At 70.9% G+C, this 57,671-nt stretch carries 44 protein-coding genes and 1 pseudogene (2 of these 45 cut by a window edge); 26 read left to right on the top strand and 19 right to left on the bottom strand.

What is annotated here, in order from left to right; all coding sequences use genetic code 11:
• The 5 genes from MMA15_RS27975 to MMA15_RS19750 all read left to right on the top strand — a co-directional run.
• On the top strand, nt 1-255 hold the final stretch of the coding sequence (locus MMA15_RS27975; RefSeq protein WP_277400416.1) for a sugar ABC transporter ATP-binding protein. 1,200 nt of this gene lie to the left of the window's left edge; only the last 255 of its 1,455 coding nucleotides appear in the window; its start codon lies off the left edge, out of view; its stop codon occupies nt 253-255.
• Nucleotides 252-1,277 (top strand): ABC transporter permease, encoded by a 1,026-nt coding sequence (locus tag MMA15_RS19735; RefSeq protein WP_241061469.1) that lies wholly within the window; start codon nt 252-254, stop codon nt 1,275-1,277. The genes MMA15_RS27975 and MMA15_RS19735 overlap by 4 nt, the downstream gene beginning before the upstream one ends.
• A complete protein-coding gene (locus MMA15_RS19740; protein ID WP_241061470.1) occupies nt 1,274-2,242 on the top strand; it encodes an ABC transporter substrate-binding protein in 969 nt (322 codons plus the stop codon). Before MMA15_RS19735 ends, MMA15_RS19740 begins: the two co-directional genes overlap by 4 nt.
• Before the next feature lie 262 nt (nt 2,243-2,504).
• Nucleotides 2,505-3,557 (top strand): DUF4185 domain-containing protein, encoded by a 1,053-nt coding sequence (locus MMA15_RS19745; protein WP_277401237.1) that lies wholly within the window; start codon nt 2,505-2,507, stop codon nt 3,555-3,557.
• 242 nt (nt 3,558-3,799) lie between these two features.
• Complete coding sequence (locus MMA15_RS19750) at nt 3,800-5,260, top strand: 3-hydroxybutyrate oligomer hydrolase family protein (RefSeq protein ID WP_241061471.1); 1,461 nt, start codon at nt 3,800-3,802, stop codon at nt 5,258-5,260.
• Nucleotides 5,261-5,397: 137 nt separating this feature from the next.
• Here the strand turns inward: MMA15_RS19750 and MMA15_RS19755 are convergent, their stop codons facing one another.
• Nucleotides 5,398-6,291: an RNA polymerase sigma factor SigF gene (locus MMA15_RS19755; RefSeq protein WP_241061472.1), complete on the bottom strand. Its 894-nt coding sequence runs from the start codon at nt 6,289-6,291 to the stop codon at nt 5,398-5,400.
• Between the two features lie 319 nt (nt 6,292-6,610).
• On the opposite strand from MMA15_RS19755, the gene MMA15_RS19760 reads away from it, so the two are divergent.
• The 4 genes from MMA15_RS19760 (at nt 6,611) to MMA15_RS19775 (ending at nt 8,978) form a co-directional block, all read left to right on the top strand.
• A complete protein-coding gene (locus tag MMA15_RS19760; RefSeq protein ID WP_241061473.1) occupies nt 6,611-6,985 on the top strand; it encodes an ATP-binding protein in 375 nt (124 codons plus the stop codon).
• A gap of 180 nt (nt 6,986-7,165) precedes the next feature.
• Nucleotides 7,166-7,657: an STAS domain-containing protein gene (locus MMA15_RS19765; protein WP_241061474.1), complete on the top strand. Its 492-nt coding sequence runs from the start codon at nt 7,166-7,168 to the stop codon at nt 7,655-7,657.
• Nucleotides 7,658-7,813: 156 nt separating this feature from the next.
• Nucleotides 7,814-8,155: an SCO4225 family membrane protein gene (locus tag MMA15_RS19770; RefSeq protein WP_241061475.1), complete on the top strand. Its 342-nt coding sequence runs from the start codon at nt 7,814-7,816 to the stop codon at nt 8,153-8,155.
• A 274-nt stretch (nt 8,156-8,429) separates the two neighbouring features.
• The gene (locus MMA15_RS19775; protein WP_241061476.1) at nt 8,430-8,978 is read left to right on the top strand and encodes an NlpC/P60 family protein; all 549 of its coding nucleotides are present in this window, start codon (nt 8,430-8,432) and stop codon (nt 8,976-8,978) included.
• 144 nt (nt 8,979-9,122) lie between these two features.
• On the opposite strand, the gene MMA15_RS19780 is transcribed toward MMA15_RS19775, so the two are convergent.
• Nucleotides 9,123-9,977: an endonuclease I family protein gene (locus MMA15_RS19780; protein WP_372498273.1), complete on the bottom strand. Its 855-nt coding sequence runs from the start codon at nt 9,975-9,977 to the stop codon at nt 9,123-9,125.
• A gap of 399 nt (nt 9,978-10,376) precedes the next feature.
• Between MMA15_RS19780 and MMA15_RS19785 the strand changes: the two genes are divergently transcribed.
• The gene (locus MMA15_RS19785) at nt 10,377-12,836 is read left to right on the top strand and encodes an isoamylase (RefSeq protein ID WP_241061477.1); all 2,460 of its coding nucleotides are present in this window, start codon (nt 10,377-10,379) and stop codon (nt 12,834-12,836) included.
• Between the two features lie 206 nt (nt 12,837-13,042).
• On the opposite strand, the gene MMA15_RS19790 is transcribed toward MMA15_RS19785, so the two are convergent.
• The 4 genes from MMA15_RS19790 to MMA15_RS19805 form a co-directional block, all read right to left on the bottom strand.
• Nucleotides 13,043-14,266, bottom strand: a complete 1,224-nt coding sequence (locus tag MMA15_RS19790) for a family 1 glycosylhydrolase (RefSeq protein ID WP_241061478.1) — start codon at nt 14,264-14,266, stop codon at nt 13,043-13,045.
• 19 nt (nt 14,267-14,285) lie between these two features.
• Nucleotides 14,286-15,200 (bottom strand): carbohydrate ABC transporter permease, encoded by a 915-nt coding sequence (locus tag MMA15_RS19795; protein WP_241061479.1) that lies wholly within the window; start codon nt 15,198-15,200, stop codon nt 14,286-14,288.
• On the bottom strand, nt 15,197-16,219 hold the full coding sequence (locus MMA15_RS19800) for a carbohydrate ABC transporter permease (protein ID WP_241061480.1): 1,023 nt from the start codon (nt 16,217-16,219) through the stop codon (nt 15,197-15,199). Before MMA15_RS19800 ends, MMA15_RS19795 begins: the two co-directional genes overlap by 4 nt.
• Before the next feature lie 75 nt (nt 16,220-16,294).
• Complete coding sequence (locus MMA15_RS19805; RefSeq protein WP_241061481.1) at nt 16,295-17,662, bottom strand: ABC transporter substrate-binding protein; 1,368 nt, start codon at nt 17,660-17,662, stop codon at nt 16,295-16,297.
• 353 nt (nt 17,663-18,015) lie between these two features.
• Between MMA15_RS19805 and MMA15_RS19810 the strand changes: the two genes are divergently transcribed.
• On the top strand, nt 18,016-19,260 hold the full coding sequence (locus MMA15_RS19810; RefSeq protein ID WP_241061482.1) for a slipin family protein: 1,245 nt from the start codon (nt 18,016-18,018) through the stop codon (nt 19,258-19,260).
• A 181-nt stretch (nt 19,261-19,441) separates the two neighbouring features.
• Here the strand turns inward: MMA15_RS19810 and MMA15_RS19815 are convergent, their stop codons facing one another.
• The 4 genes and pseudogenes from MMA15_RS19815 to MMA15_RS19830 form a co-directional block, all read right to left on the bottom strand.
• Nucleotides 19,442-20,530: a class I SAM-dependent methyltransferase gene (locus MMA15_RS19815; RefSeq protein WP_241061483.1), complete on the bottom strand. Its 1,089-nt coding sequence runs from the start codon at nt 20,528-20,530 to the stop codon at nt 19,442-19,444.
• Nucleotides 20,531-21,560: 1,030 nt separating this feature from the next.
• A pseudogene (locus MMA15_RS19820) lies at nt 21,561-21,863 on the bottom strand (hypothetical protein); the annotation flags it as partial.
• A 597-nt stretch (nt 21,864-22,460) separates the two neighbouring features.
• Complete coding sequence (locus tag MMA15_RS19825) at nt 22,461-22,919, bottom strand: (2Fe-2S)-binding protein (protein ID WP_277400420.1); 459 nt, start codon at nt 22,917-22,919, stop codon at nt 22,461-22,463.
• Between the two features lie 10 nt (nt 22,920-22,929).
• Entirely contained in the window at nt 22,930-25,221 is a 2,292-nt protein-coding gene (locus tag MMA15_RS19830) for a xanthine dehydrogenase family protein molybdopterin-binding subunit (RefSeq protein ID WP_241061484.1), read from the bottom strand.
• Nucleotides 25,222-25,890: 669 nt separating this feature from the next.
• Here MMA15_RS19830 and MMA15_RS27980 point away from each other — a divergent pair.
• Entirely contained in the window at nt 25,891-28,278 is a 2,388-nt protein-coding gene (locus MMA15_RS27980; protein WP_277400421.1) for a LamG-like jellyroll fold domain-containing protein, read from the top strand.
• A 418-nt stretch (nt 28,279-28,696) separates the two neighbouring features.
• On the opposite strand, the gene MMA15_RS19840 is transcribed toward MMA15_RS27980, so the two are convergent.
• The 3 genes from MMA15_RS19840 to MMA15_RS28285 form a co-directional block, all read right to left on the bottom strand.
• Nucleotides 28,697-29,749, bottom strand: coding sequence for an NAD(P)/FAD-dependent oxidoreductase (locus MMA15_RS19840; RefSeq protein WP_241061485.1), 1,053 nt, complete (start codon nt 29,747-29,749; stop codon nt 28,697-28,699).
• Nucleotides 29,746-30,027, bottom strand: a complete 282-nt coding sequence (locus tag MMA15_RS19845; protein ID WP_241061486.1) for a VOC family protein — start codon at nt 30,025-30,027, stop codon at nt 29,746-29,748. Before MMA15_RS19845 ends, MMA15_RS19840 begins: the two co-directional genes overlap by 4 nt.
• 269 nt (nt 30,028-30,296) lie before the next feature.
• Nucleotides 30,297-33,047, bottom strand: coding sequence for a helix-turn-helix transcriptional regulator (locus tag MMA15_RS28285; RefSeq protein ID WP_241061487.1), 2,751 nt, complete (start codon nt 33,045-33,047; stop codon nt 30,297-30,299).
• Between the two features lie 319 nt (nt 33,048-33,366).
• On the opposite strand from MMA15_RS28285, the gene MMA15_RS19855 reads away from it, so the two are divergent.
• The 5 genes from MMA15_RS19855 to MMA15_RS19875 all read left to right on the top strand — a co-directional run bounded on the left by MMA15_RS19855 (nt 33,367) and on the right by MMA15_RS19875 (nt 41,190).
• The gene (locus MMA15_RS19855; RefSeq protein WP_241061488.1) at nt 33,367-34,920 is read left to right on the top strand and encodes a 3' terminal RNA ribose 2'-O-methyltransferase Hen1; all 1,554 of its coding nucleotides are present in this window, start codon (nt 33,367-33,369) and stop codon (nt 34,918-34,920) included.
• 98 nt (nt 34,921-35,018) lie between these two features.
• Entirely contained in the window at nt 35,019-37,652 is a 2,634-nt protein-coding gene (locus MMA15_RS19860; protein ID WP_241063314.1) for a polynucleotide kinase-phosphatase, read from the top strand.
• A 372-nt stretch (nt 37,653-38,024) separates the two neighbouring features.
• Nucleotides 38,025-39,488, top strand: coding sequence for a hypothetical protein (locus MMA15_RS19865; RefSeq protein ID WP_241061489.1), 1,464 nt, complete (start codon nt 38,025-38,027; stop codon nt 39,486-39,488).
• Nucleotides 39,485-39,955: a LamG domain-containing protein gene (locus MMA15_RS19870; protein ID WP_241061490.1), complete on the top strand. Its 471-nt coding sequence runs from the start codon at nt 39,485-39,487 to the stop codon at nt 39,953-39,955. The genes MMA15_RS19865 and MMA15_RS19870 overlap by 4 nt, the downstream gene beginning before the upstream one ends.
• A gap of 293 nt (nt 39,956-40,248) precedes the next feature.
• Nucleotides 40,249-41,190 (top strand): SAM-dependent methyltransferase, encoded by a 942-nt coding sequence (locus tag MMA15_RS19875; RefSeq protein WP_241061491.1) that lies wholly within the window; start codon nt 40,249-40,251, stop codon nt 41,188-41,190.
• A gap of 121 nt (nt 41,191-41,311) precedes the next feature.
• Here MMA15_RS19875 and MMA15_RS19880 read toward each other — a convergent pair whose 3' ends face one another.
• From MMA15_RS19880 to gntD, 3 genes are all read right to left on the bottom strand, one after another.
• A complete protein-coding gene (locus MMA15_RS19880; RefSeq protein ID WP_241061492.1) occupies nt 41,312-42,013 on the bottom strand; it encodes a GNAT family N-acetyltransferase in 702 nt (233 codons plus the stop codon).
• Nucleotides 42,014-42,187: 174 nt separating this feature from the next.
• Nucleotides 42,188-43,606 carry a glycosyltransferase family protein gene (locus tag MMA15_RS19885; protein WP_241061493.1) on the bottom strand — a complete coding sequence of 473 codons (1,419 nt, stop codon included), beginning with the start codon at nt 43,604-43,606 and terminating at the stop codon, nt 42,188-42,190.
• A gap of 404 nt (nt 43,607-44,010) precedes the next feature.
• Nucleotides 44,011-44,994: a guanitoxin biosynthesis L-enduracididine beta-hydroxylase GntD gene (gntD, locus tag MMA15_RS19890; protein WP_241061494.1), complete on the bottom strand. Its 984-nt coding sequence runs from the start codon at nt 44,992-44,994 to the stop codon at nt 44,011-44,013.
• A gap of 295 nt (nt 44,995-45,289) precedes the next feature.
• On the opposite strand from gntD, the gene MMA15_RS19895 reads away from it, so the two are divergent.
• Nucleotides 45,290-46,879 (top strand): sulfatase family protein, encoded by a 1,590-nt coding sequence (locus MMA15_RS19895; RefSeq protein WP_241061495.1) that lies wholly within the window; start codon nt 45,290-45,292, stop codon nt 46,877-46,879.
• A 162-nt stretch (nt 46,880-47,041) separates the two neighbouring features.
• Here the strand turns inward: MMA15_RS19895 and MMA15_RS19900 are convergent, their stop codons facing one another.
• Nucleotides 47,042-47,836 (bottom strand): SDR family NAD(P)-dependent oxidoreductase, encoded by a 795-nt coding sequence (locus MMA15_RS19900; RefSeq protein WP_241061496.1) that lies wholly within the window; start codon nt 47,834-47,836, stop codon nt 47,042-47,044.
• 209 nt (nt 47,837-48,045) lie between these two features.
• Between MMA15_RS19900 and MMA15_RS19905 the strand changes: the two genes are divergently transcribed.
• Nucleotides 48,046-48,435: a VOC family protein gene (locus MMA15_RS19905; RefSeq protein WP_241061497.1), complete on the top strand. Its 390-nt coding sequence runs from the start codon at nt 48,046-48,048 to the stop codon at nt 48,433-48,435.
• A gap of 509 nt (nt 48,436-48,944) precedes the next feature.
• Nucleotides 48,945-49,901, top strand: a complete 957-nt coding sequence (locus MMA15_RS19910; RefSeq protein ID WP_241061498.1) for a LysR substrate-binding domain-containing protein — start codon at nt 48,945-48,947, stop codon at nt 49,899-49,901.
• 140 nt (nt 49,902-50,041) lie between these two features.
• Here the strand turns inward: MMA15_RS19910 and ddaH are convergent, their stop codons facing one another.
• Together ddaH and MMA15_RS19920 are read right to left on the bottom strand one after the other, a co-directional pair.
• Complete coding sequence (ddaH, locus tag MMA15_RS19915; protein WP_241063315.1) at nt 50,042-50,899, bottom strand: dimethylargininase; 858 nt, start codon at nt 50,897-50,899, stop codon at nt 50,042-50,044.
• 259 nt (nt 50,900-51,158) lie between these two features.
• Entirely contained in the window at nt 51,159-52,403 is a 1,245-nt protein-coding gene (locus tag MMA15_RS19920; protein WP_241061499.1) for an AMP-binding protein, read from the bottom strand.
• A gap of 331 nt (nt 52,404-52,734) precedes the next feature.
• On the opposite strand from MMA15_RS19920, the gene MMA15_RS19925 reads away from it, so the two are divergent.
• The 6 genes in view from MMA15_RS19925 to MMA15_RS19950 are tightly spaced (at most 14 nt apart) and all read left to right on the top strand, a layout consistent with a single transcriptional unit that may run on beyond the window.
• Complete coding sequence (locus MMA15_RS19925; protein ID WP_241061500.1) at nt 52,735-54,048, top strand: phenylacetate--CoA ligase family protein; 1,314 nt, start codon at nt 52,735-52,737, stop codon at nt 54,046-54,048.
• Nucleotides 54,048-55,844, top strand: a complete 1,797-nt coding sequence (locus MMA15_RS19930) for a prenyltransferase/squalene oxidase repeat-containing protein (protein ID WP_241061501.1) — start codon at nt 54,048-54,050, stop codon at nt 55,842-55,844. Before MMA15_RS19925 ends, MMA15_RS19930 begins: the two co-directional genes overlap by 1 nt.
• Before the next feature lie 14 nt (nt 55,845-55,858).
• Entirely contained in the window at nt 55,859-56,281 is a 423-nt protein-coding gene (locus MMA15_RS19935) for a tautomerase family protein (RefSeq protein ID WP_241061502.1), read from the top strand.
• Nucleotides 56,278-56,580 (top strand): acyl carrier protein, encoded by a 303-nt coding sequence (locus tag MMA15_RS19940; protein ID WP_241061503.1) that lies wholly within the window; start codon nt 56,278-56,280, stop codon nt 56,578-56,580. The genes MMA15_RS19935 and MMA15_RS19940 overlap by 4 nt, the downstream gene beginning before the upstream one ends.
• A gap of 8 nt (nt 56,581-56,588) precedes the next feature.
• Nucleotides 56,589-57,659, top strand: coding sequence for a class I adenylate-forming enzyme family protein (locus MMA15_RS19945; RefSeq protein ID WP_241061504.1), 1,071 nt, complete (start codon nt 56,589-56,591; stop codon nt 57,657-57,659).
• Nucleotides 57,652-57,671 carry the 5' end (the start) of an aromatic amino acid ammonia-lyase gene (locus tag MMA15_RS19950; protein WP_241061505.1) on the top strand. The gene runs 1,621 nt beyond the window's last position, so only the first 20 of its 1,641 coding nucleotides appear in the window; its start codon is at nt 57,652-57,654; its stop codon lies off the right edge, out of view. Before MMA15_RS19945 ends, MMA15_RS19950 begins: the two co-directional genes overlap by 8 nt.

Raw genomic sequence — 57,671 nt, forward strand, 5'->3', positions numbered from 1 at the left:
GAGGTGCTGCGGTTGTCGCACCGCGTCGTCGTGATGTGCGAGGGCCGGGTCACCGGCGAACTGTCGGCGGACGAGGCCACGCAGGAGAAGGTCATGCACTACGCGACGCTGCGTGCCGCGCCGGAATCCGGGTCCGGTCCCGGTACGGGCTCCGGTCCCGGTCCCGGTCCCGGTCCCGGTGGCAGGGCGTCCTCGGCATCCGCGGCTTCCGTACCACCCGCAGACGGCAACGGCAGGCAGGAGATGGTCCGATGACAGCCCCGACCCCGACAGTCGCCGCGCCGCAGCAGGAGACCGGCGGCGGCACACCGTCCGGCGGCAGGCTGCGCGGCGGAGTGCTGGGACGGGTCCGGCAACTGCTCGCGTTCGCAAGCCTGATCGCGATATTCGTCTTCTTCTCCGTCGCCGGCCCCAACTTCCTCAACTACAGCAACATCACCTCGATGCTGTTCTCGACGGTCGTCATAGGGACGTTGGCGCTCGGCGCGACCTTCGTCATCGTCACCGGCGGCATCGATCTGTCCGTGGGCACGGGCATGGCGCTGTGTGCCGTCATGGGCGGCGTGCTGATCGTCGAGGCGGGGCTGCCCGTATGGCTCGGTGTGTTCGGGACGCTGCTGTTCGGTGCGCTGATCGGGCTCGTCAACGGGTTGAACGTCACGGTGCTGAAGCTGCCGCCGTTCATCGCGACGCTGGCGATGATGCTCGTGGCGCAGGGGCTGGCGCTCGTGATCTCGGGCAGCGCGCCCATCTACTTCTCCGAGGAGTCGGGCTACGCGGACATCTCCACCGGCAGCGTCGTACCGGGCGCGGACTTCCCCAACGCGGTGATCGTCTTCGCGCTCGCCGCCGTGGCCGGCGGAGTCGTGCTCAACAGGACGCTGCTGGGCCGCTATACGTACTCGATCGGCAGCAACGAGGAGGCCACGGCGCTCTCCGGCATCGACGTACGCAGGTGGAAGGTCGTCGTCTATGTCGTCTCGGGGCTGTTCACCGGTCTCGCCGGTGTGCTGATCTCCGCCCGGCTGGGCTCGGCGCAGCCCGCCACGGGCATGGGCTACGAATTGCAGGCGATCGCCGCGGTGGTCATCGGCGGCACGTCGCTGTCCGGCGGCAAGGGCTCCATCGTCGGTACGGTCATCGGCGCGCTCATCATCTCCGTACTGAACAACGGACTTCAGATCACCTCCGTGCCGCAGGAGTGGCAGAACGTGATCCTCGGCTGCGTGATCGTCGCCGCCGTCTACGCCGACAACGCCCGCAGGAGCAAGGCGTGACGGGCCGGCGGGCCCTCGCGGCCGCGGTGGCGGCGGCCACCGCTCTCGCGCTCGGCGCGTGCGGCGCCAAGGGTGAGCAGACGGGTGCGGGCGGCGGCAAGCCGTATGTCGCGATCGTCTCGAAGGGCTTCCAGCAGCAGTTCTGGCAGGCGGTGAAGAAGGGCGCCGAGCAGGAGGCACGCAGGCAGAACGCCACCATCAGCTTCGAGGGACCCGCCACCGAGAGCGACGTCGAGGCCCAGGTGAACATGCTGGCCAACAGCATCGGGAGGAAACCGGACGCCGTGGGCCTGGCGGCGCTGGACTCCCGTGCGCTGGAGCCGTACTTGAGGAAGGCGCAGCGCAGCGGCACCCCGGTGGTCGCCTTCGACTCGGGCGTCGACAGCGACATCCCGGTGACCACGGCCGCCACCGACAACAAGGCCGCGGCGGCGGAGGCAGCGCAGCACATGGCGAAGGCCGTCGGCGGCAAGGGCAAGGTGGCGCTGGTCGTGCACAGCCAGACCGCGGGTTCGGGCATCGACCGCCGGGACGGCTTCACTTCGTGGATGAAGGCGCACGCGCCGGGAGTCGAGTTGCTGCCCGTGCAGTACGGGGGCGGTGACCAGACCAAGTCCGCCGACATCACCAAGGCGGTCATCGCCTCCAACCCGGACGTCAAGGGGATCTACGGCAGCAACGAGGGCTCCGCGATGGGCGTCATCCAGGGCGTCAAGGAGAGCGGCCGCAAGGACATCGCCACCGTCGGATTCGACTCCGGGCAGGGCCAGATCAACGCGATCGAAGAGGGCCGCATGGCGGGCGCGATCACCCAGAACCCGGTGGCCATCGGCCGTCAGGTCGTCAGGGCGTCGGTGTCCGCGATCGAAGGCAGGAAGCTGCCCGAGGTCATCGACACCGGCTACTACTGGTACGACCGGCGCAACATCGACGATCCGAGGATTCGGTCGGTGCTCTACCACTGAGCCGCTGCCGCTGCCGCTGCCGCTGCCGCGTCCGCGACCGGCTGCCGCGGCAGCTACGGCGCCCGCTGCCGGAACCCGATCAGACGCAGACACCCGAGACGGCTCTCGCTCTGCTGAAAGCAGCGGGCGAAAAATCCGAACAACTAAATGAACAGGGGGAATTGAAGTGACGCGGGCATCGTGGAACGAGCACGGCGGGCAGTGCGGCGAAAAGGATCGTCGGCAGGAGCGGCCGGGACGGGGCGGTGCGAGCCGCCGTTCGCTGCTGCGCGCCGGACTCGGAACCGTAGCGGGCGCGGTGGGAGCAGCCGCCGTACAGCCCGCGCCCCCGGCAGCGGCGGAGCCGGGGCCTGCGGCGATCACCGGCACGAAGATCAAGAACCTCACCGGCCCGCAGGAGACCGGCGCCTTCGGGGCGCACTGGACGGACCTCGGCATCCCCGTGCTCAGCCCCGGCGGGGGGATGCTCTACATCGCGGGCGACACCTTCGACGGCGAGGCCGCGATGGAGGGCGACTGGCGCGCACCGGTGGGCCTGCGCTCCAGCAGCACGGACCCGGCGTCGCTCACCGTCGACGGCAGCGTCGGCGGCGCGCACGCCAGGGGCCTCGTCCCCGAGGGCCACGAGAACGGCAACACCGCTCTGCCGTCGGACGTGTTCGCGATCGGGGACACGCTCTACATGCATCTGATGCGCGGCCCGCTGCACCGCACCCATCACACCGACTTCTGGCGCTCGGCCGACAACGGCGAGAACTGGGAGTACCTGTGCCAGTGGCCGGGCGACATGCTCGGCGGGCAGTTCCAGCAGAAGACCTACGCGGTCGCGGACGACGGCTGGTGCTACGTCCTGTCGTCCGTCTTCAACCGCGACACGGTGTCCGGCCTGCTGCTGCACCGCGTACCGCACGACCGGGTGGGCGACCCGGCCGCGTACGAGCCGTGGGGGCACGCGGACGGTTCCTGGGGCTGGGGCAAGGCGGCCACGACCGTGACCACCCCGCGGAAGTGGGGTGAGATCTGCCTGCGGGCCATGGGCGGCAAGTACGCGCTGAGCTGGCTGAACATGGACCCGCTGGACATGAGGGTGCAGATCTTCGCGACGCCGACGTCGGATCTGTTCGGCACGCCCGAGCAGACGGTCATCGTGCCGACGACGCCCGGGACCGAGAGCGGCAACGCGGTGGCCAGCCCCTACGGCGGGTTCATCGTGCCCGGCTCGACGTTCGAGGACTTCCACATGATCGTCAGCCAGTGGTACGACAACCTCAACTACCGCTGCATGCAGTACCGCATCAACGGGCTTGCGGCGTAGGGGCTTTCAGGCGAACAGGAGGACGAGGACGGCGACAGGACGGGGGTGTGGGCCCGGGACGGAGGTGTGGCTGCGCACCACCTCGCGGGCGCCGAAGGTGGAGGCCCGTCATGTGTGTGCGGTGCGATGAGCGCTCATAGCCTTCGGGCACTCATCGCACCGGCGTGCCCATCGCGCCTCCGCACAGGGCCCACGGGCCCAACCGACGCCCCACGCCCGCCACTTCCCGAAAGGCCCCGCCGATGCCCGCGCCGCCGAGAAAACGGGCCAGCAGCGCAGCCCCGCGCCCGTACCGCCTCGCGACGGTCGCCGCAGTCACCGCGGCACTGCTCTCCTACCCCATGCCCAGTGGTGCCGCGGCTCAGCAGCAGGACACCGGCCGCGACTGCGCCCGTACGAACGTGCCGCGCGTGCCCGGTGCCGAACATCAGAAGGCGGCCTGCCTGGAGGAGTTGACGACCGCGGGCACGGTCGCCTCGGGGCACACCGACCCCGCCGACTGGGCGGGGCTGACTCCGGAGAAGCTGCCGACGCCGAGCGGAGTGCCCGGCCTTCAGATCGACGGCTACTTCCCCGACACCTCCGCCACCAACACCAACAACGGCTGGGCCCACGACGCCCAGTTCGTGCTGCGGCTGCCCGCACGCTGGAACGGCGGCCTGGTCGTCAGCGGCGCTCCCGGCAACCGCGAGCAGTACGCCAACGACCGTGCCATCGGCGACTGGGCGCTCAAGCGCGGCTATGCCTTCGCCGCCACCGACAAGGGCAACACGGGCGCTGCCTTCCACCGCGACGGACGCACCCCCGGCGACGCCCTCGCCGAGTGGAACCAGCGTGTCACTCAGCTCACGCGCGCCGCCCGCGCGACCGTCGCGCGGCACTATCGGCGCCCGCCCGCAAGGACGTTGGCGACCGGCATGTCCAACGGCGGCTATCTCGTGCGCTGGCAGCTGGAGAACCATCCCGAGCTGTACGACGGCGGGGTCGACTGGGAGGGCACGCTGTGGCGCGCGGGCGGGGAGCCGCCCAGCCTGCTCACCTTCCTTCCGCCGGCGCTGCGCCACTACCCGGCGTACGAGAAGGGCGGCCCCGGGGCGGAGAAGGCCCGTAAGGCCATGCACGACGCGGGCTTCCCACGGGGCTCGGAGTTCCTCTGGCCGTACTTCTACAAGAACTACTGGGATCTCACGCAGCGCGTCTACCGGGAGGAGATGGACCCCGGCTTCGACGGCGCCACCGAGGCGGGCAGCCCGTTCTGCGCTCCGGGAGTCCCGGACGGGCCGCCGTGCGACGCGGACTACGACTACGGCGAGCGCCCGGCCGAGGTGCGCGACGCCGTGGCGAAGGCGGGCCTGACCGGCCGGATCGGCAAGCCCCTGATCACGCTGCACGGCACCCTCGACACGCTGCTGCCCATCGGCGAGGACTCGGACGTCTACGCGCGCATGGTGCGCGACGCCGGGCGCGGCGGGCTGTTCCGCTACTACCGCGTCGAGGACGGCAACCACGTCGACTCGCTCGTCGACGCCTTCCCCGACAGGCTGCGCCCGCTCACGCCGTGCCACCGCTCGGCGTTCACCGCGCTGGAGCGCTGGCTCGGCGACGGGAGGGTGCCGCCGCGCAGCCATACGGTCGCCAGGCCCGAAAAGGCTTCGCAGAGCGAGCTGTTGAGGAGCTGCCCGCTGACGGGCGCGAATCGCTGACGAGCCCGGCTCGTCGACGGTGGGGCGAGAGCGCGGGCGCAGGGTACGCACTGGCGAGGGCTTACCGCCGCCTGTGCGTACCCGTGTCCTGCCCGCGTCCTGTCCGCGTCCTGTCCGCTCCGTGCTCGCCGCCCGTGTCAGCTGCTGGTGAGCATGCCCGCGCGCAGTCCGGTCAGCGCGCGGCTGAGCAGCCGGGAGACGTGCATCTGGGAGAGGCCGAGCTGCTCGCCGATCTGCGCCTGGGTCAGCTCCTCGCCGAAGCGCAGTTCGATGATCTTCCGGTCGCGTTCGGAGAGTTCGGCGAGGAGAGGCTTGAGGGCCTGGAAGTCCTCGACCAGGTCCATGGCCTCGTCGCGCTCGCCGAGCACGTCGGCGAGCGACGCCTCGCCCTCCTCGTCGTTGACGGTGGCGTCCAGCGAGGAGGAGTTGTAGCCGTTGGCCGCGACCTGCCCCTCGACGATCTCCTCCTCGCTCACCCCGAGATGCTCGGCCAGCTCGCTCACGCGCGGCGAACGGCCCAGCTTGGAGGTGAGCTTGTCGTTGGCGCGCGCCAGGTCCATCCGCATCTCCTGGAGGCGGCGGGGCACGCGTACGTCCCAAGTGGTGTCGCGGAAGAAGCGTTTGATCTCACCGACGACGTACGGGATCGCGAAGGTGGTGAACTCCACCTCGCGCGACAGGTCGAATCGGTCGATCGCCTTGATCAGGCCGATCGTGCCGACCTGCACGATGTCCTCCATGTCGTCGCCCCGTGAGCGGAAGCGGCGGGCGGAATACCGTACGAGCGTCAGGTTGATCTCGATGAGGGTGTTGCGCACGTACTGGTACTCGTGCGTGCCCTCTTCGAGGACGGCGAGCCGGTCGAAGAGCGACTTGCTCAGTTCTCGGGCGTCTTCGGGGGCGAGCTTCTCGGGCTCGTCGACGACGGGCAGTTTCTGCGATGCCCCATCGGCTCCCCGCCCTTCGAATACGGACGGTTCGCCGGTGACGGCTTCCTCCGTTGTCGTGACGGTCGGCGTTGCGGATGTCATCGCTTGGACCTGCCCTTCCTTCGGTTGAGAAGACGTCGGGCTGTTCCGTCTACCCCGCCGCACTCCGAACAAGCCCCCGGGCACGAAAAGTTGTCGTGTATCGGCTGGTTTGCAACCTCTTGCGTGCTCGCGAACGGGTCGTTTGGCATGAGGAGTGCGTGGCTGGGCAAGCGGATCTGGGACCGAAAGACCGGCCACGGAATGCGACGGCAGGCGTCCGTGGAACGACTGCGTCCTCGGCAGAGGACGGGAGGTGATGCCTGTGCCCGCGGGTACGAGCCCTAAGGCGACAGGCGACGGGGAGCAGACGGTTCTCCTGATGGATTCGGTGTACACCGACGTCGGACAGGCACGGAAGGCGGTCGAGCAGCATCTGGCTCGCGCCTGTGCGTGGGTCGACATGGGCGGTGTCCTTCTCGTGGTCTCCGAACTCGTGACGAACGCGCAGCGCCACGCCCGCGGGCAGTGGCAGTTGCGCGTACAGGCCGAACGGCACCGCGTTCGCGTCGAGGTCTCGGACAGCGTGCCGCTGCCGCCGCGGTGGCGGCCCGGCAAGTTGGACGGCAGCGGCGGCTGGGGCCTGCGGATAGCGGAGCAGTGCGCCGACACGCTGGAGGTGCTGACCTCCGCGCGTGGCAAGACGATGCGTGCGCAGTGGCTCCACCCGGGGCGCACCGGCGTTGCCGTTGCTTGAGCGGCAGCGGGGACTGCTTGAGCGGCAGCGGGGACTGCCTGAGCGGCTGCGGGGACTGCTTGAGCGGCAGCGGGGCGCTGCCTGATCGGCAGTCGAGGCTGTCTGAGCGGCGGGCCGGGCGCGTCCCCGATGTAGGGGGCGGGCCGCGCCGGTTGAGCGGCGTACACGGTGGCGTGTGACATGGTGAACGCTGTGACGACCGGTGACGACGCGACGGGTGAGCCCCCGGCACAAGGGCGGCACGGCGAGCGGGCCGAAGAGCCGGCGGACGGTCCGGCGAGGGACCGGACGGACGGTCCGGTGGACGACCAGATGGACGGGTCGGCCGAGGGTGTGCCGTACGTGGTCTCACGGCGGAGCGAGCGGGGCGTGGAAGTGCTGGTCCTCGCCGGTGAACTGGACCTCGACACCGTGCAGGAGATCGGCCCCGTGCTCGACGGGGCGCTCGCGGCGGGCGGCGGCAGCGTCGTGGTCGACCTCTCGCGGGTGAGCTTCGCGGACTCCTCGGCCCTCAATCTGCTGCTGCGCACCCACACTCGTACGCGCCTGCATCTGTGCGGGCCGCTACAGCCCTTCGTTGAGCGGCTGTTCGACGTGACGGGCCTGTCGGGCGTCCTCACGGTGCACGACAGCCTCGACGAGGCGGTACGGGCCGCGGCGGCGGGCGACTGACACCCGTGGCGGGCCGCGCCGACCGCATGCCGGGGCGCTCCGGCGAGTTCGTCGGGACATGGGCCGGCGTATCTGAGTACGCGTACTCATGCGCGGGAAACCACACGGGTGTTGGATCGACCGGAACGCCTCGCGACTGCCATGGGGAAGGCGAGCATGCGGGACCGCAGCGCCTGGAAGCGGACTCTGTCGGCGGCGACTGACAACTGGCTGTCGCGCGGCTATTTGACGGTGTGCGCCGCGCTGTTGCTGTGGACAGTCGGCGATGCGCTTTTCTCGAACGACGAAGGCCCGTCGTTCGCGGGAGTGTGGCCGATTTTCGCGACGCTGCCGACGAGTTTTCTCGTCGTGCTTCTGGCGGGCGCCATCGGTTTTCTGCTGCCTTCCGCGGCGATGCTTCCTATTTCCGTGATCCTTTTGGCGGCGGCGGCCGTGATCAATGCGGCACTCCTTGGAATGCTGCTGCGATGGCTGCGTAGTCGCAGGTCACAGGCGTGAGTTGAGCGCCCGTCACATGTTTGGGCGGCCAACTGCGAATTGGATTCCTGACATTCGTCATCGGTGTCGACCGTTGCCCGGGGAAATCTTGACGCGTTCACTTCATGGCTTCTAGTGTCCCGGTCGTCGGGTGACGCACCCCGTGAATCGAGACGGGACGAAACCTCCGAGGGACCTCTCGATCCGACCCCCGTTCGTGATTCCGGTGCCGACCGCCCGACTGTCAGCCCGCAAGGGAATTCCACGAAGCACGGGGAAACATATGAACCGCAAGATGCGCATCGCACTGCCCATCGTCGCGGGTGCTGCCGTACTCGGCTCCCTCGCTCCCCTGGCGACGGCCGGCGACGCTCCGGCCGCCTCCTCCAAGACGAGCGCCAACGCGACGAAGGCGGACGCCGGCACCAAGGCCATCAGCCGCGACACCGTCATCAAGCGTGCCAAGACCTGGCTGACCGCCGTCGACGGCCACCAGGTCCCCTACAGCCAGAGCAAGACGTTCCAGGGGTACCGGACGGACTGCTCGGGCTACGTGAGCATGGCGCTCCAGTACGGCAAGCCGGGCACGAACACCGTGGGCCTGGCGTCCTCGCAGTTCACCAACAAGATCAAGATGTCGCAGCTTCAGAAGGGCGACCTGGTCATCGACGCGAACGGCAGCAACACCACCCGCCACGTCGTGATCTTCGAGTCGTGGGCCAACTCGGCGCACAGCAAGTACAACGCCTACGAGCAGCGCGGCAGCTACGGCACCGACCACAGCGTGCGCAGCTACGGCCTGGGCAACGACGACTACGACGCCTACCGGCCGAAGAAGTACTGACAGCCCGGCTGTCCGACACAGCAGGCCGGCGGGACCACCCCGTGACTGTGCCCTCGTCCCGCGGCGGCGGGACGAGGGCACAGCGCTGTCGTCACGGTGTGGGGAGCGAAGGGCGGGAGCGTTCGAACGCCCCGCCCGCGCCCGTTACTTGTAGATCTCCTTGACCCACTCCGGGTGGTCGACGAACGGGTTCCTGTTGTGCTGGAACTTGTCGAAGATGACCTGGTTGCGGTTCTCCTCGAACTTGTCCGGCGGGTCCTCGTCGCTCCACTGCTTCAGCACCGACAGCTTGCCGATGTTGGGCTTGGAGCCGTTGCCGACCTCGTCGTTGGCCTCCAGGTCCGGGAACTCGTCGTCGCCCTCGTAGCGCACGTCCATGTAGAGGATCATGCGGGCCACGTCACCCTTGACCTCGTCGCGCGGCTCGAAGGAGTCGTCGTCGGTGAAGTTGCCCGGCGCGCCCTCGACCTCCTCGCCGCCCTTGTCGAAGTCCTTGCTGCTGCGGATGCTGTTGACCTTGACGTTCGTCGGGCGCAGGTGGTGCACGTCCGTACCGGGGCCGGGGGAGGTCCCGAAGTCGCCGTGGGACTTGGCCCAGACGTGCTCGCGGTTCCACTGGTCCTCGCCGCCGCCGCTGTTGTCGGCGGATTCCGACTTGCCGCTGTAGAGCAGGATGACGTTGCCCGCGTTGTCCGGGTCCTTGTCGGTCTCCTTCAGCGCGTCCCAGACCTCGTCGTACGAGAGCGTCTTGACGTCCTTGCTGATGATGCCGTGCAGAGCCTTCTTCAGCTCTTCGCCGGTCTTGCCTTCCGCGTCCTTGTAGTAGTCGTCGTCTTCGGCGGCGCTGAAGACGGACTGGTCGGCGGAGCGTGCGCTGCTCTTGTCCGGTGCGGTGGCCGTGCCCGCGGAGGCGGGAATCTGTACGACGGCGGCGATGAGCGCGGTGCCGGCGAGTGCGCCGAGCGTTCTGCGGCGCGCTGCGGAACGTATGAAGTCCACGTTGGCGTCCTCTCCCCGAGGTGTGGCGCCGTGAGCGCAATGTGGGGGTCGCAGCACGGCACCGGCCGAAGGGTGATCGGCCGTTGCGAAGCCTTCCATTGCCTCGAACACCGATGCGGGACAGTTATGAAACGGTGCTGTGAAGAAGTCGTGAAGGGCGGTGCGTCGTCACCCACGGCGATACATACCTCACACCTCAACATGCCGCCCGGCGGCCGAAGTTGGGACGATACGGCCTGCAAGGTCTTCCTGAAGGATGCGGCAAGTCTTTACAGGCATGCGCCTCGCCGTTACGTTCCCTTCAAGTCCCGCCAAGTCCCCGCCCGTACAAGGCGATCGGGGACCCATGTACGGCCGCAGGCGCGTGCGGTCCTTCCCAAGCGATGTGAAGGAGCCGTCGTGCGTACGCGCATCACACTGCACCGGCCGGGAGCCGCCCGCCCCTCCCGGACCGGGGCGCTCACGGGGGCCGCCCTCGCGGGCGTCCTCGCACTCGTACTCGCCCTGCTCGCCTCCGTGTCGGGGCTGCTGCCGCCCGCACAGAGCGCTCACGGCGCTCAGCGCGCGGAAGCCGCCCTCGGCGCCCACTACGACGACAGCGGCGAGAACATCACCTTCCGCGTCCGCTCCTCGGCCGCCACGAGGATGGCCGTGGCGCTCTACGACAAGCCCGCCGGAGCCGACGACCGAGGCACCCTGCCGCTCGCCGAGGAGCCCGATTCGGGGGGCACTTGGGCGGTGAAGGTCAGCACCGCCGAACTGCGGGAGAAGTACGGCATCGAAGGCACCGTCTACTACGGCTACCGCGCATGGGGCCCCAACTGGCCCTACGACGAGGACTGGACGGAGGGTTCCGAGGCGGGCTTCGTCTCCGACGTCGACGCCGAAGGCAACCGCTTCAACCCGAACAAGCTGCTGCTCGACCCGTACGCACGTGAGGTGAGCCACGACCCGCTGCGCGAGGGCATGACCGACAAGGGCGTCTACGGCTCGGGGCCGAAGCACCGCAGCGAGGACAGCGGGCCGCAGGCGCCCAAGGGCATCGTGCTCCCCGCCGCGACCGGCAGCGGGGGCACTCCCCCTCGCTCCGCCGGTGGGACCCCCACCCAGGCCGAAGGCTCCGGGGGAGGCACGGGCGAGAAGCCCCGGCGCGCCCTCAAGGACGACATCGTCTACGAGGTGCATCTGCGCGGCCTGACGAAGAACGACCCCGACGTGCCCGCGGACAAGCGCGGCACCTACGCGGGTGCGGCCGCCAAGGCGGAGGAACTGGCCGAACTGGGCGTCACCGCGGTGGAGTTCCTGCCCATGCAGGAGTCGCAGAACGACGCCAACGACGCCGACCCCGACACCTCGGCGGACGACAACTACTGGGGCTACGTCACCGACAACTTCTTCGCCCCCGACCGGCGTTACGCCGCGGACGACTCACCCGGCGGCCCCACACGGGAGTTCCGCGCGATGGTCAAGGCGTACCACGACGCCGGGATCAAGGTCATCGCCGACGTCGTCTACAACCACACCGGCGAGGGCGGTCCCTGGAACGAGGGGGACAAGGACACCTACGGCATCCACTCGTTCCGCGGCCTGGACAACCCCTCGTACTACTCGCTGACCGACGACCGCCAGAAACCCATGGACAACACGGGTGTCGGCGGCAACTTCAACACCCGCAACCCCATCGCGCAGAACCTCATCGTCGACTCCCTCTCCTACTGGAAGGACGTCCTCGGCGTCGACGGATTCCGGCACGACCTCGCTCCCGTTCTCGGAAACACCTGCGAGCACGGCTGCTTCGAATACAGCGACACCGACCCGAAGACCGCTCTGCACCGCATCACCGAGGAGATGCCGCCGCGCGGGCCCGAAGGCGGCGAGGGCACCGACTGGATCGCCGAGCCCTGGGCGCTCGGCGACGGCACCTACCAGATCGGCAACTTCCCCAAGGGCTGGTCGGAATGGAACGGCAAGTACCGCGACACCCTGCGAACCGACCAGAACAAGCTGGGAGTCGACGAGGTGACGCCCAAGCAGCTCGCCACGCGCTTCGCGGGCTCCTCCGACCTCTACGGCGACGACGGCAGGAAGCCCTTCAACTCGGTGAACTTCATGGTCGCGCACGACGGGTTCACCCTGGGCGACCTCTACGCCTGCAACGACAAGGACAACGACCAGCCCTGGCCGTACGGGCCGTCCGACGGCGGCTCCGACGACAACATCTCGTGGGACCAGGGCGGTACGCAGCAGGCCCAACGGCAGGCGGCCCGCAACGGGTTCGCGTTCCTGATGCTCTCGGCGGGCACTCCGATGATGACCGGCGGCGACGAGGCCCTGCGCGGCACACGCTGCAACAACAACCCGTACAACCTGGACAACGAGGCCAACTGGCTGGACCACGAACCCGGCGCCGACCAGCGCACGTTCCGTACGTACGCGCACCGGCTGCTGGAGTTCCGCAAGGCCCATCCGGCGCTGCGCCCGGCGGAGTTCGGCACGGGAGGCGACGGTGACGGGGACGGCATGGGCGGGCTCGACTGGTTCACCCCGGCGGGCAAGGCCCCCGACGAGGCGTACTGGAACGGGGCGTCCAACCACGCGCTGGCCTGGCGCCTCGACGGCACGGAGTCCGACGACCCGGCGGACGGCCTGTACATCGCCTACAACGGGTCCGCGGACGCGGTGGACTTCACGCTGCCCTCGCCGGGTGAGGGCAGGAAGTGGCACCGCGTCACGGACACGGGTGCGGGCTTCGAGGGCGCCGACCAGGTCGCCGAACCGGGGTCGGAGCCGGAGGCGGGCGGCGAGGGCGCCGAGTACAAGCTGGACGGGCGGTCGCTGGCGGTGATGATCGCGAAGTGACCGCGAGCTGCCGCGGGTTGGCAGGGTCGGCAGCGGGCCCGCGGCCGATCGGCGGCCGTGACCGCGGACCGAGCGAGGAATGCTCCCGGGAAGCGGGCCGGAGGTCCGGAAGTACGGCACGGCCGGCCCGCGGGGCGGGCCCGTCGAGCGGCGTCACCGTTCGCCCGACGGGCGCCGCCCCCGGCGCGCCACGGGGCGTCGACGGCCTACTCGCCTTCCCCGCGGGCCAGTTGGCGGAAGCGGTCGACCAGCGGCGTCGGGACGCGGCGCAGGGTGTTGCCCGCGTCGCGGCTCAGGTCGTAGAGGCCCATCTGCACCAGCCAGCGGTCCGGCGGCTCGTGGTCGTTCCGGTAGAGCCAGTCGACGAGCGCGAAGAAGGGGAACCAGGTGTAGCCCACGAGGTCCGTGCCGTCCGCGCGCAGCGCGCGCACTGCCGCGACGCTCTCCTCCAGCCAGCCGAGCCGTTCGGCGGCGGGGCCGCCGCGGCTGGTCTCCGTGACCATCAACGGCCGGTCGTAGCGGGCGGCGTAGGCGTGGAGCAGATCCGCCAGGCCCTCGGTGCCCGCCTCGACGGGCCGCGGTGCACCCGTCTCCGGGTCGTGGCCGACGGTGGTGAAGGCCGGGTAGTAGTTCACGCCGATCACGTCGGGCGTCACGGCGTTCGCCCGCAGCCACCCCAACTCGTCGTCGGTGGCGCCGTGTTGAACGAGGTATCCGTACATCGGATGGTCCTCGCCGACGCGGCCCAGCACGAGGTCCAGGCCGAGGAAGCGCCGCTCCTCAAGGTGCCGAAGGCGCGCCGGACTCAGCCCGCCCGCCCATCTGAATCCGGCGTCGACGTGCACGAACACCGCCTCCGGCTGCACCTCGGCGATCCGCCGCTGGGTGAGTACCATGCCCCGCGCCAGCCGTACGAGGATCTTCACGAAGCCGTCGTCGCCGTGCAGATAGGGCGGCCAGCTTCCCTGCTCGCCGCAGTAGACGGCGTTGATGACGGGCTCGTTGAGGGGCGTCCAGTCCGTCAGGCTGCCGCGGTAGCGTTCGGCGACGGCGGCCGCGTACGCCGAGACCCTTTCCGGATAGGCCGAGTTGAGGAACTGGTTGTCCAGCCACAGCGGCGTCCCGTAGTGCATCAGGTCCACGACGCAGCGCAGGCCGAGCCGGTCCAGATGCTCCACGACCTGATCCAGCCACTCCCAGCGGAAGTGACCCGGCTCCGGTTCCACCAGATACCAGGGGATGCCCCAGCGGATCATCTCGGCTCCGGCGTCGGCTGCGCGGTCGAGGTCCTCGCGCCACTGGGCGTAGTGCTGGGTGAGTTCGTACTCGTCGAGCTTGCGGTGCCCGTGCGCCTCCTGCGGTACGAACGTGTCCTCGATGCCGACGGCGAAGCGGAACCGGCCGTCTTCGTACCAGCGTCGCCCTGTCACGACTCCCGCCTTCCCCGGCTCACTTGAGGCCCGTCGTCGCGATGCCCTGCACGAAGCTGCGCTGTATCAGCAGGAACAGCACGATCACCGGCAGCAGCGAGAGCACCGCTCCGGCCAGCAGCAGCCCGTACTGGGTGACGTGCTGACCCATGAACAGCGACAGCCCCGCGGGCAGGGTGGCCCGGCTGGTGTCGGAGGTCATGATCAGCGGCCACAGCAGGTCGTTCCAGTTGAACTGGAAGTGGAACAGACCCAGCGTCAGCAGCGCGGGCCGCGCGAGCGGCAGCACCACGCGCCAGTAGATCCGCCACTCCGAGGCGCCGTCGACGCGTGCGGCCTCCTCCAGGTCCTTCGGCAGCGAGAGGAAGAACTGCCGGAGGAAGAAGATGCCGAACGCGTTGGTGGCGCGCGGCACGATCATGCCCGTGAAGCTGTTGACCAGACCGAGGTTGTTGAGCAGGTCGTACAGCGGGACGAGCGTGATCTGGAACGGCAGCATCAGCATGATCAGCACGATCACGAACACCGCCTCGCGACCGCGGAACCGGAGCCTCGCCAGGGCGTAGGCGGCCATCGAGTCGAAGAGCAGCGAGACGACGGTGACGGTCCCGGCGAAGACGATCGTGTTGCGGTAGAGCGTCGCGAAGGGCAGCTCCTGCCAGATGTCCGCGTAGTGCTCCAGAGTGAACGAGCGCGGCCACAGCGTCGGCGGTGCGGAGACGATGTCCTGCTCGGGCCTCAGCGACGCCAGCACCATCCAGATCAGGGGCAGCAGCACGGCCAGCGCGATCACGACGGCCGCGAGGGCGGTCGTCACGCGCCACACCAGGGCGAGATCGATGCCCCTGGACGGACGGGCCTTCGCCGCGCCCTTGGACTTCCGGGAGTCCGGTGACCTCGGGGGTGTGCGGGGAGTCCGCGCGGTCTGGGTCACAGCGTCACCGCCCGCCTGCGGAAGTAGCCGAACTGAAGCATCGACAGCGCGAACACGAGCACGAGCAGCACCCAGGAGACGGCCGCCGCGTAGCCGAACTCGTTGCGCTCGAAGCCCATCCGGTATGTGAAGACCACCAGCGTCTCCGTCTGGAAGAAGGGACCGCCGTGCGTCATCACATAGATCTGGTCGAACGCCTGGAGCGTGCCGATCGCCGCCATGATCGTGATGAGCATCGTCTGGTTGGCCAGCAGCGGCCAGGTGACCCGGCGCAGCCGCTGCCAGGCGCTCGCCCCGTCCACGCGTGCGGCGTCGTGCAGTTCGGGCGGAATGCCCTGTAGCCCGGCGAGATACATGACCATGTAGAAGCCGAGGTTCTTCCATACGCCGACGGCGATCACGGCCGGCATCGCATACGACGGATCCTCCAGCCAGCCCTGCTGCGTTGTGACTCCTACGCCCGACAGCCAGTGGGCGAGCAGCCCGATGTCGGCGTCCAGCAGGAACGCCCACGCGATGGAGACGACGCCCAGCGACACCACGAACGGCAGGAAGACGGCCGTACGGAGAAAGCCGCGCAGCGCCATCGAACGATTGAGGAACAAGGCCAGCGCGAGCGCCAGCACCACGCTCACCGGTGTGCTGACGGCCGCGTAGACGAGGGTGTTCTCCAGGGCGTTCCAGGCTTCCGGATCGTCGAGGAGCCGCCGGTAGTTCTCCAGGCCGACCCAGGACGCCGCCTGCATCAGGTTGTAGTCCGTGAACGACAGGTAGGCGGCCTGGAACATCGGCCATACGACGAAGACCGCCAGCGCGGTGAGGCTCGGCGCGAGGAAGAGCCAGGCCGCACGGGTCTGCCGTCCGCGCTGGGTGCGGCGGGAACGCAGGGGACGCCAGGCGCCCGCGGTGCGCGCGGTGGCAGCGCCGCCCCGCTGCGTGGCGCCGCCCCGCTGCGTGGCGCCGCGCCGCGCGGCGCCCGGCTCCGCCGCGCCCGGCTGTGCTGTGGCGGGCGTGGTCACACGGTCACCTCCCTCCTGCGGGCACGCGGGCCTCGGGCGCCCGCGTGCCCTGCGCGGATGCCGACTTCCGCCCGGTCACTTCTGCTTGTCGAGCTGCGCCTGCACCTGGGCGTCCGCCTTCTTGAAGACGGACTCGACGTCCTGCTTGCCGTCGAGGGCGCGTTGCAGCGCGGGGTAGAAGATCTGGTCGGCGATCGTCGGTCCGTTGACCAGCCCCGGCAGATACGGCCGTGCGCTTTCTGTGACGTCCTTGGCGCCGAAGGCGGCCGAGTCCGGGTTGCCCTTCAGGTCGCCGGGGGAGACGTCGGTGCGGTCCGGCGGGAAGCCCGTGCCCTCGGCGAGCTTCACCTGCGACTCCTTGCTGTTCCAGAAGGAGAAGAACCGGTACGCGGCGTTCTTCTTGCCGGGGCTCGCCTTGGCGCTGACGCCGAACGACGTGATGCTGCTGAACGTCTGCCGGCCGCCGGGGCCGCTGAACGGGCGCGTGACGCCGTACTTCACGCCCGCCTCGGAGAACTGCGTCGTCACCCAGGGGCCGACGATCTCCATGGCCGCCTTCTTCGTCTGGAAGAGCTTGTCGGCCTTGGCTCCGCTGAGTCCGACGGGCGAGATGTGCTCCGAACGCACCTGCTTCACCCAGTACTTGAGGGTCTTGAGGGCCTTCGGGTCGTCCAGGGTGGCCTTCTTGCCGTCCCTGCTGACGACGTCGGCGCCGCCCTGCCACAGCAGCACCGGATACATCGGGATCGTCTCGTGGTCGGCGAGGGCGATCGCGTACTGGTCGGGTTTGCCGTCGCCGTCGGTGTCCTTGGTCAGCTTCGGCGCCATCTTCGCGAACTCGGCGCAGGTCTTCGGCGGCTTCTCCGGGTCGAGGCCCGCGTCCTTGAACATCGTCTTGTTCCAGAACAGCATCAGCGTCGCCATGTTGAGCGGCACGCCGTAGTTCTTGCCCTCGAACTCGGAGGTGTTCACCGCGGCGGGCACCAGCTTCGAGGTGTCCATGTGCTTCTTCGAGCTGTAGAAGTCGTCGAGGGGCTGGAGCACGCCCTTGTCGGCGTACTTGGGCATCTGCCCGGCGTCCATGGCGACGATGTCGGGGCCGTTGCCGGAGCTGACGCTTGTCAGCAGCTTCTGGTAGAAGACGTCCCACGGCATGGGGACGGACTTGACCTTCACCTTCTTCTGCGAGTCGTTGAACTCGCCGATCAGCTTGTCGATGGTCGCCCGGTCGCCGCCTGTCAGTCCGTTCCAGAAGGTGAGCGTGACCTTGCCGCCGGCGGAGCCCTCGTCGTCGGAGCTGCTGCCGCTCGCGCCCTGACCCGTGCAGGCGCTCAGCGAGACGGCGAGACCGGTGACGAGAACGAGGCCGGAGCGGCGCAGCCCGCGCACCCGGCGGGAGGCCGTCCCGCAGCGGGGAGTGCCTTCACGGGTGTGTTTGCGCATGGGTCCTCCCGGGGTTCGTGCCCGGCTGTGCGAGTCGATGGGGGAGGGGAGTGGCGGGACCTTTATTACAACGTTGAGGTAAACGTTGTACAGCCCTGTTTCCAAAGAAACCGGGGCAACTTCGGTCCGGCTGCGCTCCGTTGGTGACCGGTCACTTTCGGTGCCGGTCGGAGGTGTGTGCGGGCGGGCGCGGGGTTGTGACCGCGGACTGTCGTGCGGGGCGGCGATACCGGTGGGAGCGCCGCCGGGCAGGGGCCTGCGGCAAGTCTCGACCACGAGTCGCCGCGGAGCTACCTTTGAAAGTGGTTCTCTCCCTGAAATGCCGGGCTTGTACGGCAGTACAGGAGGCCGTGATGGTCGTCGAGGTGATCGTAGGGCTCGTGATCGCGGCCGTCGTCTACGCGATGGCAGCCGCACGCGTGGTCAGGCAGTACGAACGGGGCCTGGTCTTCCGGCTGGGACGGCTCCAGTCCGGGATCAAGGAGCCGGGGTTCACGATGATCGTGCCCGGAGTCGACCGGTTGCAGAAGGTCAACATGCAGATCATCACGCTGCCGGTGCCGGCCCAGGAGGGCATCACCCGGGACAACGTGACCGTCCGCGTGGACGCCGTCGTCTACTTCAAGGTCGTACAGCCCGCAGACGCGATCATCCGCGTCGAGGACTACCGCTTCGCGGTCTCGCAGATGGCGCAGACCTCGCTCCGGTCGATCATCGGCAAGAGCGAACTCGACGACCTGCTCTCCGACCGCGAAAAGCTCAACCAGGGCCTTGAGTTGATGATCGACAGCCCCGCGGTGGAGTGGGGCGTGACGGTCGACCGGGTCGAGATCAAGGACGTGTCGCTGCCGGAGACGATGAAGCGCTCCATGGCCCGGCAGGCGGAGGCACAGCGCGACAGGCGGGCCCGTGTGATCAACGCGGACGCGGAGCTGGAGGCGTCCAAGAAGCTCGCCCAGGCCGCCGAGCAGATGTCGGAGACACCCGCGGCGTTGCAGCTACGGCTGCTCCAGACGGTCGCGTCCGTCGCCACGGAGAAGAACTCCACGCTGGTCCTGCCCTTCCCCGTGGAGCTGCTGCGCTTCCTGGAGGGGCCCCGCGAGGGCACCGCGGACGGCGGCACCCGTGACGGCAAGGGCCGTAAGCGGGTCAAGGGCGCTAAGGGAGCCAAGGAGGTCGAGGGGGCCGAGGGGGCCGGGGCGAAGGCGGGCGAGGCCGCCGGTACCGGGGCACTCGGCGACGTGGAGCCCAAGTCCCTGACGGAGGGCGCCGGTTCAGGCGTCGAGGCGCCGGGGGCGACGGCCCTCCGGGACGCGGAGCTTCCGCCGGAAGCGGTCGTACCGGAGGTGCCGGACGTGATCGAGGGGCCCGCGCCCGGGGCGATCCCACCGGACGATGTGCCCGGGGATCTTCCCGGCAGCGCCGGTGAGGACCTGACGAGCAGCGAGCCGGGGGCGGCCGGAGCCGCGGACACCGGCGAGTCCGGCGATGCGGCCGCCGAGGAGACTCCCCGTACGGCGGCGGAGCAGGGGGCGGAGGGTTCCGCTCCCGACGAGGAGGCCGCGCCGAGAAGCCGCCGCCGCCGTCGTCGTCGGTGAACGAGGCTGCCGTACGGCGGGTGATGTGAGCGAGCCCGCCGTACGGCGGTAGAGGGCTCGCTCACGCCGGGCAGTGGCCTGAGCGAGCACGGCTTCGCGAACAGGCGCCCGCGAACAGGCGCCCGCGAACAGGCGCCCGCGAACAGGCGCTTCGGAAGCGCCGGTTCGCGGGCGCCGGGCGTCAGGTCAGCCGGTGCACCGGCCGTCCGTCGCCCCAGCGGTCGATCGCCTCGTCGTCGGCGAAGGCCAGCGCCCGCAGCATGTTGCCGCCGTTGCTGATGTCGACGGACTGGCGGAGGCGCTGGGCGTGTGCGTCGCTGAGCCTCGTCGTACCGGCCTCGATGGTGTCGCCGTAGAAGGGCTCGAACGCCACTCCCGCGAAGCCCGCCTGGCGCAGCAGCCTCGGCATGGTCTCCCGCGAGTAGAACATCAGGTGGTTCCGGGTGAACCCGTTCCACTTCGAGCCGTACGCCTTCAGCAGCAGCGACTGCGCGTTGACGGTGAGGATCATCAGCACGCCGCCGGGGCCGAGGAGGTTGCGGAAGGTGGTGAAGTCGTCGACGGGGCGCGGCAGATGGGCCAGCACCGACCACAGGGTGACGACGTCGAAGCCGCCGGCCGCGATCTCCGGCACGTCCTCGGGGGCGCCGAAGTGTGCGGTGGCCGACGTCAGGCGCTCGTTGGCCTCCTTGACGGAGTCCGGCGAGAGGTCGACGCCATGTGCGTCGAAGCCGCGCTCCTCCGCCAGCTCCAGGAAGAGCCCGGCGCCGCAGCCGAAGTCCAGCAGCCGGCGCTTGTCGCCCTCTTCGAAGACCGGCCTGAAGGCGTCCATGGCCTGCCGGTAGCGGCGCTGCCGGTTCGCGGCGTAGTTGCCGGTCAGGAAGCTGCTGTAGTTCTTGGAGTACAGATCGCCGAGGCGCTCGGGCAGGACGTTGGGGTTGCGGTACAGGAATCCGCAGGAGGGGCAGCGGACGACGTTGTACGTCCAGGCGGTCTTGCCGTTCTTCTTCAGCTTGGACGGCTGGAAAAGCGGCTGCTGCCTTGTCTCGCCGCACATGTGGCAGGAGATGAACTCCTCGATCGCGCCCAGCTTGACGCGGGAGCGGTATTCATCGAGGGATATGACGGGCGAGGTGCGCAGCAGCCTCCGCCACTGAAGCTCCCTGATTGTTCGTTCGCCCGGCCTGATGTAGACGCGCTGCTCCCACGGAACGCTGTCGTAACGCGAACCGTAAACGGCACGGGCGACGGCTCGTTTGGCTGACACCATGTGGGTACCTCTCGAACGACTTTCGGCTCACAGTGTCACCCGGAATCGGGTTTCTTCAAATGGCTGTGTGACTTTTTTGTGCCGCGATTGCCCGAGAGGCGTCCCGGAGGGGTCACCCGGGCGAAGTCCCCACCTCGTATGGGATGTTATGCACCTTTTTCCGGGTGATTGGTGCCGGTTTGGCGGGCTCGCGCGAGGGCGGAGGATTCGCTCGGCTTCCATATGTGCAGCCCGCGTGGAGTTCGCGAAGTCTCTGTAGTCGTTAGTGACGTTGCGTGTTTTTTCCCGGCCTCAGCAGGGATTTCGGTGACGGGTCGGCTCATGAATGCGCAGCCGAATCCCCGGGCCACGGGCGCCTCTTCGGGCCGTGTGTCCGCTGCCGTCCGTACTTCGGTCGCCGTGTTCGCCTGCAACGGGCCTCCAATGCGTGCGCGGTGCACCGGAGGTGGAAATCCGCGCATGGCCAGGATGAACTCGCCTAAGCGATGCGAGAGGCGCCGGTCGTTGTACGAGGCGGTAATGTGACCGAGCGCGACTGTCATGAGTCGGTAACAAATTCAGGTGCCGCATCGGTAAAGCGGGCGTCAATACCCGTAATCCGCCGGGCAATTACCCGCGATTGATCACCGTGCCCGCCACGGTGTGCATGTCCGCCGGTGCCGGATACGTCCGGCCGATGCGTACGCCGGGTGCGCGTGCACCGGGTGCGTACGCGGACGCCCGTGCCGCATGCGCCCGCGGACCCCTGCGACGGATGCGTCCGCCCACACGGAAGCGCCCCCGCCCCGGTGCCGCTGGGGCACCCGGAACGGGGGCGCTGTGCCGACGGCCGCGAAGTCGCGGCGTGCGTACGGGCGTTGAGCGAGGCTTCGCACCTCCGCGACACCGCATCCGCGCGACGCCGCATACCCGCACGCCGCTCGGCGCGACGCCGCATACCCGCACGCCGCTCGGCGCGACGCCGCATACCCGCACGCCGCTCGCGGCGCTCTTCTCCGTACGAGGGCCGGGGAGCCGCCCCCGGCGCCGCTCAGAGCCTGCGTACGCGCGCCGAGATGCCGTGCCCCACGAGCAGGTAGATCAACGCCGGGAGGCCGTAGTTGAAGAAGACCCGCAGGCCCTCGCTCTCCATCGTGAAGATGTCCTGCGCCCAGGCGGCGAGCCAGTCGGCGGTGCCCTTGACGAACTCCACGAACGGGTTGGCCTGGTTCGCCTCCAGCAGATACAGCATGATCCACAGCCCGAGGATCACGGCGGCGATGTCCGCGATCGTGTGTATGACGAGCGCCGCGCGCTGCGCGCCCTCGCCGTCACCGCGCGGACGGCGCTCACGGCGCGGGGGAGCGGGCGGCGGACCGTCGTAGCCGCCGTAGTCGGGGGGCGGCGGGCCGCCGCCCTGGTAGCCGGGGCCGGGGGGACCCGGAGGCGGACCGCCCTGCCGGTAGACGGGCGCCGGTCCCGGAGGGGGACCGCTCGGGCCCTGGTGATAGGGCTGGCGGGGCATGGGCTGGGTGTCGCTCACGGGATCGGTTCCTATCCGACGCGCAATCGGCGTCTCGTCGCAGTCAGGATCTCGTCCAGGGAGAAGAACGGCTACGGCCGCGCGGGCGGGCGGAATCCAGGCGGACTCCCCGTGGTTCCCCCGGGCCCGACGGCTCCCCGCCGTCCGGTCCGGGCCGTGCTGCCGGTCGATTCCGGCCGGTTCCGCACGGCGGGTCCTCGAAGCAGGGCCACCAAGGCCGAACCACCGGACCTGAGCCACCGGAGCCGGGCTTCCGGAGTCGAGCCCCCGGAACTCCGGTTGCCCGCATTCCGCTCAGCGCCATGGCAGGGCAGCAGCGTTACTCCCGTCACCGCACTCGCACATCACGGGTTCGCCCCGTGTGCACCTGCTTCATCCACTCCTCACGGCTTCTCGCACTCCTCGCGGCTACCGCATCAGCGCCGCCGCCTTCTTGATCGCCTGCCGGATGCGGAAGTACGTGCCGCAGCGGCACACGTTCGCTATCGCGTCGATCTCCTCGTCCGAGGGGTCCTTCGTCCTGCGCAGCAGTGCGACGGCGGCCATGATCTGGCCGGGCTGGCAGTAGCCGCACTGGGCGACGTCCTGCTCCAGCCACGCCTCCTGCACCGGATGCAGCTTCTCCCCGTCGGCGAGGCCCTCGATCGTCGTCACCTCGCGGCCCTCGGCCTCCGAGACGGGCACCACGCAGGGGTTGACCGCACGCCCGTCGAGATGGCTGGTGCATGCCTTGCAGACGTCGATGCCGCAGCCGTACTTCGGGCCGCGCACGCCGAGCAGATCGCGCAGCACCCACAGCAGGGGCATGTCGTCGGGGGCTTCGACGGTGACGCTCTCGCCGTTGACGGAGAAGGTGTGGGAAGGCAACTCGGGCTCCTCAACGCGGGAAGGGGTCGAAGTCGACGTCGAAGTTCACGGGGAAGGAGCGCGGCCGGGTGCCGGTCGCGCGGGCATAGGCGTTGGCGACCGCGCCGACGGCCGCGGGCACGCCCAGCTCTCCGGCGCCGCCCGGCTCCGCTCCCTCCTCGGCGGGCATCACATGGACGCGTACGTCTCGCGGGCTGTCGGCCTGCCTCGCGTAGTGGAACTGCGAGTAGCTGCCCTCCAGGGGCAGACCGTCGTCGATGTGCAGCCCGGCGCTCAGCGTCGTGGAGATCGCGTCGGTGAGACCGCCGAGCATCTGCGCCTCAAGTCCGCGCGGATTGACGGGACGCCCGACGTCGACGGCGATCACGGCCTTCGTCACCCGCGGCTTCTTCGGGTCGCGGGCGTCGATCTCGACGAGGCAGGCCGTGCGCGACTTGTACTCCTCGTGGAAGCCGACGCCCTGCGCGCAGCCCTTCGGCATCTCCCGGCCCCACTCGCCCTCCTCCGCGACCTTGTGCAGTACGGCACGCTGACGGGCGTTCTTGAGGAACTCGTGCCGGAAGGCGACCGGGTCCTTGTCCAGTTTCGCCGCCAGCTCGTCCACGACCATCTCCTCGGCGCCGCGGGTGTTCGCGGAGTAGACCGAACGCCAGGACGCCGTGGGCATCTTCAGCGGCACCTCGTCGAGTAGCTGCGTCGTGACGCCGAAGTCGTACGGGGACTTCACGGTGGTGAGGAAGAGCGACTGGGCGAGCGTCGCGTTGCCCGCCACGGGCAGCTTCGCGGCGTTCGCGGTGAGGATCTCGCCGAGGCCGTGCCGGAAGTCGGTCTCGACGGCGGCCACCCGGTGCTCGAAGCTGACCACGTTGCCCAGCGAGTGCGTCGCGCGGATCTTGTGGTGGGTGGCGGGCCGCATCCTGCCGTGGCGCATGTCGTCGATGCGGGACCACATCAGCCGCACCGGCCGCCGGCTCTTCTTGGAGATGCGTGCCGCCTCCAGGGCCGCGTCGAAGAACAGCCGCCGCCCGAACGAGCCGCCGCCCTGCACGACGTGGACGGTCACCTTCTCCTGCGGCAGCCCCAGCTCGGCGGCGATGGTCTGAAGCGCCACGATCGGCGACTTCAGCCCCGACCAGACGGTCGCCCGGTCCTCCCTTACGTCCGCGACAGCCGCGTTGGACTCCAGCGGGGCGTGAGAGACGAACGCGAAGTCGAACTCGGCGTCCGTGTGCTCCGTCAGCACCGGGGGCACGGCGAGAGGCGGCGTGGCGGCACGCAGCTTTCGGCGTATCTCGTCGTCGGAGAGTCCGTCGACGGTGCCCTTGCCCCAGCTGACCTCCAGGGCCTCCTTGCCGTCGAGCGCCTGCCCGAAGGTCTCGGCGACCACGGCGACACCGGTCTCCACGACGACCACGTCGAGGACGCCCGGCATGCCACGCACGGCGGCCTCGTTGTGCACCCTCTCCACGGTGCCGCCCAGCGTCGGCGGCCGTCGCACCATCGCGGGCTTCGCGCCGGGCACGTCCAGGTCGAGGGTGTACTGCTGCTGCCCGGTGACGATGGCACGCGCGTCGATGCGGGAGGTGGGGCTGCCGACGAGCGAATGGTCCGACTCGGCCTTCGGCCTGGTCTTCTCGGCGCTCAGCTCCTCGGTCCGCTCGCCTCCCGCGGCCTTCGCGAGCGACCCGTAGGAGGCCCGTCGGCCACCTGGGCCGACGACCACGCCCTCGCGGACGGAGAGCCCGCCGGGCTCGACGTCCCACTTACGGGCCGCGGTCGCGACCATACGGGCACGGGCGGCGGCAGCGGTCTGCCGGACCGGGCCGTAGAGCGACCTGATGGAGTTCGAACTGCCCGTGAGCTGATTCCACAGCAACTCCGGGCGCGCGTCGTCGAGTCGGACCCGTACCTTCTCCAGCGGCACGTCCAGCTCCTCGGCGACGAGCATCGCCACCGCCGTCGTCAGGCCCTGCCCGACCTCCTCACGCGGCAGCCGGAAGTGCACCGTGCCCTCTTCGTCGATCTTCAGCACGAGCATGTCCGCCGTCGGCTTCCCGGCGAGGATCAGCACATCGCCCAGGTCCAGCACGTCGGCGGGCGCCGGCGGCGACGGCACCGCGGCGTGCGCCTCGGCCGGGGCGGCGGCCTCCGTGCCGACGCTCGTGGCCACGGCGAGCGTGGGCGCGGCCACGAGATACGTGAGGAACGTGCGCCTGCCGGGCCCCGACGGCCCGGTCTCGCGCTGGCCGCTTCCGTGGGCGTGGGCACCGGCTTGCCCGGCCTCCCCGTCCGCTCCCGCCATGGTCGGCTCCTTCGCAACAGGACTGCTGCCGGAGCGGTACGGGGGCTTCGACGACGACGGCGGCGACGGGCCCGCACTCCGGCTGCCGAACACACTTCCGCGCAGGGGCCTCCCGGGCAATGTGCCTTCGGTGACGATTGTGCGTGAGCGTTGGAAACGCGGGATCACATGGGGTGGGGTGCCGTGGCGGACGGGCCGGGGCCGGGCCGGGATCGGCGGGCCGGGCCGGTGGGCGATCTGACGCGTGCGAATCGCACTGCCGCGTCTAGGTACGAATTGCTCATGTCGCCGCCGTCACCGTTCTGTGATCCTGGGTGAGCACAACCGCCGGGCGTGGTGGTGCGTCGTGCTCGGAAGTCGACAAATGGCCAGCGGGAGACGGCGGTTGGACGGTACAGACGACTGACGAGACGACAGACGAGACGACGGGCGACCGGCCGGGTCGACGGGACGGCAGGCCAGCGACCGGCCCACCGGCAGACGCCCGGCCGACGACGACAGAGCCGGAGACCGTAGACAGCAGAGGCCAAGACACGAGAAGCAGCACAAGCCAGCAGCAGACGCCAGCAGCATGAAGTCAGACGAAGACCACAGGTGAAGACCGCGGACCGGCTTCGGCTTCGGTCCGTCGGTCGAGACGCCGTCGACTGCCCGGGGAAGAACGAGCGGATGGTATTAACGCGACTGTCTGACGCCGACCTGCGCCAACTAGTCCAGGAGGACGGGGGGACGGCCTCCGGTGCGCGCGAGGAACTGGAGAAGCGTCACTATCAGGCCGTACGGGCCTTCGCGTTCGTCGTAAGCCCCGTAGCGGGCGACAGGCTCGCCGGGGAGGCGTGGGAACAGGCTCTGCGGCCCCTGGACGAGGACATCACGGGGGCGGTGCGTCCGCGTGCGCTCGCCGCGGTGCTGCGAACCGCCGCCGAGTGGCTGCGTATGGGCCGACGGGCCGAGCTGGCAGCGGAGTTGGTGAACTGGTTCGAGTTCGAGCCGGACGGGTCCGGCGGCATTGACGGCGCCGGCGGCACAGCCGTGAACGGCGGCACCGGCGGCGACGCCGACCTGATCGCCGCCCTCGTCTCCGGCAACGGGAGCAGCGGCAGCAACGGCAGCAACGGGCTCGAACTCGATCCGGCGGCCGGTGCCGGTGCGGCCGGATTCGGCGGCGACGGGAGCAGTGACGCGGGGGCGCTGCGGCTGGCGCGGTTCCGTTCGTCTTCGGTGACCGCGCGTGCCTTCGAGCGGCTGCCCGCCCGTAGCCAGACGGTGCTGTGGCATCACGAGGTCGAGCACGACGACGCGGCGGCGATACACGAACTGCTCGGCTCCGAGGCCGAGGACGTCCAGTTGCTCGACAGGCGTGCACGGCGGGAGCTGTACAACGCCTACGTCAGTCTCCATCAGGACGAGACGGTCGACGACGCGTGCCGTCGCCTCCACCGGATGCTGCTGGCCTACGCCGAGCAGACCACCATGAACACCCCGGGCGACCTGGTCTCCCACCTCGACCGCTGCGCCCACTGCGCCAGGGCCGTGGACGATCTGGAGCGCATGCGCTTCGAGTTCGGGAGCGTACTGGCGGAGGCGCTGCTCCCCTGGGGAGGCGCCGACTACGCCCTCTCCGCGCACACGCTGTCCTCTCCGACGCTCGAAGTCTCCGGCGCGCCGGGCGCGTTGCGGTCCGGGGGAGGCGGGCTCAAGGCATGGGCGGCGGGCGCGGGGGCCGCCGGTGCGGCGGCGCCCCGGCGGCTGCTCGGGGCTCTGCGTACGCGCCTGGTGGCACTGCCGGGTGCGGGTTCCCTTCGGGGCGTGGGTTCCCTGCCGGGCGCGGCCTCCGGTGGCGGGCGCAGCCCCCGTGCGCGCCGGGCCGTACTGGCGGCGGCGCTCATCGGCCTCTGCTCGCTCGTCGTCGCCGTCGCCTACACGGGCGGTCTGCGGCAGGGAGCGGAGAACAACGCGGCGCCGCGTCCCGGCGAGTCCGGTGCGGCGGCGCCTCCCAGCGGTGCCAAGCCCACGGCGACGGCCACGTCCACGGTGACGGCCACGAAACCGCCACCGGGGAACGGGTTCCAGCCCGCAAAACCCGTACGGGGGGCGGCACTTGAGTGGCGATTCGACGCGGTGGACGACGGCCGCACGGTCGACACCTCCGGAAACGGCGAGGACGGCGAGCTGGACGGCGACCCGCTTCCGGAGCTGGGGAAGGGCGGCGTCATGGAGTTCGCGGGAGAGCAGTCGGTGGTGGCGGACGGTCCCGTCGTCGACACGTCCAAGAGCTTCTCCGTGTCGGCCCGCGCGAAGATGAACGACACCGAGGAGTTCCAGACGGTCATCAGCCAGGACGCCTCGCAGATCAGCGGGTTCGCGGTGCAGTACGACCCGGATTCGGACCGCTGGGAGATGATCGCGCCCGAGGAGGACGACGAGGACTCCGACCTGATCCAGGCGGGCGGGCCGCCCGGGCCGCCCGCGGACAGGTGGACGTATCTGACGGGCGTCCACGACGCGGAGGCCGGTGAACTGCGGCTTTACGTCGACGGCAAGCTTGAGGACACCGCGTCGCTCGACGGGGACGACGCCTCCCAGAACTCCACCACGACCACGACCACGTCCGGCGGCTCGTCGACCACGACGACCACGACCTCGGGCGGGGGCTTCGGCGGCGACGGGCGGGGAGGCGGCGACGGCTTCGGCGGAGGCGGCGGGGCCGGAGGGTTCGACGGCGGCGGCGCGGGCGGCTTCGGCGGAGGCGCGGGCGGTCCCGGCGGCGGATTCTTCGGCGGACCGGCCGCAACGGGCCAGGACCTCACCGTCGACCCGAATCTTCCGGGAGGCTCCTTGGCCGACGAGATCTTCCGGGACGTCTCAGGCAGCGTCCCACGCCTCGCTCCCGGCACGGGACGCACCGAAGTCATCGACGCGGAAGGGGACTTCGCCGCGGGGCGTGCCCTGGCGGGCGAGGAGTTCGTCCGGGGGTTCGACGGAGCGATCGACGACGTACGGGCCTTCAAGCGGGCCCTCACCGCGAAGGAGGTGTCAGCGCTCGCCGGGCGCTGAGGGCGCGTCGCGTCATGCGCGTCGTTCCATGAGGCGTGTCCGTACGTTCCGTCCCTACGCCTGCTCGCACGCCGCTGCGCCCGTGCCTCGCGTGCCGGTACCGCCCGTACGTTGTGTACCCGTGCCGCCCGTACGTCCTGTGCTCGTGCCGCCGTACGTCCCGTGCTCGTGCCACCGTACGTCCCGTGCTCGTGCCGCCCGTACGTTCCGTACCCGGGGCCCGCCCTCCTTTCAAAGAACGTCCGGTGGCGGATCACGGTGGAGTGGTACGCCGTCGTGAACTCACCGACGGGCAGGGGGAGTTACTCGCTCCGCTGATACCGCGGGCCGCGTCGGCCGACTCAAGGGCTTCCGCGGCATCCCCGCCGGATACGACAGGACCGCACCCGCCACCCCCCTTACGAAGCGGCGGTCACGCTCACGTCGTTCCTCCTCCGGGCACGGTCCGTTCGCAGACCGACCGCCGGAGGCGGTCGAGACGGCAGCCCGCGAGCAACGGCTCGACGGTGCCGTCGACCAGCTCCCGTGCGACCAGGCGCCCCACGGCCGCGGCGAGCGTGACCGCGGAGTGCAGCACCGCCACGTAGAGGCCGGGCACCTCGCGGACGGGGCCGACGATCGGCTCGCCGTCGGCCGGCATGGGGCGCATGCCGACCCGGGTGCTGAGCAGCTCGACGTCCGCGGCGCCGCGGAATGTGGACCGGACGGCGGCGAGAGTCCGTTGGGGCGAGTCCGCGGCGGCGAGTAGCCGGTCCGCGGCGACCTGCCGGAGATCGAAGTCCCGGTTGTCGATCACGGTGCGGACCAGGCCGGCCGGAGCGCGGAACCGGAAGAGCGTCGCCGGTGACGGGCCGACCGGGACGCGCACGCCGAGCGGCGCGGCCAGCGCGGCCGTGGCCACCCCTGCCGCGAGCACCACGGTCCCACCGGAGAGGGGCCCCGTAGCCGTCTCGACCCCGACGACGCGACCCGCGGCGTCCCGGCTGACCGCGGTGACCGGGGTATCCGTACGGACCCGGGCGCCGTGGGCGCGGGCACCCGCGACCAGGCGCTCGGTCACGCCGACCGGGTCGACGGCGCCGTCACCGGGTGCCCAGACGGCCCACTCCGGTGGCTGCCGCAGGGCGGGTTCGAGCGTCGCCACGGTGGCCGCGTCCACGATCTCCTGCCCGGGCCCCGCCTCAGGCGCGGCGTCCGCCGCGCCCCAGGACAGAGAGCCGGACCAGGTCACCGGGAGTCCCGGCAGCTCGGCCTCAAGCAGGCGGTACTCGTCCGCCGCGGTCGCCCGCAGCGCGGCTGCCGGACCGGTGCGTACGCCGGACGCTCCGATCCAGGCGAACGAGTCCGCCGTCACGCCGGAGCCCGGCCTCCTGGCGTCGACGAGGGTCACGACGGCACCGGCACGGGCGGCGTGGTAGGCCACCGAGGCGCCGACGATGCCGGCGCCGACGACCACCAGGTCGCCGCTCACCGCCGGCTCACCGCGTCGACGCCGTTTCCGTCCGGCGCACGGCCGAAGAAGCAGGGCACGCGAGCGTTCACGTCGTCCGGCTCGACGGACAGGGCCCGCAGTAAGGAGGCGGACTCGTCGTGGCTCATCAGGCCGAACTCCGCCCCGGGCCAGGCGGGTTGGGCCAAGGTCACGATCCAGCCGAGGTCGGTCATCGGCTCCCGGCCGGGCCGGTGGAACTCGTGGCTCTCCGCCGGCGCCCCGGCCGTACAGGCCCGCCATGTGCGTCGCACGCTCACCCGCGACACGGTACCGCGGGGCAGCGACACGCCTCACAGACTTTCAGCGCGTGCTGGATGGCCGCGCCTCAGGCCCTTTGAGCGCGTATCGCGCTGGGCTTGCGGAACGACGCGGCCTGCCGGATTACGGCCGCGGCCCACGAGTCGGCCGTCGGGCCGACGCTGCCCCCCCGTTCACGCCGTCCACGCCGTTACGCCGTTACGCCGTTCACGAGGATCGGGGAACGCCCGCGCCCCGTCCCGCGAAACTTCCGCCGGTACAGGCGCACTTACGCGAAGTCCTCCCTCAAGTACTCCGCCCGCAGCGCCCGTCGGCTCCGTACGCCCAGCTTGCGGTAGATGTTCTGGAGATGGTTGTCGACGGTCCGCTTGGAGATCGTGACGGTCTCCGCGACCTCGGCGTTGGTGAGCCCGGAGCAGACGAGTCCCGCGATCTCCGCCTCCCTCGCGGTGAGGTGCTTGGCCGCCCCCAGCACCGTCAGGCCGGGGGTGCGGGCCTGTTCGCAGTGGCGCTGGAGCGCGAAGGAGAGGTTCTCGGCGGCGGTGGCGGGACGCTGTTCGCCGCGGTGGCTCCACTGCGTAGAGGCCGAGGCTGCGGCCTCCGCTCCGATCAGTGCGGCACCGGTGTCCTCCAGCAACCGGGCGGAGTCCATGAGGCGTTCGGGGTCTCCGGCGGCGAGAGCGGAGACGTATGAGGCACGTGCGCCGGTCAGCCGTCCGTCCGACACATCCGCGATATGAAGCAGCCGCCCCTCCGCGCCCCGTGCGTCGCCGAGGCGGGCGACGTCGGTGAGGATCCTCGCCTCGCTCGCCAGATGGCCCGCGTCACGCGCGTCCTCCGCCGCCTCCCACAGCAGGCTGCGGGCGGCCTGCTGCTTGCCCTGCGCGGCGAGCAACCAGGCCTCGCCCAGGGGCAGTTCGGAGCGGAACACGCCCCAGCGCGGCAGCCCCTCGCTCGCCGCGACGGCCTTGGCCGCGGCGGGGACGTCCTGCATCAGCGCGCAAGCCTCGGCCTTGCGCGCCAGCGCCATGTGGAGGGCGCCGGGGAAGGAGTTGCGTGAGGCGATGCACGCCGACTGCGACGCCCAGCGCCGTGCTTCGGCGGGCCGCCCCAGCAGCAGCGCGCAGCGGGCGAGCGCCGCGGCGATCAGTGCCTCCGCGCCCGCGACGTCGTCGGCGAGGGCCTCCTGCCAGCCGCGTTCGCCGGTCTTGTACGCCTCGTGCAACCGCCCCTCCTCCTCCAGCGCGAACATCACGATGCCCAGATACTCCACGGGGTGCGGTATCGCCGGGGACTCCTCCAGCCGTACCCGTTCGTCGTAGGCGTCGTGCGCGGCCTCCAGGCCCTCTTTGACCCTGCCGGTGGCGACCAGCGCCGTGGCGCGCGAGCCGTTGCCCAGCACCCCGGCGAGGCAGTTGTCCTCGAAGTCCGTGCCGCCGGCGACTCGCAGCACTTCGCCCGGCCGTCCGAAGGCCATGAGGATCGCGCCGCGTGCCGCGGTCAGCGCCTCCCGGTGGCGCGGCTCGGTGACTTCGCGCGCCGCTTCGGCGTTGACGTCGAGCGCCTTGCGGGCGTCGATGAAACCCCAGGCCAGCAGCCGTGCCTTGCCGAGTGCGAGGAGGAGCCGGTCGAACTCGCCGTCGACACGTGCCTCCGCCTCCTCGAAGACCTCCCAGGCGCTGGTGAGATCGCCCAGTTCGTAGAGCGACTCGGCGAGCAGCAGCCTGGAGAGGAAGTCCTCGCCCTCGCGGCACGCGGCGCGTGAAAGCTCGCGCACCGTACGGAAGTTCTGGGTGCGGCGGGCGAGCGTCGCCGCGCGCAGCAGCATGTCCGGGTCGGCGGAGCCGTCGGCGGCGAGCTGCCAGGAGGCGATGCGTATCTTGTCGGTGAGCCGCTTGGCGCCGCGTGCACGCACCAGGTCGGCCTCGTCGCCGAGGATGCGGCGGCGTTCGGGGGAGGGGATCGCGGAGCGCAGCACCTTCTCGTGTGCCGGATGCCGTAGGGAGACCGTCTCGCGGCGGCCCTCCCTCGATGTGCGTATCAGGCCGAGGACTTCGAGTTCGTCGATCGAGCCGTCCGGCAGCCCCGCGGCGTCCACGGGCTGGCACAGCGCGATCCGGTCGAGGGCCCTGCGGGTCTCGGGGGAGACGCCCGCCAGGCTGCGCTCGACCATCTCCGTCAGCAGCGGCGTGACGCCGACGTCGGCGATCAGCGTCCACGCCTCGCCGTCGTCGATCAGGCTCTCGTCCGTGAGCGACTGGAGGACGAACTCCCGCAGATAGCAGGGGTTTCCGCCGCTCACCCGGTGCAGCAGTGACACGGTGCGGGGCTCGACCGGGCCGCCCAGCACGCGGCGCATCACCTCGCCGGTGCGCGGTTCGCTCAGCGGGCCGAGGTCGGCGCGGCGCATCCGGCCGCCCGACTGAAGGCGGTAGGCGACGGGGCCGAGCGTCTTCAGCGACCCGACGGTGGCGACGAGGAACACGGCCTTGGCTTCGAGGAGTTGGGCCGTGAGCGACGCGGACGCCTCGTCGAGCCCGTCGAGGTCGTCGACTACGAGCGTGAATCTGCGGGGGGTGCCGCTGCCGGTGGCATCCGCGGCGGCGCCGTCGCCCGGTCCGTTGCCGTTGCCGCCTGTGCCCGGCCCGCCGCCGTCGCTTGGCCCGGTGCCGGTGCCGGTGCCGGTGTCCGTGCCGGACGCGTGTTCCGCGCTCGCCCGCAGCAGCGCGTCACGTGCCTTCCCGAAGAGCGACACCGCGTCGTCGACGCTCGTGCCCGGCGGGAGGAGATGCGCCAACGAGGCCAGGGGGAAGCCCGGTTCGGAGACCGCGACCGCGCGGCCCGTGGCGTGGCCGCGGCTTGCGGCACGTTCCCGGCAGACCTCGGCGAAGTGCGACTTGCCTATGCCCTGAGGCCCGTGGACGACGTAGCCGTGCCACTCGCCGTCGGCCAGTGCCTCGTCGAAGTCCGCGATCTCCCGTTCGTGTCCGACGAAGGGCCATGCTGTCGGAGCATCCACACTGTCGCCCCCTTCGCGGGAAGTCGGCTCGCAGCAGATTAGGGACCCGGGCGCCCGGAGGGACCCGTACGGACCGGTATTGGCGGATGGTGAGTGGTTCGGCCGGATGTTCGGTCCGGTCGCTGTTTCCCGGGTGTTCTCGGCGCGGCCGGGTCCGCAGCGGGTGCGGTTCACCGGTGTGACGCATCAACTCCCCGTCCGGACCCATCCGTTGGGGGAACGCATACGTCCCTGCCGGTCGTACGGATACGTCCACGCCTGTCGTACAGCCCTGGAAAAGCGATGGGCCCGCCGCCGTACGAGCGGCGATACTCGCCCGGTGTTCATGACGATAGGCACCACAGGAAACGCCCGTGACCCGGCGACCGACCTGGGGTTCCTGCTGCACAAGCACCCGGAGAGGGCGCAGCGGTTCTCCACCTCCTGCGGCGACGCCCACGTCTTCTACCCGGAGGCGACGCCGGAGCGCTGCACCGCGGCGCTGCTGCTGGAGGTCGACCCGGTCTCCCTGGTCCGCCGCGGCAAGGGCAAGGGGCGCGGCGGCGCCCACGGCCCGGCACTGGCCCAGTACGTCAACGACCGTCCCTACGCGGCGTCTTCGCTGCTCGCGGTGGCGCTGCGTACCGTCTTCTCCAGCGCGCTGAAGGGCCGTTGCGACGCCCGGCCCGGACTCGCCGGGCGGGAGCTGCCGCTGCGCGTCGACGTCCCGGCGCTGCCCGCACGCGGCGGGCCCGCCCTGGTGCGGCGGCTGCTGGAGCCGCTGGGGTGGGCCGTCGAAGCGGAAGAGCTGCCGCTGGACGAGGAGTTCCCCGAGTGGGGCCAGTCGCGGTATGTGCGGCTCTCGCTGTCCGGCCGGGTGAGGCTGTCGGACGCGCTGCGCCATCTGTACGTACTGCTGCCGGTGCTGGACGACGCCAAGCACTACTGGGTGGCCTCCGACGAGGTCGACAAGCTGCTGCGTGCCGGAGAGGGCTGGCTGCCCGCACACCCCGAGCAGGAGCTGATCACCCGCCGCTATCTGGCGCGGCGCCGGGCGCTGACCCGTGACGCCATGGAACGGCTGGAGCTTGCGAGGCTCGCCGAAGCCGACGACAGCGAGGCGGAGGAGCTGGACAACGCCGTCGACGAGGACGCCGACACCGAGGAGCGGCCGGTGCCGCTGGCGGTGCGGCGCCGCGAGGCGATCCTGCGCGTACTCCAGGAGGCGGGAGCGCGGCGCGTGCTCGATCTGGGCTGCGGCCAGGGCCAGTTGGTGGGCGCGCTGCTGAAGGACGCCCGCTGTACGGAGGTCGTGGGCATGGACGTGTCGGTACGCGCGCTGAACGAGGCGGCGCGGCGGCTGCGCCTGGACCGCATGACGGAGCGGCAGGCGGCACGCGTGAAGCTGATGCAGGGCTCCCTCGCCTACAGCGACGCCCGCCTGAAGGGCTATGACGCGGCGGTGCTGAGCGAGGTGGTCGAGCACGTCGACCCGCCGAGGCTGCCCGCACTGGAGCACGCGGTGTTCGGCACGGCCAGGCCGCGCCGGGTCGTGGTGACCACGCCGAACGCCGAGTACAACGTGCGCTGGGAGTCGCTGCCCGCGGGGAAGACCCGCCACCCGGACCACCGGTTCGAGTGGGACAGGCCGCAGTTCCGTGCCTGGGCTCAGGAAGTGGCAGGGCGCTACGGGTACGGCGTCGAGTACCGCCCGGTCGGCGACGACGACCCGGAGGTCGGTCCGCCGACGCAGATGGCTGTGTTCCTCGCGGAGAGCGGGGCGGAGCCGGGGAGCGGGGCGGAAGGGGAGAGCGGCCGCGGGGCCGCCGACTCGCCCGCGGTTTCCCCGAGTTCGGGTGTGCTTCACGACAGCGCGAAGGAGGGCCGCAGATGACCGGCACCACACCTGGCGCCCGCACGGGCGGCACGGAGCCGACCCCGCCTGAGACGACCCCGCCCGAGACGACGGCGCCCGAGACGACGGCGCCCGAGATGCCCGGGCCCGAGCAGGCCCCGACTGACGCCGTCGCCGCGTCCGAGCAGGCCGCCGCCCGCGTCCTCGGCGTGCCCGACCTCTGCCTCGTCGTCCTCGTGGGCGTCACCGGATCGGGCAAGTCCACCTTCGCCCGCAGGCACTTCTTGCCCACGCAGGTGCTCTCCTCCGACTTCTGCCGCGGCCTCGTGGCCGACGACGAGAACGACCAGGGCGCCACCCGCGACGCCTTCGACGTGCTGCACCACATCGCGGGCAAGCGGCTCGCCGCGGGCCGCCTCACCGTCGTGGACGCCACCAACGTGCAGTCCGAGGCGCGCAGGGCGCTGGTGAAGCTGGCGCGCGAGCACGACGTGCTGCCCGTCGCGATCGTCCTCGACATCCCGGAGAAGGTGTGCGCGGAACGCAACGCGCGCCGGCCCGACCGTGCCGGGACGGGCCGCCACGTGCTGCCCCGCCAGCGCCGCGAACTGCGCCGCTCCATGGGCGCGTTGCAGCGTGAGGGCTTCCGAAAGGTGCATGTGCTGCGCGGCCCCGAGGAGGCGGAGGCGGCGGAGATCGTCCTGGAGCGGCGGTACAACGATCTGCGCCATCTGACCGGCCCGTTCGACATCGTCGGCGACGTACACGGCTGCCGCGCCGAACTGGAGTCGCTGCTCACGCGCCTCGGCTACGTACTCGTGAGGGACGCCGAGGGGCGGCCCGTCGACGCCGGCCACCCGGAGGGCCGCACCGCCGTCTTCGTCGGCGACCTCGTCGACCGGGGCCCCGACAGCCCCGGCGTGCTGCGGCTGGTGATGGGCATGACCGAGGCGGGCCACGCGCTGTGCGTGCCGGGCAACCACGAGAACAAGCTCGGCCGTCACCTCAAGGGCCGCAAGGTGCGGCTCACCCATGGACTCGCGGAGACCGTCGCCCAACTGGAGGCCGAGAGCGAGGAGTTCACCGAGCGTGTCGCCGCGTTCGTCGACTCCCTCGTCAGCCACTACGTGCTCGACGGCGGCGGCCTCGTCGTCTGCCACGCGGGCCTGATCGAGAAGTACCACGGCCGCACGTCCGGCCGGGTCCGCTCCTTCGCACTGTACGGGGACACCACGGGCGAGACCGACGAGTACGGCCTGCCCGTGCGCTACCCGTGGGCGGAGGAGTACCGGGGCCGCGCGGCCGTCGTCTACGGGCACACGCCGGTGCCGTCCGCGTCGTGGCTGAACAACACCATCTGCCTGGACACCGGATGCGTCTTCGGCGGGAAGCTGACGGCGCTGCGCTGGCCGGAGCGCGAACTCGCCGAAGTCGACGCCGAACAGGTCTGGTACGAGCCGGTGCGCCCGCTGGCCGCGCCGGGAGCGCGCGGGCACCGGGACCGCCCGCTGGAGCTGACGGACGTCGCGGGGCGGCGCATCGTAGAGACTGCGCACCACGGCCGTGTCTCCGTACGGGAGGAGAACTCGGCTGCGGCGCTGGAGGTGATGAGCCGCTTCGCGGTCGACCCGCGCTGGCTGGTGTATCTGCCGCCGACGATGGCTCCGGTCGCCACGACGTCACAGGAGGGATTCCTGGAGCATCCGCGGGAGGCGTTCGCGGCCTACCGGGCCGACGGCGTAACGGAGTTGGTGTGCGAGGAGAAGCACATGGGCTCGCGTGCCGTGGCCGTCGTATGCCGGGACGCGGACGCCGCACGGCGGCGGTTCGGCGCCGACGACGGCACCACGGGCGCCGTGCACACCAGGACGGGACGGCCGTTCTTCGACGACCCCGCCGTCGGCGAGGAGGTGCTCGGCAGGCTGCGCGAAGCGGTGGCACGGGCCGGTCTGTGGGACGAACTGGCCACGGACTGGCTGCTGTTCGACGCGGAGCTGCTGCCGTGGTCGCTGAAGGCGTCGGGTCTGCTGCGCAAGCAGTACGCGGCCGTCGGTGCCGCCTCCCGTGCGGTCTTCCCTCCGGCGCTCGCCGCGCTGCGGGACGCCTCGGAGCGGGGCGTGGACGTCGACGGGCTGCTGGAGCGGCAGCGTGAACGGGCAGGCTGCGCCTCGGCGTTCACCGCCGCCTACCGGCGCTACTGCTGGCCGGTGGACGGTCTCGACGGCGTGCGCCTCGCCCCGTTCCAGATACTCGCCGCCGAGGGACGCTCCCTGGCCGCGCTCCCGCACGACAGGCAACTGGCCTGGCTGGACCGGCTGGTGGACGCCGACCGCGCTGCCTCCGCCGACGCCGGGCGCCCGCCGCTGCTGCGCGGCACGTCACGCATCACGGTCGAAGCGGGCGACCCGTCGAGTGAGGCGGCGGCGGAGAAGTGGTGGCTGGAGGCGACCGCGTCCGGCGGCGAGGGCATGGTCGTCAAGCCGCTGGAGGCGTTCGTCAGGGGTGCGAAGGGCCTGGTGCAGCCCGGGGTGAAGTGCCGCGGCAGGGAGTATCTGAGGATCGTCTACGGACCCGACTACACGCTGCCGGGGCAGCTTTCGCGGCTGCGCTCCCGGCACCTGGGCCACAAGCGGTCGCTCGCGCTGCGCGAGTACGCCCTCGGTCTGGAGGCGCTGGACCGGCTGGCGGCGGGCGAGCCGCTGTGGCGGGTGCACGAGGCGGTGTTCGCCGTGCTCGCGCTGGAGTCGGAACCGGTCGACCCCCGTCTGTGAGAGCGAGGCGTTTGTGAGAGCCGGGCGTTTGTGAGAGCCGGGTCGGGGCAGCCGTGCCGGGAAGAGCGGCTGCCCCGACTGCCGGTTCCCGAATGGCCATTGCTCCTCACACCGGGCCGTCAAACCGCTGCCCGCGAGGACCCGCGGTAACCACCCGGGTCGGCCATGCCGCACCCCCCGAACCCGCCCCGGCGGGTGATTGGACCGCGACATCGGGAGCAGTGCCCGGCTAGGTACTTATTGCCTATGGCCTTTTCGGCTTCCTTCCGCTGAGCTGGACATCGACCTTTGTCACCGGCGCGGTCAGGGTGCGCCGGTCCGCACGCGAAGCAGCCGCCCCGCACGGGGCCGCCGCCGAAACCATCGGGGAGAATGAACGAACGGATGGAATGCGCGCACCTGTCTGACGCGGAACTGCTCCGGCTCGTAAGAGGAGGCGGGGAGCCCTCGGCTGCCGCGCTCCGCGAGCTGGAGCGGCGCCACTTCCAGGCCGTGAGGATCTACGCGTCGGCCTGCGTCGACAGCTCCTCGGCGGCCGACGTGCTCGCCGCACGGGCGTGGAAGCTGGCGCTGAGGCCGCGGGACGGCGGTGCGTCGGGCGCTGTCCGTCCGAGGGCGCTCTCGGTGGTGCTGGGCACGGCCGTCGCCTGGTCGCGTACCGAGCAACGTGACGCTCTCACCCCGGAGTTGGTCGCCTGGATTCAGTCGAACGTTCCACCGCCCCAGGACGCCGGGACGGACGCCATGACCGGCATGGCCGAGCTGACCGGTGCGGCAGGCGCGGACGGCTCGGGCGGGTCCGGCGGCGCGGGCGCGTATCCGGCGGAGCCGGAGTTCCTGCCGCCCTCGGTGGCCTCACGCGCTTTCGACGGCGTCGCCGACCACAGCCAGACCGTGCTGTGGCACCAGTCCGTCGAACACGACGAGCCCGAACGCATCGAGGCGTTGCTCGGCCACGACGCCGAGTCGGTACCCGCGATCGCGAGGCGTGCGCGCAGCGAGCTGTACAACATCTACGTCCAGCTGCACCAGGCCGGCCTGGCGGACGAGTGCCGCCCCTTCCACCGGATGGTCCTCGCCTACGCCGAGGAGAACGCCATCGACATGGCGTCCGACCTCGCGCCGCACCTCGAAGGCTGCGCGACCTGCTCCCGCGCGGTCGCCGATCTCGGGCGGATGAGGGTCGACTTCGGTGCGTTCCTGGCGGAGGCCGTCATCCCATGGGGCGGCGCGGACTACGTGGCCCGCAGGGCGGAGGAGGACGCGCCCGTCGGGACCGCCCTCGAACTCCTCCCCGCCGGCGCGCACTTGGCGCACGCACCGGGCAGGGTCCGCCGCCGGCTCCTGGGCCGCTGGGACTCCCGGCGGCCCGGCGCGGGCCGCCGATGGGCCCGGGGACTGCGCGCCAACCGGCTCGTGCAGAGCGTCGCCCTGATCGGACTGGCCTCTCTCGCCGTGGCGTTCGCCGTGTCCGGCGATCTGCGTCCGGGCGCGCCGCAGAGCAACGAGTCCAAGCCCTCGCAGACCGCGCAGCCCGCGCCGCCGGAGAAGCCCGGCCCTCCGCGCCCTTCGCCGTCGAAGAGCGAGTCGTCCAAGCCGCCGTCGAGCCCCGGCTCCAAGCCGCCGCCCAGCAGCAAGAAGCCGCCGCCCGAGTCGAAGCCTCCCGTGGGTGGCGCCACCCTCGAATGGCTCTTCGACAGGGTCGAGGGCGGCGAGGTGATCGACACCTCCGGGAACGGCCGCAACGGGCTGCTCACCGGAAACCCCCTACGACGATCGCCGGGGGAGCCGCGACGTTCTCCGGCGGCCAGGCCGTCGTCTCCGACGGGCCGGTGATCGACACCGAGGGCAGCTACACCGTCTCGGCACGCGTCAGGCTGGACGACCTCGAGGACGACCAGGCCGTGGTCACCCAGGACGCCGACGAGTCCAGCGCGTTCCTGCTCCAGTACGACTCGGACGAGGAGCGCTGGGAGATGCGCATCCCGGACGAGGACGAGGAGGACGCCGAGGAGGCCGAAGCCGACGAGGCGGCGGCCGACTTCGGCCCCGACGAGGGCGAATGGGCGCATCTGACGGGCGTCTACGACGACGATGACGGCGAGATCCGCCTCTATGTCGACGGGCGTCTGGAGGACACCACCGATCACGGCAGCGGCTTCGCCTCCGAGGGCAGCCTCGCCGTGGGCCGCGGGCTCTCCTTCGGCGAGGGCTTCCGCGGGGTCGAGGGCACCGTCGACGATGTGCGGGTCTTCCCCAGGCCGCTGACCACGAGCCAGGTCGCGGCGCTCGCCCGCGGCTGACCGCCCCCTCTACGGGCCCCTGCGGGCGCCGCTTGCCCGCCGACTGCTCCTGTGCCACGGGCGGTCCCGCCCGTGGCGGGTTGCCGGCGGCCGGTCCCGGAGGATGCCGACGTGCCCCAACTTCCGTACGAGGGCTGATAGTTGCTTGAGGCGTCCATCTACTAGTCTGCGCCCGGCGCCGATCGCAGGGGTCCGTGCCGCGTGTCCCGAGGAACGCCGGCCATGACTGACCTCCGGCCCGTTCGCGCGCCGTACGGCAAGGGCCAGCACAACCGCGAACACGGAGGTGTCCGTTGAGCACGGACCAGCAGTGGGACATCGTCACCGGAGTAGGACTCACGGCCCTGGCGGTGGCCGCCGGCAGAGCGGCCGAGTCCGCGCGCCCTGACGCGCTGATACGCGATCCCTACGCCTCACGGCTCGTCGCCGCGGCACAGGCGCCGGTGCCCTTCCCCTTCGCCGACGGTGCCGAGCGTGGCAAGGGCGCGGGCGGCGAGGGCGCCGACTCCTCCGAGGGCGCCGAGGGCTCGGGCGCCGCCGTGGAGGAGCGTGACCGGGAGCTGTGGACGGCCACCTCCATGTATGTGGGCCTGCGCTCACGGGTCTTCGACGACTACTTCCTCAGCGCCTCCGAGGACGGCGTCCGCCAGGTCGTGATCCTCGCCTCCGGCCTCGACACCCGCCCGTACAGGCTGAGTTGGCCCTCGGGCACCGTCTGCTTCGAGCTGGACCAGCCCGCCGTGCTCGACTTCAAGTCGACGGTTCTCAAGTCGGAGGAGGCCGCCCCCTGTTGCGACCACCGGCTCGTACCGGTCGATCTGCGCGACGACTGGGGAGCGGCGCTGGAGTCGGCGGGCTTCGACCCGTCCCGCCCGACTGCGTGGCTCGCCGAGGGGCTGCTGCCGTATCTGCCGCCGGAGGCGGAGACACGGCTCTTCGAGGAGGTGAGCCGCCTCTCGGCCGAGGGCAGCCGGTTCGCCGTGGAGCGCATCGACGACATGGCGGAACTGCTCGACGACCCCGTCCTGCTGGAGCGTTCGGAGAGCTACGGAATGGACTTCAGGTCCCTCTTCCCCGAAGGGGACCGGGTGCCCGTGGAGAACCGGCTGACCGCTCTGGGCTGGGAGTTGGAGCACCGCTCGGTGCCGGAGTCGGCGGCTGCGCTCGGCCGTCCCGAGCCCGGCCTGCCGATGCTCACCGAGCATGTGACGCACACGTTCGGGCGCCTCGGCTGACAGCGGTACGGCGCCCGCCCGCGGCGTCCTGAGAACGTTCCGGGGCGGGGCGCCGGGAGATCCGGGAGATCCGGCGCGGGCGCCGGGAGATACAGCGGCCCGTAACTCATGGCCCGGCGCCTCAGGGCCGGTATCCGCCGCCCGCCGGAGGAAGCCCCAGGCGGGGCCGGGCCGCCTGCGGGGACCCCGCGGCGGGCCAGACCGTGACGGGTGCCGAGGGCGCCGCCGTCACCGCGAGCGGAGGACTGCCGCCGGCGGGGGTGGCGCGGTTGGGGGAGAGCAGTCCGTAGAGGACGGTGTCGCGCCAGGTGCCGTCCGGACGTCTCTGGTGGCGCCGCAGCACGCCTTCACGCACCGCCCCGAGCTGGTTCATGATCTCGTGGCTCGCGCGGTCGAGGTCGTCGAGCTGCCACTGGACCCGTGAGAATCCCAGGTCGTTGAAGGCGTGCTGCACCAGCAGCAGATGCATCTCGACGGTGGCGTACGTGCCGGACAGCGAGTTGCCCAGCCAGTGCCAGCCGATGTCCACGCGCTGGTCGATGACGCCGATGTTGAGGTAGGCGATCCAGCCCACGGGCCGCCGGGTGCCGGGGTGCAGCACGGCGAAGACGAAGGCGCCGCCAGCCGCCTGCTGGGCGAGACGCTGCTCGACTATCAGCCGCATCTCCGCCGGTGAGCGCGGAGCGTGCACGGGCAGCCAGCCCCACTCCGTCTCCAGGCCGCCCTGAGACGCGAAGAGGTCCGGGACGTGATCGATCCTGAGGGGCTCCAGCACGACGTACCGGCCTGTCAAGGCCACGGGAGCGGGGGGCCGCGCGGTCATGGGCGCACGGTAGCGGGAGCGCACCGGCATGTGTGAGAGATGTGCAGCAAATAAACAGGCCACTTTCACAGAGCGGGCGGCAGGCGGGCACCGGGCCCGGTGCCGCTCCACCGAGGGCCGAGCGGCAGGGGAGCGCACGCCCCCTCCGCCCGTGCCCGCAGCCCTCGCCGCGCCTCACCCGGCGGCCGACTCCAGCTCCCGCCAGAAGCGCGTCCACGGCTCCCTCGGGAAGCGGTCCTCCACGATCTCCCTGTTGGCCGCCAGCCCGGCCCGCAGCGTGTCGTCATCCCTGCGGAAGCCCGCCAGCATCCATACGAACTCCACGGCGCCGTTACGGACCGAGCCGGGCGAGGTGCCCATCCGCACACGGCAGAACCCCGTTCCGTACACCGGCTCGAAGACGTCGTACTCCGTGGTGAGGCACGGCAGCCCCGCCATCGCCGCGAGCCCGGGACCCAGCCCCACGGTCTCCACGTCGGCGACCCCGGGGGTGAAGACGACGCCGCCGTGCGAGGCGGAGGCCACTCGCAGCAGATCCACCTCGTCCAGACGCCAGTGCCCGTCGTCGTCGCGGTAGCTGGTCAGCGGTACGCCGTCGAGGAAGCGGACGTCGTCCTCGACGCCCAGGCTCGCGGCGAGCGCGGTCACCTCGCGTGCGTAGTCCGGGTCCTCGTCGAGGCCGCCGAACACCAGCAGATACGGCACCGGGTCGCCGGCCGTCAGCGCCGCGTCCTTCATCTCCGCGAGCAGCCGCACCGCCACGTCCACGCCCTTGATGCGGAAGACGCGCACCGGGTCGAGCAGCACGGGCCGCCCCGGCTCCAGGCCCTGCTGTGCCGCGAACTCCCGGTGCGCCGCCTCCGGCCGGCGACGGGGAACGGCGGGCAGCAGATTGGAGACGATCTCGGGGACCGCGTCGGTCGGATAGGAGGCTGCTTCCTTGGCGAGTCCGTCCGAGATGACGATCCACCGCGTATGGGCGTCGGCGCGGGGGAGCGGCGTCAGGTCGTTCGGGCGTTCCGGATAGATGCGGGCGCCGGTCTCCTCGTCGTGAATGGCGCAGCTTCCGAAGAGGTCGTGATCCCAGAAGACCATCCCGCCGCGGCGTCCGCCCGCGAAGTGGTCCCGTACCGCCGCGTGCAGCCCGGCGGTGGCGGGCACCGCGTCGGAGAGGGTCATGTTGAGCCCGAATATCCAGTCCGGCTTGTACTCGGCCAGCCACTCGGCGAAGTACGCGCGGTAGGCGTCGGACAACCGGGCGATGCGGGACGCCAGTTCGCGCCGCGCCGTGACGTCGAGCGAGCCGTAGGCCGCGACGTCGTCCCTGATGGACAGCAGCTCGTCCGCCCGTTCCGCGTCGGTCATCCCGTCCCGTACGCGTCGCCGCGTGACCTCCATCCATCCGGATCCGGCGGGCCGGGAGCCGCCCGCCGGGAAGTACTCGGCCTTGTCCGGACGCCATGCGTAGCCCAGGTCGGTGGCCACGGGCAGGTCGACGCAGCCGAGGTCGCGGCCGACCTGAAGCACGTTGCGGAACACGGTCAGCAGTCCGGACGTGGGGAGTCCGTCACCGGATACGAGTGCGATGCGCACGCTGGTCCTCCTCGGGGTATTTCTGAACGCCCGCGAACGGGCGGGTACTTCGCGGTGCTTCGCCGTACGCCGGGACTGGCCGGTGGCCGGTACGGCGATCCGTACGGGTCCGCCGGGGGTCGGTCCGGTGCTCCGTACGGGGTCGGTCGGACGGTCGTCGGGGATGGTCGATGGGGCCCGCGCGGGACGGCAGGCAGTGCGGCGGGCATGGGCGGGGCGGTCGGAGCTCAGCGGGACCGGCGGGACGGACGGGATGGACACGGGACGTGGGGCGAGGCCAGGAGGGTTCGACAGCCGGGACGCGGCGGCCTGTCGGGGCGCCCGGTCGCCTCGGCCCGGCACCCGTGAGCCCCGCCCAGCGGTGCCCGCAGGCCGCAAGGGGTCAGGCGCGCGGCTGCAAGGGGTCAGCCGCGAAGCACCCGCGAGCCCGAACTCTCCCGTCGCCCCGCCGACTTCCGCAGATCCCTCGTCACGGTCACCTTTCTCAGCCATCTGTCGGTGCCGTCCAGCCGTGCGCGGAACGGCCTCCGTCCGTGAACACAGCGCTGGTTGTCGACGACGAGCACGTCCCCCGGTTCGAGCACGACGTCCACCAGGGAGGACTCGAGCTGTTCACACAGCCGCTCCAGGGCGGCCCGCGCCTGGCGGTCCCCCGGCAGCGGCTCCATATACGGAGGGTCGATCCGTACGCCCGGGTCCGCCCGGTCCCCGAAGAGCACCGGGACCGGACGCTCGTACGAGGCGATCTCCGCGGGCGTCATGTGCCTGCGGTGTTCGGTGTCCGGCCTGATGACGAACCGCGGCTCGAAGAGCACATCACGGTCCTCGTCGCTCAGCGCGGGCGCACGGGAGGCGCCCACGGTCGTCGCCACGCGGTCGTGGTTGCGCAGCGCGAGCAGCAGGACGTAGTCGCAGCGGAACTCGTGGAAGGCGTCCTCGGTGTGGAAGTCCAGCAGCGATCTGCTGCCGTGCCCCGTCTGGTCGTCTTCGCTGCCCTCGACCGGATGGATGTCGTTGTAGAGGCGACCGTCCTGGAGGGTCGACCAGCAGAAGGGGGCGCCGAGCAGCGAGCCCAGCAGCCCCAGCCAGAAGTCCTGAGCGGCGGTACGGTCCGGCGCCCGGTCCCTCCAGTGCGAGGGCGTCGGGCCGATCGCGGCGTCGTCCACAGGGAAGCCCCGTACGAGCGCCGCGGGAGGTGCGCCGTCGTAGCGCAACTCCCTTACGCCGGAGGTGAGATGGTCCGGAAGCGACAGTGACCCGTATAACGCCGACCGCAGGAAGTCCTCGCTGTCGGGCGTCTTGTGACGGGATCTCAGGTCCTCGACGAGTTCCTGCGCGGAGGCGGCTTGCGCCTCGTCCAGGTCCATGGTCGCCAATGCGTCTCGCACCAAGGCATTCCTAGCGTGGGGGGCTTGCTCGAACATCAGGCGGAGTCGGGAACACCGACCCGAGGACTACCCCCGGTAAGGCGCCGCCATACCCCGTGCCGAAGGACGGAACGCGGCCCCCCCCGCGGAGCGTGAACCTCGGCCGGGACGCCCCGGCCGCTTCCGTCCGGCTGCCACGGGCCCGCTGACGGCGGATCACAGAGAACTCACAAGGTCCGCCTCCAGCATGCGCTGCACCCGGCGAACTCGCCGGGCCTGATTCGTGACCTGAATCGTGGAGCTGAGAGGAGGACCTATGCCCATCGGCAAGCGTCTTCACCGCGAGCGGCCGTGGCGCGAGCGTCTTCGCCGTACGGCCGTGGCGGGAGTGTGTCTCGCCCTCAACGCGGCGCTGCTGACGTCGTGTTCGGCAGCGCTGGGCACCGACGCCCGGAAGAGCGGCAGTGCGCAGGAAGCCGGGAGCGCCGAGGCGGCCTCGTCGTCCGGGGGCGGCTCGGAGGGCGGCAGGCCCAACATCGTGTACGTGCAGACGGACGACCTGTCCTGGAACCTCGTGCGCTACATGCCGCATGTGAAGCAGATGCAGAAGAAGGGCGTGACGTTCTCGAACTACTTCGTCACCGACTCGCTGTGCTGCCCCTCCAGGGCGACGATGCTCACGGGCCGGTACCCGCACAACACCGGCGTGTTCACCAACAACGGCAGCGACGGCGGATACGGCGCCTTCGTCAAGAAGGGCAACGAGAAGAAGTGCTTCGCGCCGGCCCTCCAGAAGGCCGGCTACCGCACGGGCTTCATGGGCAAGTACCTCAACGGCTACCAGCCCGGCGACGACGACGGCACGTCCAAGCCCCACGTACCGCCCGGCTGGGACGAATGGGACGTCGCCGGAAACGGCTATCCGGAGTTCGGCTACGACCTCAACGAGAACGGGAAGGTCAAGCACTACGGGCACCAGCCGCAGGACTATCTGACGGACGTGCTGTCGAGGAAGGCGTCCTCGTTCGTCGACTCCTCCTCGGACGCGAAGAAGCCGTTCATGCTGGAGATCACACCCTTCACTCCGCACTCGCCGTCGACCCCGGCACCGAGGGACCGTGACGAGTACCGCGGCCTGAAGGCTCCCCGCACCGAGGCGTACGACAAGCTCGCGAAGCCCGCCCCGGAGTGGCAGAAGGACCTCAAGCCGCTGACCGGCAAGGAGAAGAAGGAGATCGACCGCAAGTTCGCCAAGCGGGTGCGTTCCGTGCAGGCGGTCGACAAGATGATCGGTGATCTTCAGGACAAGGTCGAAGCGAAGGGCCTCGCCGACGAGACCTACTTCGTATTCGGCTCCGACAACGGCTTCCACATGGGCGAGCACCGGCTGCGCTCCGGCAAGCAGACGGCCTACGACACGGACATCAATGTGCCGCTGATGGTCACGGGACCGGGGGTGCCCTCCGGCGAGCGGGTCTCGGAGCTGACGGAGAACACCGACCTCAGCCCCACGTTCCTCGACCTGGCGGGGGTGGAGCCGCCGTCCTCCGTCGACGGCAGCAGCCTCACGGGACTGCTGCGCGGAAAGCCCGGCGAGGACTGGCGTGAGTCCGTACTCGTGGAGCACCACCGTGCGAAGTCCAAGAAGGGCGACCCGGACGCGGCCCCCAGGAACCACGGCGATCCGCCGACTTACGAGGCCCTGCGTACCGCGGACTCGCTGTACGTCGAATACGCGGGCGGCGAGCGGGAGTTCTACTCGATGGACTCCGACCCCGAGCAGTTGAGGAACCGGATCGGGCAGCTTCCGGACGACCGGCGCGACGAACTGCACGACACCCTCGCCGACTTGAAGAAGTGCGAGGGGTCGAAGAGCTGCCGGGAGGCGTCCCGCATCGACGAGTAGCCGCCCGGCCCCGCCGACCGCGCGACGCCGGTCCCGTCCGGTCGGGACCGCGAACCTCGGGCCCCGTGCTGCCACGTGGGGAGGCAGACGGGGCCGAGGGCCGTCCATGACCCTGCGTCAGGACCGGGGCCGAGAACCGCCGTGTCCTCGCCGGGGCGACTCTCAGGGAAGGATCGAGTCGACGTACCCGCCGTCCACGCGCACCGCGCCTCCGGTGGTGGCCGACGCCAGCGGGGAGCTGAGATAAACGGCCATGTTGGCGATCTCCTCGGGCTCGATCAGCCGCTGAAGAAGCGACTGCGGCCGGTGCTCGACCATGAACCGGCGCTGAGCCTCCTCCCAGGGCAGCTCCCGGTCGACCAGCTCGTATACGAAGTCCTCAACTCCTCCGGTGTGAGTGGGCCCGGCGATAAGCGAGTTGACGGTGACACCGGTGCCCGCGGCGTCCTTGGCGAAGCCGCGCGTGACGCCGAGGAGCGCGGTCTTCGACACCCCGTAGTGGATCATCTCGGCCGGGATCACCACCGCCGAGTCGCTGGCGACGTTCAGGACCCGCCCCCATGAACGGTCCTTCATACGTGGCAGAAAGGCGCGGATCATCCTCACGGCGGCCAGCACGTTCACCTCGAAGTACCGGCGCCACTCCTCCTCCGTGATCTCCAGTGCGGGCGTCGCTCCGAACACGCCCAGGTTGTTGACGAGGATGTCGACCTCCGGCGCCGCCTGCGTCACCTGACGGGCCCCCTCGTCGGTCGTGATGTCGCCCGGCGCGGCGATGAAACGGTCGCTGCCGGTCTCCTCACTCAGCCCTGCGACGGCAGCCTCGACGGACTCCTGCCGCCGCCCGTTGACGGCCACGCGGGCGCCAGCGCTTGCCAGTCCGGCGGCGATGGAACGGCCGATGCCCTGTGTGGAGCCGGTCACGAGAGCGGTGCGGCCGGACAGGTCGATGAGCACGTGTTTCTCCTCGTCGGATGTTCGTTGTACGGCAGTGGCGACAGCCACGGCAGTTGCGAACAAGGCGAGCGCGTGGGTTCATTCCGGGTGGAAGCACCTGCCGCCTGGGTGCCTGCGTGCATGGATGCCCGCGTGGACGGCGGTGCGAAGCGTGCGGCCTTCGGCGGGCCCGCCACTCGCTTGTCGCTACTCGACTGGAAGGTCCTGACATGAGCAGTAAGTTCACCGAGCTCGCGATCGACTGCGCCGATCCGGCCGGGCTCGCCCGGTTCTGGTGCTCGGTACTCGGCTACGAGGTGCAGGACGAGGACGACGGCATCGTCACGATCGGCTCCCCGCTGGCCCCTGAGGGCAAGGACCGCCCCGGCCCGGTGCCACCGGCGCTGACGTTCGCGCGGGTGCCCGAGGGCAAGTCCGTGAAGAACAGGCTCCACATCGACGTCAACCCGACCGACAGGGACCAGGACGAGGAGGTCCGCCGCCTGCTCGAACTGGGCGCTCAGCACGCGGACGTCGGCCAGAGCGGCGAGGAGAGCTGGGTCTGCCTCACCGACCCCGAGGGGAACGAGTTCTGCGTGCTTGCGAGTCGCCGTCCGTGATGGGGGCAGTGCGGGGCGGCCCAACTGGCGGCGCGCTGTGGGTCGTTGAAGGTACCCGTCAGTGATGCCCGCTGCCGGGCGGGCGCCGCGCGGTCGCGTGACCGACCGGCCGGGGCCGGGGCCGGGGCTGCGGCCCGGGACCGGCGTAGCGCGGCGGCGCCCCTGGAACCGTTGCGGAGGCCGTCGTCGTCCCCCGCAGCGGCCGGGTGCGGCGGGTCGCCGTCGCCGTGCGCGGATGAGGAACGAGGAGGCAGGGTCGTGGAACCGGCGGGTTCGGACCGGCGTCGGGCGGCCCGTGCGGATTCCTTTCTGTCTGGCGTAGCGGAGGGAACATCGGTACCCTTCTGGGCGACTCGTGACGTCACATCGGACATCGCAGTCGTAGCGGGATCTCGGGGCGGTGCCAGGTCCCTGCGACCGCAGCCGCCTTCCTGGACCCGAAGCGCTGCCCGGCCGGTGATCGTGTTTTTCGACCTTTCTGTTTGCGGGACATCGGGGGTAGTCCCAACATGGAGATTCGTAGTGCCCGTTACTTTGTGACCGTCGCCGAGGAGCTGCATTTCGGCCGGGCGGCGAAACGGCTGCATATAACGCAGCCCGGACTTTCCCAGGGCGTGAAGGCACTTGAGAAGGCCATCGGCATGCAGCTCTTCGAACGAGGGCGGCAGGGGGTGGCACTCACGGTCGAAGGGGAAGCTTTGCTTCCGGAGTTCCGTGAGTTATTAGCCCGCGCCGACGCGGTCGACGCCTTCGTGAAAATCCTCGCGGAACAGTTCCACGGGAGCCTTACCGTCGGATACACGCGGTCGGCGGGTCTCGGCCGTGCCTTCGACTTGATCAGCCGCTTCCGCAACGCCTGGCCGCGAATACGCATTCAGAGCTCCAGCGCGTCCAGCAGCGGCAATCTGGAAGCGATCCGTGAACGCCGCCTGGACATCGGGTTCGTACGGCCGCCGCTGCCGGAGGACGCGGAGGTGGAGTCCCTCAGCGTCGGCCGTGAGGCGGTGCTGGTGGGGCTGCCCGCGGGGCACCGGCTGGAGCGGTCGGAGGAGGTGTGCAGGCAGGACCTCGTCGGGCTGCCGCTGGTGTACTTCTCCAAGTCGGCGGGCGGGCTCTGGCAGTCGATACTCTCCGCCGTCTACGGCGGCCGCTACTTCCCGGACATCTGCCGGGAGGAGCCGGATGTTCCGCACATGCTCGCCGCGGTCGCCGAAGGCTCGGGCATCACGCTGGTCACCGAGGGCTCGGTGGCGATGCTCGATGTGCCGGGGGTCGTGCTGCGCAGGCTGTCCGGGGCGCCGAGCGTCGGGCTGGACCTGGCGTGGCGGCGGGACAACGTCAACCGTGCGCTGCGTACGTTCGTCGAGTTCGTACGGGCTGAGGTGGCCGGTGCGGCGCCGTCCGAGCTGCCGGGCGCCGCACGCTCACGATCCGGGCCCGGGGCCGGGATGCGCGCGGCGACCTGATCACCCTCAGTGCCCTCCACGACGTGAACTGCCTGCCGGCGTACGGGAGTCGAGCCGGAAGGCCGACGGGCCCGACCGGCCGGCCCCCGGGGCGGCACGGACACGGCGCCGCACCCGCCCCCGGAGGCCGGTATCCCACGTCAGCTCACACAGGCGGTCTGCCCCGGCATCCGGGCGGAAGGCGCCTGTACGGCCCCCTCCCGTATCTCCAGGGTGCAGCACTTCACGCTGCCCCCGGCCTTGAGCAGTTCCGAGAGATCGACGCCGTGCGGCTCGTAGCCTCGCCGCCGCAGCTCCGCGATGAGGCCCGTGGCGGTCTCCGGGAGCACGACGTTGCGGCCGTCCGAGACGGCGTTCAGGCCGAACACCTCGGCGTCGTGCGGCGAGGCGGTGACCGCGTCGGGGAAGAGTTCCCGCAGTACGGCGCGGCTGCCCTCGGAGAAGGCCGCCGGGTTGTACATGATCTCGTCGCCCAGCACGGCGAGCGCCGTGTCCAGGTGGTAGAAGCGCGGATCGGTGAGGGTGAGGCCGATGACGGGGCGTCCGAAGAACTCCTGGGCCTCCTGGTGGGAGCGCGGGTCGGTGCGGAAGCCGGTGCCCGCGAGTATCCAGCGGCCGGTCGCCAGATAGTCGCCCTCGCCCTCGTTGACCCACTGCGGGTCGTGCACCGCGGCGAACCCCCGGTCGCGGAACCACCGGGCGTAGGCGGGGCCTTCGGCGGCCCGCTCCTGGTTGCGGAAGCGCGCGGCCAGTACGCGGCCGTCGACGACGGTGGCGCCGTTGGCGGCGAAGACCATGTCGGGCAGGCCGTCCAGCGGTTCGATCAGCTCCACGGTGTGGCCGAGACCGAGGTACAGGTCCCTCAGCTTCTCCCACTGTGCGACGGCACGGTCCCGGTCCACCGGCTTGTCGGGGCTCATCCACGGGTTGATGGAGTACGAAACGTCGAAGTACGTGGGCGGGCACATCAGATAGCGCCGGGGGCGCGCGGTGCGCACGGCGATGCGGTCGGACATCACAACTCCAGGGAAGGAAGGGCAGGTCCAGGGGGACCGAAGGGCAGAAGGACGGCGGGGCACGAGAGCAGAAGGGCAGCCGGAACAGGACCGGGCCGGGGGCCAGAGCGCTCCACCCTGCGAACGCCCCCGGCCCGTACGGGACTTGGGCCCGGCGCCGCGGAGAACCACCGCACGGGCCGCAAGGACATGGCCCGCACGGGCCCCGCGAGGACATCGCCCGCACGGACCCGTACCGGGCTCAGTCCAGCGGAGAGTCCTTCACCAGCAGCGGCGTCTTCTGCGAGCGCTCGTTGATGGTGAAGCGCGGCGTCACACGCACCCAGAACGCCTCGGGCGCCTCGGTCTCGACCTCGTAGCCCATGCGGTAGACCTGCGTGAGCACCGTCTCCTTGACGCGGGACTCGACCTCGTCGGCGTGTGCGCCCTGCCGTACCTTCACGCGCAGCTCCATGCGCTCCGACGGCGACCCGTGGTCGAAGAGCGCCACCTGTACGCCCGTGACGTCCGGGTCCAGCAGTGCCGCCTCCTCGATCTCCTGCGGTGTGACGAGGATGCTCAGGAACTTCATCTGCGGGTCGTCGCGGCCCAGTACGCGCAGCGCCGGCTCCGTACGGCCGCAGGTGCAGGCGGTGAACTCGCCGCGGTCGCCGATGCGGTAGCGCACCACCGGGTTGACGCACTCGGGGTGCAGATTCGTCACGAGGATCAGGCCGTCGTCCAGCTCCACGTGCTGGTACGGCATGACGTGGAAGGTGTCCATGGCGCATCCGGGGCCGTTGTGCCCGATGACCCACGTCTCGGTCGAGCCGTAACAGCCGTACAGCTCCGCGTCGGGCAGGATGCGCCGGGTCACTTCGAGGGCGGCGGCGCCGAACGGCTCGCCCGTCCACAGGAGTTTGCGGAAACCGGGAGTGATGTCCGCGTCGACGCAGGTCTGGAGCAGATGCGCGATCTGGCTCTGGGTGGCGTTGAGCGCGGTGGCGCCCAGCCGGTGCACCATGCCCATCCACTCGGGCAGTTGACGGTCCTCGATGGCGCCCAGCGGCACGGTGACGGCGCCCGACGAGTGGGCCAGGGCGTTGAAGAAGGCGTGCGAGGAGCAGAGTCGGCCCGGGGTGTCGTAGTTGACCAGCACGTCGTCGGCGGACAGCGGGTCCCACACCTCGCGTATCTCCTCGATCATCTGGCCGCTGGGCACCAGGCTGAGCTTGGGTGCCGACGTGGTGCCGCCGCTGCCGAGGACCAGGGCGCCGTGCCCGCGCCGCCGCGCCCTGCGCACGGTGTCGGGCAGCGCGGAGCGGAAGTCGTCCTTGGTGAGTACGGGCAGGTCGCCGAGGCCGGGGTCGGGCAGTGCGCGTGCCTCGTCGTAGCGGGCGCTGAGCGAGGGCATCTCGCTCATCCGCTCCAGCAGCCGGCGTACGAACGCCGGGGAGCGGGCGGGGTCTTGGGGGGAGGTGACGGGCTCCTCCGAGGTGATGGCCATGCGGGACGGTCTCCCATCGCACGTTGCCGCAAGAAGTACGGCAGGAATCCAGGACCCTTCGAGTGCGCCACGGAATTCAAGGGTTGTCCAAGAGAAGTTCGCACGCCTTGAATAACGGACTCTTATGACGGCAGCTCGCCGGGGTGGGGCCCGGTAATCCACCTCGTTTCATAACCGGCGCTTCTGGCCGGTGCGCCTGCTCGTATTGGACGGTCGGGGCGCGGTGCTGCAACATTGCGATCGCTTCGGGCCGCGAGCGGCGGCCGAGCTTTCCCGGGGGCTGAGCCTCCGCGGAAGTCGTCTGTCTTTTCAGTGAATTGAGGGGTGGCTTGTGCTCGTCCGGGACCGTGCGGGACTGGAAATGATGCGCTGCGCTCAGGAGGAATTGGCCTCGCTGCGCGGTAATCCCGTCCCGGAGGATTTCCACCGCGGAAAGATCGCGGCGGTCTGGGACCGGGCGCGCAAGTCGCCCGCCTTCGAAGGGCTCGCGGATTTCTCCTGGGAGGAGTTCACCGCCCTGCCCGTCATGACGAAGGACCAACTCAAGGCCGATCCCTGGCACTTCGCCGTCACGGGAGTGTCGGGCGCGGCCAAGTACTACGAGACCACGGGCACCACGGGGAGGGTCACGCCCACACCGCGTCTCGCCGAGGACGTCATCTGGAACACGGTCTCCGTGGCCGAGGCGTGGCGGACGATCCTGCACGACGACGACCGCGTGGCGGTGCTGCTGCCCTCGGACGTCGTGCCCGTGGCGGACCTGATCGTGTCCGTGTGCGAGTACCTGGGGCTGCCGCACAGCCGGCTGTACCCCTTCGCCACCGGCATCTCCGACTGGGACAGGCTGCTGGCCTTCTGGGAGAACCTGCGGCCCACGGCGCTGTTCGTCTCCCCGGGCGTGATGCTCCAGCTCACCCGCCTGCTCAAGCAGCGCGACCTGATGGCCGAACACAGCGCCCCCGTACGGGACATCATGCTCCTCGGCGAGGTCAGCACCCCCGCACTTCGGGCCCGGCTGGGCCAGTGGTGGGGCGCCCAGGCACACGACGCCAGCTACGGCAGCACGGAGACCGGCACGCTCGCCGCGACCTGCCCCCGCGGACGGCTGCATCTGCTGACCGCCACGAACTACTTCGAACTCGCCACCCGCGACGGACTGGTGCCGCTGCCCGGCCGGGGCACCGGACGGCTCGTCGTCACCCCGCTCAACCTCTACGCCCGTCCGATGCTGCGGCTCGACACCGGCGACGAGGTCACCGTCGACGCGTCGGGCTGCGACTGCCCCGACCCGGCGCCCGTCGTCGTGGTGTGCGGACGCACCAGCGACAGCATCGAGATACACGGCACCCGGCTGAACATCCTCGGCGTGGAGAACGCCGTCTACGGTGCGACCGAGGCCACCGGCTACCTCGTCGAACTCGACGCCACCGGCGACTTCGGGCGGCTGCTGCTGGAACGCGGCATCGGCTCGGACCGGGCGGCCGAGCCCGCCGCCATAGAGGCCCTTCAGCGCGTCTCGGAGAAGGAGCTTGGGCTCCACTGGGACGCCGTCGCCTTCGTCAACTCCCTGCCCAGCACCACCAAGAGCGGCGGCTCGCAGAAGAGCTGGAAGCGCTCCAACATACGAGTGGTGGAGCAGGCCTGATGAGCGCACTCATACACGCACAGTCCGGGCCCGGGGGTCAGGCACAGGCCCGCCCCGAGGACGTCGGGCACCAGCGGGCGGCAGGCACCGGCGAACCCGACCTGTGGTGCACCTACGCCGCCGTGCGCACCCTGGCCTGGCTCGGCCGTACCGACGAGGCGGACGACGCCGAGGCCACGGCCCGCTATCTGCGCAGCAGACGCAACTCCGACGGCGGCTACGCCTGGTCGGTGGGCATGCCCTCCGACGCGTGGGCCACGTTCTACTGCACCCAGGCCCTCACCGACCTCGGCCGTGAACTGCCGGAACCCGGCGGCACCGCACGCTGGCTGTCCGGCACCTGGACCCAGGACGGCACGGGCGCGGCGTACGCCATGACGCCCGGCCAGGCACCCGACGTCTGGGCCACGCACTTCTCCACCCGCAGCAGCGTGCGCATCCCCGGCGGCGAAGTGCCCGACGCCGCGGGCCTGCTGAAGTGGCTCGGCGCCCTCCAGCGGCCCGACGGCGGGCTGTCCTGGAGCCGCGGCTCGCAGACGTGCGACGTACGTGCCTGCCACTACGGCGCCGCCGCCTGGTACGCGCTGAACAGCGTCGCACCGGCGGAACCGCCTTGGGACACCGAGGCGTTGATCCGCTGGCTGCGCGAACAGCAGACCGCGGAGGGCGGCTTCCGCTTCTCCCCGGAGGCGGACGTGCCGTGCATGTGGGCCACCTACCGGGCGACGGCGGCGCTGGACATCCTCGGCGGCGCCCCCGCACGGCCCGTCGAGCCGTGGATACGCGGACTGCGTGGCGCGTCGGGTGCGTTCGTGCGCTGGCAGGGGTACGAGGTCGAGGACGTATGGGCCTCGTTCTGCGCGGTGGGGGCGCTGAAGGCGGTCGGCGCGTCCACGGACGGCATCGCCGACGCCGTCGTGGCCCGTATCGGCGAACTGCGCTGCGCGGGCGGCGGATACACCTACCGGGAGCCGCAGCACGCGGCCGACGCGCTGAGCACCGCCGCGGCCGTTCTCGCCGACGGGACGGACGCCTCGGCGTCCCGTACCTCCGCCGACCCCCGCGTCGCCTGGCTGGAGAGCTGCCAACTCCCCAACGAGGGCGGCCTGATGTACATGCCCGCCCGTGGCAGCGAGATCCGCTGCACCCTGTGGGGCCTGACCGCCGGGGCGTTCGCCGATGAGGAAGCCCGTCAGGAGCGCCGCCGGATCGCCGAGTGGCTGCGCGGGCTCCAGAACCCCGACGGCGGCTTCGGCTTCTGGGAGGGCCGCGGCTCCGAACTGCTCTCCACGGCCGCCGCGGTCGGAGTCGTACGCCGCCTGGGCGCCACCGTCCCCCGGCTCCTCGACGCCGCCGCGCTGCGCGGCTTCGTCACCCGCTGCCTCGTGCCCGGCGACGACGGAAGCGCCGCGCTGCCCGGCACCGAGCCGACGCTCCGCCAGGGCCTTCAGGCGCAGCGCATCCGGCACGCCCTCGGCGAGGGCTCACCGCAGGCACTGACCGCACTGCTCGACCGCCACCGGGTACGCGGCGGCGGCTGGGCCAACACCGGTGCGCGGCTGCCCGACCTGCTCTCCACCTACGAGGCCGTGGCCACCGCCGACCTGTACGAACTGCCCGTGGACACGGCCCACTTGAGCCGCTTCACCGACCGTGTGCACAGCGACGACGGCGGAACCGCCTGGAGCCCGCTGGCCCCCGGCAGCGGCGGCCCGCTCGCCGACGCGCTGGGCTCGCTGTTGCGCCGCCGTGCCGCAGGCACGCTCCGCGTCCTTCCCGACCTCGTGCTCTCCTGACCAGGAAGGCCCCCATGCCCACCATCGAGATCAGCGGCCCCGAACTGTCCGTGCCGGCCCGCCGCAAGGTGGCCGTGAGGCTCACCCGCTGGCTGACCGGCCACGGCGTGCCGGCCGGTCATGTCGTCGTCCGCTTCACCGAGGTCCCGGCGTCCACCGTCTTCAGCGGCGGCATGCCCGTCGACGTACTGCCCCACAGCGAACACGGCCTGCGGCACGCGTCGGTGACGGTGTGCGTGGGCCCGGACCGCGACGAGGGCTTCCGCGACGCGCTCGCCTCCGAGATCGCCGAAGCGCTGGAGCTGCACGAGCGCACCCCCTTCCTCTACATCGAGTTCCGGCCGACCGACCCCGGCCACGTCTATCTCGCCCACCAAGGAACGCTGCGACGGGCCGGGGAGGCCCTCGCCACCGCCCAGGGAAAGGCACAGCGATGAGCAACCGCACCATTCCGGCGTACGACCAGACGCTTACGCGTGTACGCGAGGTCCTGGGCGAACTGCTCGGCGACGGCGTGCAGTCCGCCGCGGACGACCAGCCCCTCACCGAGGCACTCGGCGACCGCTACGACAGTCTCGCCGCGCTGGAGTGCGTCTCCCGTGTCGAGGGAGCCTTCGGCATCGAGGTCGACTTCGTCGCGCACGACGTGCGCTACTCCTTCGCGACGCTCGGGCGCATCGCCGAGTTCGTACAGGGCGAGCTGGAGGACCGTGCCGTACTGGAAAACCTCGGGTGAACGCCTGCGTGACGGCCCGGCCCGTACGGGAGGGCGAGATACCGTTCGCCACCTCCGGGCACACCGGCGAGCCCGTGCGGTGGTGGCGGACACGCGAACAGCTCCGTGCGGAGGTGGAGTTGATCGCTGCCACAGCCATCGGCGAGGTCGGTCAGGTGATCAGCCTGGCGCCGCCGGAGCACCTCTTCGGGCGGCTCTTCGGCGTCGAACTGCCCCGCCGCTACGGCATCGAGGTGCACAACGCCTGGCAGGACCCGGTGATCCCGCCGACATGGCGCCCCGGAGTGCCCGCGCTCTTCGTGTGCCTGCCGGCGAGCTGGGTTGTGCTGCGCAGCCTCGCGCCGCGCATCGCCGAACTGCCGCGTGCCGTGGCCCTGCACAGCGCCGGGCCCACCACCGCGCACACCCGGCAGCTCGTGAGCGCGCTGCGCGGGCACCCCTTCCGGGCCGTGGAGCTCTTCGGCTCCACGGAGACCGGCGCCGTCGCCTCGCGTGAGATCGCCGCCGACGCCGACGACCAGCAGCCGTGGCGGCTGCTGCCGGATGTGCGTGCCGAGCTGCCCGACGGGCAAGACGAGCGGCGGCTCACGGTGAGTTCGCCGCGGCTGGCACGGCGCGACGGGCACCGAGCGCCGCCGCGCACCTGGCAGATGGGCGACCTCGTACGGGCCGCGGGCGAGCGCCGGTTCACCTTCGTCGGGCGAGCCTCGCGGCTGATCAAGGTCAACGGGCTCCGCTGCGACCTCGGTCGCGTGGAGCAGACCGTGGCGACGGCGCTGCCCGGCCTCGAAGCGGTGTGCCTGCCCAAGCGCGACGCCGTACGCGGCGAACACTACGAACTGGTCTATGCCGACCCCCGCGGAGAGTTCGACTCCCGGTCGCTGTGGCCGCTGCTGCGCCGTGCGCTGGGCGGCACGCCGCTGCCCCGGTCGCTGCGGCGCGTGCCGCGCATACCGCGCAGCTCCACGGGCAAACCGCTGACGCATCTGCTGGGGAAACCGGCGGGTACGGCGGTGGCTGCCTCCCGTGTGGCCGCGACGACCGGCGAGCCCGCCCGCGGCGGTGAGCCCCGTGCCTGAGACAACGATGCC

This window comes from Streptomyces marispadix, assembly GCF_022524345.1.
Lineage (GTDB): Bacteria > Actinomycetota > Actinomycetes > Streptomycetales > Streptomycetaceae > Streptomyces > Streptomyces marispadix.

Coding starts and splice junctions, on each gene's coding strand:
- MMA15_RS19735 (WP_241061469.1), top strand. CDS start 252: ATGACAGCCCCGACCCCGACAGTCGCCGCGCCGCAGCAGGAGACCGGC.
- MMA15_RS19750 (WP_241061471.1), top strand. CDS start 3,800: ATGCCCGCGCCGCCGAGAAAACGGGCCAGCAGCGCAGCCCCGCGCCCG.
- MMA15_RS19755 (WP_241061472.1), bottom strand. CDS start 6,291: ATGACATCCGCAACGCCGACCGTCACGACAACGGAGGAAGCCGTCACC.
- MMA15_RS19760 (WP_241061473.1), top strand. CDS start 6,611: ATGGATTCGGTGTACACCGACGTCGGACAGGCACGGAAGGCGGTCGAG.
- MMA15_RS19765 (WP_241061474.1), top strand. CDS start 7,166: ATGGTGAACGCTGTGACGACCGGTGACGACGCGACGGGTGAGCCCCCG.
- MMA15_RS19770 (WP_241061475.1), top strand. CDS start 7,814: ATGCGGGACCGCAGCGCCTGGAAGCGGACTCTGTCGGCGGCGACTGAC.
- MMA15_RS19775 (WP_241061476.1), top strand. CDS start 8,430: ATGCGCATCGCACTGCCCATCGTCGCGGGTGCTGCCGTACTCGGCTCC.
- MMA15_RS19805 (WP_241061481.1), bottom strand. CDS start 17,662: ATGCGCAAACACACCCGTGAAGGCACTCCCCGCTGCGGGACGGCCTCC.
- MMA15_RS19810 (WP_241061482.1), top strand. CDS start 18,016: ATGGTCGTCGAGGTGATCGTAGGGCTCGTGATCGCGGCCGTCGTCTAC.
- MMA15_RS19815 (WP_241061483.1), bottom strand. CDS start 20,530: ATGGTGTCAGCCAAACGAGCCGTCGCCCGTGCCGTTTACGGTTCGCGT.
- MMA15_RS19830 (WP_241061484.1), bottom strand. CDS start 25,221: ATGGCGGGAGCGGACGGGGAGGCCGGGCAAGCCGGTGCCCACGCCCAC.
- MMA15_RS27980 (WP_277400421.1), top strand. CDS start 25,891: ATGGTATTAACGCGACTGTCTGACGCCGACCTGCGCCAACTAGTCCAG.
- MMA15_RS19860 (WP_241063314.1), top strand. CDS start 35,019: ATGCCCGGGCCCGAGCAGGCCCCGACTGACGCCGTCGCCGCGTCCGAG.
- MMA15_RS19865 (WP_241061489.1), top strand. CDS start 38,025: ATGAACGAACGGATGGAATGCGCGCACCTGTCTGACGCGGAACTGCTC.
- MMA15_RS19880 (WP_241061492.1), bottom strand. CDS start 42,013: ATGACCGCGCGGCCCCCCGCTCCCGTGGCCTTGACAGGCCGGTACGTC.
- MMA15_RS19895 (WP_241061495.1), top strand. CDS start 45,290: ATGCCCATCGGCAAGCGTCTTCACCGCGAGCGGCCGTGGCGCGAGCGT.
- MMA15_RS19905 (WP_241061497.1), top strand. CDS start 48,046: ATGAGCAGTAAGTTCACCGAGCTCGCGATCGACTGCGCCGATCCGGCC.
- MMA15_RS19910 (WP_241061498.1), top strand. CDS start 48,945: ATGGAGATTCGTAGTGCCCGTTACTTTGTGACCGTCGCCGAGGAGCTG.
- MMA15_RS19920 (WP_241061499.1), bottom strand. CDS start 52,403: ATGGCCATCACCTCGGAGGAGCCCGTCACCTCCCCCCAAGACCCCGCC.
- MMA15_RS19930 (WP_241061501.1), top strand. CDS start 54,048: ATGAGCGCACTCATACACGCACAGTCCGGGCCCGGGGGTCAGGCACAG.
- MMA15_RS19935 (WP_241061502.1), top strand. CDS start 55,859: ATGCCCACCATCGAGATCAGCGGCCCCGAACTGTCCGTGCCGGCCCGC.
- MMA15_RS19940 (WP_241061503.1), top strand. CDS start 56,278: ATGAGCAACCGCACCATTCCGGCGTACGACCAGACGCTTACGCGTGTA.